This is a genomic window from Actimicrobium antarcticum (genome assembly GCF_039536745.1).
GTDB classification, from domain to species: domain Bacteria; phylum Pseudomonadota; class Gammaproteobacteria; order Burkholderiales; family Burkholderiaceae_D; genus Actimicrobium; species Actimicrobium antarcticum.
In genome coordinates this window covers 512,458-570,128 of sequence record NZ_BAAAZE010000008.1, presented here as the reverse complement: position 1 = coordinate 570,128, position 57,671 = coordinate 512,458, and the positions used below count along the sequence as shown (strand labels likewise).

Sequence of the window (57,671 nt, the reverse complement as noted above, 5' to 3'; positions counted from 1 at the left end):
ACGCAAACCAACATTGATACAAGTAGTATTTTTCGCGTGCTAACGTACGCGCTTTCAAACCCGGGCAACCGACGTTCGACAGATAAATCAGCGCATCGCATCATCAGCATTGCGTGATTTACCGACGGCCGAACTACGCCAGTCACTCCGTATTCCATGCATAACTTGATCACCCGCAAGGCCTTCCTCGTCGGCATTGCTGCCACGATAATTGGCCATACTCTTTGCAACATCGCCCATGCGGCACCCACGGATACTCCTGTGGCGCAGACGCTGCGAACGCGCGCAGTCAACCACGAACAGCAGGGTGAATGGCTCGCTGCAGCCGATCTGTGGCGGCGCCTGTCGGCCCTGAACCCCGGGGCGGAGGATGCATTTCGACACCGCGTCAACGCACTCTCGCAGGCAGGAGCGCACCATCTGGCGCGGCAACTGGCTGATGAAAAAAAACACCTTTTCAGTAACGATGAACGGTATCAGTTCGCCCACAAGGCAGCGGCTTTAACCCTTGGATTTGGCAAGGTGCAGCGCGATAACCAGAGCGGCGCACAGCGATTCGCGACCATCGATCTCGCCATCGACGAACAACGCGCAATCGCCGCCGAATTCGGCGAGGGCAATCCCACCCGGTTCGACCATCTGTTGGCATTGCGCGAGCGCGAACGCAACCGCGACGCGCTCGTTCTGTTCAACCGCATGAAGGACGACCAGGTGCCGCTGCCACTGTATGTCCGGATTGCGGCCGCCGAAGCATGGCTGACCCAAAAGCAACCCGAACGGGCGCGCGACCTGTTGCTGGAATCGTTGCGCGAAGCCGGCCCGCAGAGCCGCATGCCGGACACCGAGCTGACACTGGCCTATGCCTACCTCGAAACCGAGCAACCGGATCTGGCCATCGCGCTCATCGACCGCATCGTGGCGAATACGCCGGCGCTATCCAACCGGGGACTGCCCGGCATCGAACGTCCCAATCCCGAGTACATCACGGCAGCGATTCAGGCCGCACTGCTACGGATGTATGCCGACCGGCTTGACGAGGCCGAACAACGGCTGATGTCGCTACGCGCGCTGGCGCCCTTCAATACCGATGTCCGGCTTGCATGGGCCAGCCTGCAGAACGCCCGCGACCACCGTCGTCTCGCACGGGAAGAGTTTCGCCTGGTCCAGGTCGATCATCCAGCATCGATTGAGGCGGCAGCCGGGCTGGCCGAGGTACAACTCGCGCTGTCCGACTATCGCTCCGCCAAAACCATGCTGGCAGCCTTGCAGGAAAGCGAACCCGACCACCGCGCCGTACGTCATCTGGAGCGCCAGCTGGCGCTACGTGCAGCGCCGGTACTGCGCAGCGAACTGACCATCGGCCACGGCGCCAATGCTGCCGGCGCGGAATCGGTACTCGATACCAGCTGGACGTCTGCACCACTGTCACTGTTCCCGGAGGATGACATCCGGTTCATGATGCATGTTTCACGCTCCCAAGGCAGCTTGCGGAGCGCGACCGCCGCAGGCCAGGACACACAGACCGTGGCTCGTAACCGGGTTGGATCCGGTCTGGCCTATCGGTCATCCGGCCTGACACTCGACACCGAACTGAACCATGCGGATGGCAAGGCAAGTGCCACCGGCATCGTGCTCGGACTGGCATCCGCCATCTCGGATAGCTGGCAAGTCAATGCTGCCTTCGACAGCAATCTCAACACGCTGGCCGCGGCCGCTTATCAGGCTGGAACCACCGCACGCCAACTGCGCGCCGGCGTCACCTGGAGCGCCAACGAAGCGCGCAAAGCGGGCATCGAGCTGAGCGGCACTGATTTTTCCGATGGCAATCTGCGGGTCGGCTCACGGCTCTGGTGGAGCCAACGCTGGATCAGCGGGCCTGTCTTCAAATTTGACACCACACTCAGCCTCGCGACCAGCCGAAATCGCGCATTGCCGACGCCGTATTTCAATCCGGTCCGGGATCAGGAAGTGGCACTCGCAGCAAAGGCCGAATGGCTCAGCTGGCGCCGCTATGAACGGGCATTCCGGCAACGCGTTGGCGTTGTAGCCGGTCGTTACAGCCAGTCCGGCTTTGCCGGTGCGGCAATGGCGGATGCCCGCTACGAACACGAATGGCAAGTCGATGATGCGCTCTCGTTCAGTTACGGCGCGGGTCACGGCTTCCATCCCTACGACGGCGCACGCGAACAGCGCAGCTACGGTTATGTCAATCTGAACTGGATCATGCAATGACTCCACTATCCATACTGTGCAGGCGCCTCATCCTGCCCGCGCTATGTCTGTTGCAGTCACTGGCCCAAGCTGCGCCGCCGGTCGAAGACCCGTCGCAAAGCTTTCGCGTGCTGTGCTATCACGACATCCGTGACGACTTGCACGCCAGCCTCGCCACGTCACCGGAATCGACTGCACTCGATACACGTGAACTGGTTCGACACTTTTCCTGGCTGCAAAAAAATGGTTACCACCCGGTCAGCCTGCAACACATTGTCGATGCCAGAGCAGGACGCGCGACGCTGCCTACGAAAGCCGTTTTGCTGAGCTTTGACGACGGCTACGCAAGCACCTACACCAAAGTATTTCCACTACTGCAGCAATTCAATTTTCCGGCAATGATCGCCGTGGTCGGTAGCTGGATCGAGTCACCGCCGTCGGCCAACAAGGACGCCGCGCAATTCGTCACCTGGAAACAAGTGCGTGAAATGCAGCAGTCAGGACTGGTCGAGATCGCCTCGCACTCCTGGGACCTGCACCGCGGCATACCGGCCAATCCGCAAGGCAATCTGCTGCCGTCGGCGACCACCCTGCTATTCAATAGTGACCGGCAAATCCGGGAATCCGGCACCAATCATGCGGACCGCATCCGCGCGGACCTGATCCGCAACGCCGACCTGATCGCACAGGAAACCGGACAGCGACCGCGGGCAATGGTGTGGCCGTACGGCGCGTATAGCCAACCTGCCACCGATCAGTCCGTCGCGGCCGGGATGCCCATGGCGTTCACTCTCGAACCCGGACCGAATCTGCCGCAGCAGCCGCTGAACAGCCTGCGCCGATCGCTCGTGAGCTTCACGACCAGCGTTGCAGAACTGCATGACATGTTGCATGAACCAGCACAGGACAGCACGATAGCGGACACAACCCAGCGGGTAGTCCAGGTCGATCTGGATTATGTCTACGATACCGACCCCGTCGTTCAGGAGCGCAATCTGTCGACGCTGATCGAACGCATCAGGCGCCTGCATCCGGGCACCGTGTATCTGCAGGCATTTGCGGACCCCGATGGCGATGGCGTGGCCGATGCACTGTACTTTCCGAATCGTCATTTGCCGATGCGTGCCGATCTGTTTTCACGCGTGGCCTGGCAATTGCGCACCCGCGCCGGTGTCAAGGTCTATGCATGGATGCCGGTGCTGGCCTTCCGTCTCCCGCAAGGGCATGCCGCCGCAACGCATCTGGTCCGGGTTGATCCGGCAGCACCGACTGCGGCAACTCATGGCCGCACGCTGCGCCTGTCACCCTTTGACGCACTGGCGCGCGCCACCATCATCGACATCTACGAAGACCTGGGGATGAGCGCGACATTCGCCGGCGTGTTGTTCCACGATGATGCGACCCTGTCCGACTACGAAGACAGCAGTCCGGCCGCGCTGGAGGTGTACAGCAACGAGTGGCAATTGCCACACACGGTAAGTGCCATCCGCGCCAATCCGCTATTGCGACAACGCTGGACCGAACACAAGACCGCCTACCTGAATGCCTTCACGCTCGAACTGGCTGATGGTCTGCGGCGCTATCAACCAGGCCTGATGACGGCCCGCAACCTGTTTGCAGAACCGGTGCTGTCGCCCCGCGCAGAAGAGTGGTACGCGCAATCGCTGCCGAGCTTTCTTGCGATTTATGACCATGTAGCCTTGATGGCCATGCCGCAGATGGAACAGGCGAAGGACCCGGTGGACTGGCTCAAGCGGTTGTTGCAGATGACGACACGCCAGCCCGATGCGCTGCGCAAGACTGTGTTCGAACTGCAGAGTCGCGACTGGCGCACCGGACTGCCGATTCCTGCCAGGGATATGGCGGCACAAATGCGTCAACTACGGTTGGCCGGCGTGCGCCACCTGGGTTACTACCCGGACGATTTCCATCGCAACCTGCCCGACGAGACGGTGATCCGTCCGGCGTTTTCGCTGGCCGTCGATCCGGTGCCGAGGTAACGCATGCGGCTGATTGATTTTTTGCTCGATTTTACGTTTTACTATCCGCTGCTGATGTCGTTTGCATGGATGCTGGGCGGACTGGTGTTCTGGTGGCGATACGAACGCAACACCGTGTCGCAACGCGATCCGCTGTTGCTGCTGGAAGGGACGCCGCTGGTCTCGGTGCTGGTACCGTGCTTTAACGAACAGGACAATATTCACGAAGTCCTGCAATCGCTGTCGCGCCTGAACTATCCGAATTACGAAATCATTTGCATCAACGATGGTAGTACGGACCAGACCGGAGCCATCCTCAATCGACTGACCCGCCGTTATCCGAAGCTGCGTGTGATCCATCAGGCCAGCAACCAGGGTAAGGCGGTCGGATTGAATACCGCTGCATTACTCGCGAACAGCGAATACCTGCTGTGCATTGATGGCGATGCCATGCTCGACCGCAACGTCATCGGCTGGATGATGGTGCACTTCCAGCATGCCGCTCGGCTTGGCGCCGTTACCGGCAATCCCCGTATTCGTACACGCTCGACCCTGCTGGGCCGGCTGCAGGTTGGTGAATTCTCATCGATCATCGGACTGATCAAACGGACGCAGCGGGTGTATGGCCGGCTTTTTACGGTGTCTGGCGTGGTCACGATGTTTCGACGGCGCGCCTTGCTGGAAGTCGGATTCTGGAGTCCCGACATGCTGACCGAAGATATCGACATCAGCTGGAAGCTGCAAAATGCGCAGTGGAGCATCCGCTTCGAGCCGCGCGCCTTGTGCTGGATTCTGATGCCGGAAACCATCACCGGGCTCTGGAAGCAGCGCTTGCGCTGGGCCATGGGCGGACTGCAGACGGTCATCAAATACCGCTTCATTTTTCGCTCATGGAAATTGCGCAGGATGTGGCCGATCTATCTGGAATACGTCACCTCGGTCGCGTGGGCCTGCGTGATGGGCGCGGTATCGGTGCTCTGGATGGCGAGTCTGCTGCTGCCGCCGTCCTGGCAAGTCGTGCAAGTCCGGCACAACGGAAACTGGCATGCCCTGCTCATGGCGCTGACCTGCCTGCTGCAGATCATGGTCGCCATGCTGCTGGACCGACGCTATGACCAGCAATTGTTTCGCCATTTTTTCTGGATGGTCTGGTACCCGCTGGCGTACTGGATGCTGAACATGGCGACGACATTGTGGGCGGTACCGCATGTTCTCCTGCGTCCGCGTGGCAAGCGCGCTGTCTGGGTCAGTCCGGATCGCGGCCTGCAGGCATCCGGCCGCCAGCTGCCGCCTACCGACCACCCATCCGAACTCACCTCGGAACTTACGTCGAATCTCACCTCGAATCTCACCTCGAATCTCACTTCATCAGGACCACCACCATGACCCAGTTTGCGCCCATCATCAATCACCCCATGGCGCTGGCGCTACCGGCACGCATCGGCTGGGGCATCGTTGCCGCGCTGCTCTGGAGTCTGTGGCTGGGTTGCTGGAGTCCGTTGGCGACAGTAGCGATCTGGCAACTCGGATTCGTGGTAATGCGGGACACGGTACGCGCCACCGACAGCTGGTCCAGCCTGGTACAACTGGTTGCACCGTGCCTGATCGCCGTTGCTGCGCAAAGCGTCGTCCTGGTGGGCTGGGCTGGCCGGGAATATGTGCTGTTTCACGGAAGACAGCGACGCCAGCAAAGCGGCTCTGTGGAACTCTCGGAGCTGGCACAGTACCGAAAAATCAGTCCTGCCAGGCTGGCAGCCTGGCAGGGTGCACGCTGCCTGGTGGCCATCCATGACGTCGACGGTACCTTCCGGCATGCCATCAAGACATTCATCATCCCGGGCGCCCTGCCCGGTGGCGTGATCGCCAAATCCGACTACCTCCCGACACGCTTGCCAACTTCCCGCATCGCGATCAACGTATCGGCTTAGGCTCAGCGACCGGCGGCACTGGCGCAATAGCGCCCCAGCACTGTTTCGATGCCTGACTCCAGGCACTCGACGATCAATGCGTGACCAATCGATACCTCAAGGATGCCCGGAATTGTCAAAAAATCGGGCAAGTTGTCCAGATTCAGATCGTGACCGGCATTGACACCAAGTCCGGCTGCGTTGGCACGCAAGGCCGCCTCGTGAAACTGATCCAGCACGTTCTTCAGCCCGGGCGTGCCGAACGCCTGCGCATACGGTTCGGTGTAAAGCTCGATACGATCAGCGCCGAGCTGTTTTGCCAGCGCCAGCTGCTGGTTGCCCACATCAACGAACAGGCTGACCCGAACGCCATTGTCTTTCAATGCGGCAATCACCGGGCGCAGCAGGTCCGCATCGCGGATCAGATCCCAGCCGTGGTCGGAGGTGAGCTGATCCGGGCTGTCCGGCACCAGTGTGCACTGGGCCGGGCGTACTCGCTGGACCACCTCCATGAAGTCGCTGGTCGGGAATCCCTCGACATTGAGTTCCCGCCCAAAGGCTGCCGTCACGGCATGCAATGCGACGACATCGTCATAGCGTGCATGGCGCTGATCCGGACGCGGATGCAGCGTGATGCCGTCGGCGCCGAGGGACAGGCAGCGCTCGGCAAAGGCGCTGACATCCGGATAATTGCGACCGCGCGAATTGCGCAGCAAGGCGATCTTGTTGATGTTTACAGATAGCTTGGTCATGCAGAAACTCACTCCTCGTCGAACATGATTAAACAGCGTCAGGCCGATAGCGTAACAGCCTCGCTCAAGGCGGGTTGGCCTGCATCACGCAATTGCGTCCTGCGTGCTTGGCCTGGTAGAGCGCGGCATCGGCACTGCGCAACAACGACTCCGCATCGGCGTGCCCGTGTGCCTCGGCAACGCCGGCAGAAAAAGTGGCATGAAATACCACGCCGTCCGCATTCTGCTTGACCTGCGCAAAAGCGGCGCCGATATTGGCCAGCACCGTTGCGGCCGCAGCCAGCGTGGTGCCGGGCATGACCACCACAAACTCTTCGCCGCCGTAGCGTCCGATGATGTCGCCGCGCCGCAACTGCTGCTGCAACAACCGCGCCAGCGAGCGTATCACCTGATCGCCGACGGGATGGCCCCAGGTGTCGTTGACCTTCTTGAAAAAATCCAGATCGAGCATCGCCATGGAAAGCGGCGCCGCACTGCGTTCGACCAGCGACATTTCACGTGCAAGCGTATCTTTGATCGCGCCGTGGTTATACAAACCGGTCAGACTGTCGCGCGTGATGAGCCCGCGTAGAGACCGGTAGCGCTCCGCTCGCCCCGCGACCGCAGCGCGCAAATGGGCGGCACCAAGCGAGCCGGCCAGATAGTCGTCCGCGCCTGCCGTCAGCGCCTGCAGATGGTAGGCATCGTCCGGCACCTGTGCCCCCATGCACACGACAGGAATATCGAGATACAGCACATTCTGCCGGATTAACCTGATCAGATCGATGCCGCTGCAATCGGCGAGGAGCACATCCACCAGTATCAGTTCGGGTTTGTATTCCCCTAGCCGGTTGAACAGCTCTGCCGGCTTGACCAGCAGGTCGACTTCCATTCCTGCGCCGCGCAGCACATCAGCACTGCGCGCATCGTTACAAACAAGCATGACCCGGTAGGGGCGGCGTTCACGATTCCGGATCAACGCGTCGAGTTTTTCAATCAACGCCACCAGATCGATCGGCCGGTTGAAATAGGCATCCGCACCGGCGTGTATGGCATTCAGGCGGGATTCAAAGTTACCGCGTGAGGACAGGAACACCAGCACAAAATCAGCACTCTGCCGCAGCATCGTCAGTTCCAGCATCATGCTCGCCGAGGCCATGGATTTGCCGAGGTCGACCACCACGGCAACTGGCGCACGCCGGTCGATCACGTCAGCCAGCGCCGCCAGGCCGGCGAGCACTTCTACCGGGCATCCCAGTTGACCAAGTTGCAGCGCAGTGTCCTTGGCAAGCAGCGCATTCGGATGGACCAGATAGATCAGTGATTCGGATGAGCCAGGGTGATGCATGCGAGGTTCCCTTTCCAGTACGCCAGATAAATATCGACATGTCTGGAACCGCCAGACGTTTCGAGGTACTCACCAAGTATCCCCTCGGCTGCATCACTGCAGCAGCACGATTCAGATTTCTTCTGAGCAGTGTTCCCTATCCGCACAAATTTCAACAATTTCTACAAAGCATCAAACAAACGTTTTGTAATTCAGAACACCAAGCATAAACTAAAAGTAGTGATGTACAGAAACCTATAGTCGAACGATTGGTCGTTCGCTTAACAAGTCAGTTTGCACATGTCTCCAACCCGGCGTGCGGCAACTGTGTTTCAGGAACTCCTTATGCTTTGTCGACTCCGCTATCGTGCTGCGCCTCCGCTGTTTGCCTTGCTCCTGGCAGGAACCTGTCTCGGTGTGGGCGACGTTGCCACCGCTGCGACTGTCGCTGCAACTGCTGCGGCAACTCCGGCAACGACCGAAACCAGCTGGCGCAAAGAGCGCTTCCATTACCGCGCAAAGGGACACAGCCTGAAGCACGTTCTCAGGCAATTTGCGCAGGCACAACATCTGCAGATCAGCATCGACGACAGCATCGACGGTCAGTTCACGGAGAACCTCGATCTGCCGGCACAGCAGGTGCTCACCACGCTGGCGGAGCAATACCACTTTGCCTGGCGCCTGAATGGCAAGCGCCTGCGCATCGAAAAACTGCCGGCCAGGGCGGACGGTGGGCTGGCGCTGCGCAGTACCGATACCCAGCAGTTCATGAATGTTGACGGCATGCCGACACCGGTGTCAGCAACTGAGTCGGCAACAGCGCCAGCACCACCCGAGCCGCCCTTGCTGCTCTGGAGCACCACACCCGCCGATCGCACCTTGCAAAACGCGCTGGCACGCTGGTCGCTGACGGCGGGATGGCAACTGGTCTGGGAACTGCCACAAGATTTTTCGATCGAGGCGGCCGCCAGCATCAAAGGCTCGTTCGAAGATGCCGTCGCAGCAGTGACGGGCAGCCTGCAATTTGGCGATGCACCGGTTACGGCCATCTTTTACGAAGGCAACCGGGTACTGCGTATCGTGGCCAAAGGAGCGCAATAATGAAACCAGCACCAGTGACACGAGTGACGCTGATGGCGCTCGCCGTCAGCCTGCTACCGGCTTGCAACAGCATGAACGAAGGCATCATCGGACGCGTCAAAGAAAGCGAGGCACGCGCATCGCAACTGGCACGTGACGTCGGCAAAGTCGATGGCGCCGCCAGCAAGGTGCTCCCTGCCGTACAACACGATCCGGGTATCTGGCTCGGCCGCAGCCTGCCGCGCGTGAGTCAGACGCCGCTTCCGCCGGTCTTCAACCAGCCCGCAACGTTCGAGCGATCCATTAACTCGCTGGCTGAATTTGCTGAACGCATCACCTTGCGCTCGGGAATTCCGACCAAGGTCGCCAGTGATGCGGCGCAAGCCGGACAACCTGCGGCCATGTCAGGACAAAAATCGGCGCAACCAGCGATGCCTGGCGGATTCGGTGCCACCGGCCAGAATCAGGCCCAAGCTCCGACTCCGATCCGGATCGACTTTTCGGGTGGCAGCCTGAAGGGCTTGCTCGATACCGCCGCTGCCCGCTTCGGCGTGTCCTGGAAATACGCCAATGGCACAATTCAGTTTTTTCATACCGATACCCGCACCTTCCAGATCGCTGCCGTGCCGGGCGATTCGGCGCTCAGCGCCACGGTCTCCAGCGGCGCCAGTTCGGGTGGCGACAGTGGTGGTGGCGGCGGCAATGCGATCAACGCCACCAACACCCAGAACACCGCCGTCAAATCGACCCTCTCGGTGTATTCGAGTATCGAAAAAGCCGTCGGCATCATGTTGTCGTCACAGGGCAAGGTAGTGTCGTCCCCGGCGACCGGCTCCATCACGGTCTCCGACACGCCCGACAACCTCGAACGCATTGCCCTGTTCATCGACAAGGAAAACCGCGCGCTGTCGCGCCAGGTCATGGTCAATGTCACGGTACTGGCGGTGACGCTCACGCGCGGCGACAACTATGGCATCAAATGGGACAGCGTCTACCAGACACTCTCGCGCAAATACGGCTTGACGAATTCATTGGCCAGCGTTGCCAACAGCAGCGCGTTTTCGGCAGCGATCCTCGATACCGCCACCAGCAGGCTGGCCGGCAGTTCGATGCTCATCGAGGCACTGTCCGAGCAGGGTCAGGTGCGACGTGAAACCTCGGCCTCCGTGGTCACGCTGAACAACCAGCCGGTCCCGGTGCAGGTCGCCAAACAGACCAGTTACCTGAAATCGTCCCAAACCACGCTCACTGCCAACGTCGGCAGCAGCACCACGCTGACACCAGGCACCATCACCACCGGGTTCAACATGACCATCTTGCCGAACGTGCTCAACAATGGCGCGGTCATGCTGCAATTCTCGACCGATATCTCGACGCTGCGCTCGCTGCGTACCGTCTCCAGCAGCACCGCCACGATCGAAACGCCGGAAATCGAAACCCGTAATTTCCTGCAGCGCGTCGCCATGAAATCGAATGAAACCCTGGTCATCAGCGGCTTCGAGCAAACCGATGACAACCTGAACCAGCAGGGTGTCGGCACGCCGGCCAATCTGCTGCTGGGCGGCAGTCTCAAGGCCTCCGGCAACAAGGAGGTCATCGTGATCCTGATCACCCCGATCGCCATGCGCGCCTCCTGACCGACGAGCCCGGACCATGGCAACCCACATCTTTCAGATTGGCAAATCCCGCTTTATTTGCGGCCTGTTCTGGCAGTCGCTGTCGCGTCCGCGTGACTTCTGGAAAGAGGCGGCGCGGCTGTCATTCAAGATCGATGCCGACATGATGGTCTTGCGCAAGGACCACGCGATGGCCCAGGCCGGCTATGGCAATACCCGCGATGGCGCGCGGCGCGGACAGCATTCGCTGGCGGCCGTCATCTCCAAGACCCTCGCCATTGAAGGTGCACATTACGATGGTCACCAGCAGCCAGTGCATAACTGGCTGTGCGCGTTCAAGCTGCCTGACGACACGTGGGCGTACTGCGCGGTGCGGGATGCCAACTTTTTACCGAATGGTGATTTCGCCGGAACCCGCGACGAAGTGCTGGAGCGGCTGCAGGGCGACTACGCGCTGGGTGGCTGGAATGTGGTCATCGGCGAACCCGAGCTGGAGCAGTTCGGCTTCCACAACTTTAGCGGCAAGACGCTCGACGCGTTACTTCCCAAGAAAAAAAACGGCCAGCTGCATCTGCGCAAATGGTCGGCGCTAAGCCCGGTCCAGAGCCGACTGTCGACCAGGCAACTTGCCGCATTGGGCGGCGGCGCCGTGCTGGTGGCGTGCGCCGGTGCCGGTTATCTGTATCAGCAACACCAGAAAAAAGAACAGGAACGCGAGCAGGCGATGGTCGCCGCCCGCGCCAGGCTCATGGCAGACAGCGCGCGCCAGTCGCCGCAACGTCCGTGGCTGAGCAAGCCCACGCCGCTGGTCTTTGCGCGCGCCTGCGAAGCACTGCTGCAGCCAGTCACGCCCGGCGGCTGGCAGCTCGACCAGTACGTCTGTGACCTTAACCGTGTCACCTACACCTGGTCGGGCAATGGCTCCAATGTGCGCTACCTGCATGAAAAGATCCCGACTGCCGTCATCGCCATCAGCGGCAATCAAGCCAGCGACACAGCGCCGTTGATCCTGAAAGCCGATGGCAAGGACGTCCTGTTGCCTGCCAGCGTGGTACTGCGGCAATTGCAGGAGCGCAGTCAGTCGCTGGGCGTCGCGCTGCGGCTGACTGCGGCGCCCAAGCCTGCCGCGCCGGTCAAGGCACCCGGGCCCGCAGCGCCCGCGCCGCCGGAGCCCGAATCAACCATCTATACGCTCACCGCAGACCTGGGTGTGCTCACGCCGATGATGCTGGCCGACCTGATCAGCCAGCCGGGTGTGCGGCTCGACCGGATCACCTGGCGTGCCGGCAACTGGTCAATTGAAGGAGTGGTGTATGCGAAATAATCGACGAAATCATCTGACCCCGACACTCTCACTGCCTCTGTGCATGATGCTGTGCCTGATGCCACGCCCCTCCGGCGCAGCGGAAACCACGGCCGAATCATTGACCCGGATCGAGGCCGAAACCCTGGTGCTCAAGGCGCAGGAACGGCAACTCGCCGTCAAGACCAAAATCCTGCAGCTGCAAGCCGACATCACGGCACGCCAGAACAATGCCGATCAGAGCGCGCGTCCGGGTGCGCCTGGCGACCCGACCGTGCAATCCATCGAGGGCGTGGGGAACGTCGTACACGCGACCCTGCAGTTCGAAAACGGCAGCAGTATCGATGTCAAGGTGGGCGATACCCTGCCCAACGGCATGCGGGTCCTGTCGGTCAATACCAACGAAGTCATCGTTTCGGCCGACAAGCGCAATAGCGTGCGGCTGTTGCCCGGCACGGCCGCGGTCGTCGCCGCCGCATCGGGCGGCGTGCCAACCAACATGGCTCTGCCGGCGATGGGCCCGGCCAGTTATCCGGGTGTACCGCGTTTGCCCATCAAAGGGGCGATCAAATGAACTCGCGCTACCGGCCTACCGACGACAAACTACTGGCGCCTTCGAGCGCAGCGGTGCTGGAATCGGTCGACCTGATGGCGGCCACGCTGCTCAGCAACCAGGGTGCGTTTGAAGCCAGCGAAGAAGAGCACAAGCTGCTATGCCTGCTCTCGGACGGACGCCTGCTGATCGCCAGTGGCCAGCTGCTCAATCCCCACGTGCAATCCTATCGGGCACGGCTGGAACGCATGAAGCAGCCGTTTTCGATTGTCTTTTGCACCATCGAAGCGATCAGCCGCCTGTATCAGGGTGACAAGAAAGGCGGAATTGGCGGTGGCAACAGTGGCAACGACATCCATTCCCGGCACCAGGAACACACGGTGATGCAGGTCACCGCCAAGGATTTGCTGGCGCGCGGTTGCCGCGAACGCGCCTCGGATATCCACATTCGTGTCAACAAGCTCAGTACCGAATTCTATTTCCGTATCCATAACGATCTGGTCAAGGTTGGCGGCCAGACCCGCGCCTACGGCGAGCGCCTGCTGGCCACCATTTACGGCGCCATGACAGCGGTCTCCGACAATTCGTACAAGCCCACCGAACGGCAGGATGCCAGCATCGGCGACCGCGACAAGCTGCCCGACATGCTGTACGGCGTACGCATCGCCACCGCGCCCACCAGCGAAGGCAGCCTGATGGTATTGCGCCTGCTGTACAACGACGCCGGCGACCATATCGACCTGCGTCCGCTCGGCTTCACGCAAGAACACGCCAACCTGATTCAGATCCTGAAAGAGCATCCGATCGGCATGAACATCATCAGCGGCCCGACCGGCTCCGGCAAATCGACCACCTTGCAACGCGTGCTCAGCGGAGAGCTGCTTGAGTCGCAAGGCAAGATCCACGTGCTGACCGTCGAAGACCCGGTCGAGTACCCGATCCCCGGTGCAGTCCAGACTGCCGTCACCAACGCCACCAGCGAAATCGAACGCTCGCGGCTGTTTTCGGCGGCGATTTCGAATGCGATGCGGCTAGACCCCGACACCATCATGATCGGCGAAGTGCGCGATGCCGCCTCGGCCCAGAGTGCGCTGCGCGCTTCCATGACCGGCCACCAGGTCTGGACCACCGTGCATGCCAACAGCGCCATTGCCATCATCGACCGGCTGGTCGATCTCGGCTTGCCGCTGGCAATGACGGCCGACCATACCGTGATCACGGGACTGATCAGCCAGCGTCTGGTCAAGCTGCTTTGCCCGCAGTGCAAAGTCCGCTTGTCCGAGCAAGAGAGCGACATTCCGGCCCGACAGATGGCCCGCATCCGCGCCGCCGTCGGTAGCCAGTTGCCGCAAGTCTGCATGACCGGGCCGGGCTGCAAGGCCTGTGGCGGACAGGGCACCATCGGACGCACGGTAGTGGCCGAAGTGATCCTGCCGGACGCCCAGTTCTGCAACTATCTGCGCGCTGCCGACAAGATCGGTGCACTGGCTTACTGGCGTCAGGAACTGGGTGGCAAAACCATCGTCGAGCACGCGATTGCCAAAGTCATCCAGGGCATCATCGATCCGCGCATGGCTGAAAAAACTGTCGGCCAGCTGATCGCTGGCGATGACCTGCAACGTCACCGTGCCGGTTCGGCGAGCGAGACCTGAGATGCAGATCAACCTGAACCGGTGGTGGGCGGGCTTCCAGTTTTCGGAAGGGGCACGACTGCGCCTGTATCGTAAGATTTCGAAGATGCTGGCCAATGGCTTGCCCTTGCTGAAAATTCTCGAAGAGCTGCGCGAGCGCGCCTCCAACAATGGCGAAAAACCGCAGGAGGCGATGGCCATCGTGCTCGATGATTGCCGCCGCCTGATCCAGAACGGCAGCAGTTTTGGCGAAGCCCTGAAAAACTGGGCGCCCGATACCGAATGCATGATCATCAGTGCGGGCGAACAATCCGGCCAGCTCGAACGCACGCTGCTGAGCGTCATCGAAGTCGTCCAGGCCGGCAAAAAAATCAAGAGCGTGATCATCGCCGGACTGACCTACCCGATTGCGATTCTGGTGCTGATTCTCTGCTACCTGTACGTGTTCGGCACGCGCGTCATTCCGGAATTCGCCAAGGTAGTCGACCCGACGCTCTGGCGCGGTTCGGCCAAGTCGCTGTACGTGATGTCGCGATGGGTTCAGCACGGCATGCTGCCCCTGGTGGTCGCACTGATCCTGGTGTTCGGGCTGGTGATCTGGTCGATGCCGCGCTGGCGCGGCAACCTGCGCGTGCTGATCGACCATGTCGCGCCGTATTCGATCTACCGGCTGGTGGTGGGCAGCGGCTTTCTGATGGCATTCGCAGCGCTGCAGCATGCCGGCATCACCGTCGAAAAATCCTTGATCCGTCTGAGCGACATGGCCGAGCCGTGGCTGCGCGAACGCCTCGACGGTGCCCTGCTGGGGGTCAAGTCCGGCATGAATTGCGGCGAGGCGTTGCGCGGTTCCGGTTATGGCTTTCCCTCCGACGAAGTCATCGACGACCTGTGCGTCTACGCCGAGTACAAGGGCTTTTCGCAAGCGCTGCAAACCCTGGCCGACGAGTGGATGGACGAAGGTGTCGAGACGGTGTCGCTGCAAATGAAAGTGTTGAACGGGGTGGCCATCGTGTTGCTGGCGGTGGTCATCAGTTGGCTGGTTACCGGGTTTTTCGGGATACAGCAGGAAATTGCCAACATGACGCGCGCGGGGCGCTGAGGCTGGTGATCAATTATTGGAGATGATCATGAGACATACGAAACTGCATCAACGAATCAGTGTTACCCGTTTGCCGCAACAGCGCGGTGCGTCATTGCTGGAGGGGATTGCCTATCTGGGGATCGCCGCGATTGTCGTGCTGGGCGCGGTGTCGCTGTTGACGGGGGCGTTTAGCAGTGCGCAGTCGAACCGGGTGGTGGAAGAAGTCATTTCGATTCGCACCGGGGTCAAGAAGCTCTACATGGGTCAAGCCAGTAGCTATGGTGCGGTAAGTTTGAATGCCAACCTAATTAGCGCAAACGTCTTTCCTGCGACACTGGCCGTTGGTGCGGGAGCAGCTGTTACCAATACCTGGGGCGGCACCGTGACCGTCACCGGTGCCGGCAGCGCATTCACTATCGCATACACACTAGTACCAACAGATGCATGCATCAATATTATTAGTGGTGCTTCTGGCTGGACTTCGATCGCAAGCGGTGGTGCCGGGATTACCGTTTTTCCGGCGACGCCTGCGGCGGCCGCACTCGAATGCACTGGTGCTGCCGCCAATACCATTACCTGGACCTCACCCTGACATGATAGCCATGCGTGCCAGTCACAACCCAACCGAAGGGAGCCCCCCATGTGGATAGCCGTCATCATCGCTATGATTGGTTCCCTCATCGGTTTTGCCGCCATGTCGTCACAGGTGGAACTGGCACGCGCCGGCGATAAGTCGCAGGTCACCGCGCTGTCCGAGAACATGACCAGCTACCGCGCTGGCGTGATCAACTTTGCCAACGCCAATCCGGGCGCGGCGTGCCCGGCTGCGGTCCCCGCCGCAGACTTCCCGACCGGCTATGTGGCACTCAATCCGCCGCTCTGGAGCAACTGCATCTGGGCCGACGGCACCATCGTGGTCTATGCCACCCGCATGCCCGAGGCCGATATCATTGACGCCATCAGCCAGATGGCAAGTCGCTCCGTGACGGCTGGCCGCATCAATACGAATACGATACCGTCGCAGATCGAGACGTCCTTCCACGGCACCGACGCACCCGCCGCCTTGCCGGCACTGCCAGCGTCGATCACGCCCTACCAGAATGGCCGGCCAGTCTGGCTGGCCCACCGGGATTGAATCCATCATGAACCATCACGCCCAACGCGGTTTTACGCTGCTCGAACTGATGGCGGCACTGGCTATCGGCATGCTGATGCTGCTGGGCCTGACCAGCATGCTGGACATGTCATTGCAGGACGTGAAGGGGCAATCGGCCGGGCAGTACCAGGCGCAATTTGTGGCGGCGGCGACGCGCTATCTCGCCGATCAGTACACAACGCTGCTGCCTGTCCCCGCGGGTCCCCTGACCCAGACCACCGTCACGCTGGGGCAATTGCGGGGAGCCGGTCTGCTATCTGCCAATTTTCCCGCCACCAATGTCTACGGACAGACTCCCTGCATGTTGTTGAACAAACCGGGAGCCGGTCAGATTGATGCATTGATCGTGACCGAAGGCGGCACCCTCATCCCTGAAGCAGATATCAGCTACCTGGCCGCCAATGCCGGCGCAGGCGGTGGCGCGATCACTTATGCCGTACCCGGCGACAATACCTCTGGCACGGTCGCCCGCGGTGTCTATGGCGGCTGGGTGCTGACTAACGCGCAACTGGGCCTGTTTACTGCAAATAATTGTTCCGGTGCGGCAGCCGACCTGGGGCACCTGGCGAATGCCTTGTTCTTTGGTGGCGGGGGGCAGGTACAAAATGACTTTCTTTATCGTACGCCGGTGGGGGGGAATACCCAGTTCAACCGGATGGATACCCCCATCGGCATGGGCGGCGCTGCCATCAACCGGGTCGCAGGCACTGCTTGCGGAACAGCCCCTGCGATTGCCATGAACGCCAGCGGACAACTGCTGACCTGCGATGTCCCAAATAATAAATGGGCCAATCCTGTGGATACCTACTGGAAAGAACCGGTCGCGAACTATGCCGCACTGGCAACCGTCGCGGGTCCGCGTCAGGGCGACGTCTACATGACTACCGACCTCGGGCGCGCGTACATGAGAGATGGTGTCGGTGGGTGGCAGCCGCTCGCTCTTGATCAGAATGGCCATCTGACCATGGAAGGCGACCTGACGGCGAACGGACCAACCTCCTCCATCTTTGCCACGACAAACATCAACGCCGGACAAGATTTGAACGCTGTGCGGGATATCATTGCCGCCCGCAACCTGGTGGCCAATCAGGATGTCTTGGCCACACGTGACGTCCTGGCCAGCCGGGATATCCACGCTGACAGCGGCAGAGTCTCGGCGCAAAAAGTCGAGGCATCTGTGTCGATGATGTCACGCTTCTATTCCATCAGCAGCGTGCATCTGGCAGGTGACCCCTGCAACTATTACAGCGGTCCGGATTATATTAGCCCGTGGGGCAGCGTGACGATGGACCCGAACGGCATCACGATGTTTTGCAAATCCTCCATTCCGAATCCGCCACCCAGTCCAACGCCAGCTGACAATCCAAGTGGCATGTACGTCTATCAAAACAATACGACGACGCCGCCATGATCAACACGCCTACACCCCTTAGCGGCGTGCACGGCCGCAACGCAATGGCGCTGTTGTGCCTGATGACGACCCTGCCAGCGCACGCCTGCTGGCACGAAGCTGCCCAGCGCTACAACGTCAATCCCGCCATGCTGGTGGCGATCGCCCGCACCGAATCAAGCCTGAATCCGAACGCGATCAATCGCAACCGCAACGGTAGCTACGACCTCGGCCTGATGCAGATCAACAGCCGCTGGTTTCCGCTGCTGCGCCAGTACGGTATCGGCGAACAGCAACTGCGCGACCCCTGCACCAGCATCCATGTCGGGGCGTGGATTCTGTCGCAGAACATGCAGCGCCTCGGCAATTCATGGGAAGCCGTGGGTGCCTACAACTCAAGCCAGCCTATGCAACGGGCGCTGTATGCCCAGCGCGTCTATCGCAATTTGCCACGCTGACGATTCAGCAAGGAGAACCATCATGAATGCGCCGACCGTCATGTTTCGCGACCTGCTGCAGGAAATCATCGAGCTCGTCAGCCTGGGCAAAGTCTTTACCGATATCCACATCGAACAGGACATGCCGATGATGGTGAAGACGCCGCGCAAGTGGCAAGCCATGAGCGCCGAACCAGTGCAGCGCGAAGAAATGATTCCGCTGCTGTCGTCGATCGACCTGGAGTGGGAAGAAAAAATTCACGACGGCGCCATCGACCGCTCGTTCCTGCTGACCCATTGCCGATTGCGCTGCAATGTCTACCACTGCGGCTCGCGTGAAAAAATCGCGATCGCGATTCGCCGCCTGCCGCTGTATCCGATCTCGATGGAAAAAACCGGCTTGCCGCTGTACGTGCGCAGCATGCTCGAAGCAACCCGCGGCATCATCCTGGTCACCGGCCCGACCGGCTCCGGCAAGACCACCACGATTGCGGCGATGCTGGATTATTTCAACAGCACGCGCAGCAGCCACATCATCACCATCGAGGAGCCGATCGAGTATCTGCTGGAACGCAAGCAGTCGATCATTTCGCACAAGGAAGTGCCGACCGATACGGTCAGTTTTTCATCCGGGCTGCGCGAGGCGATGCGGCAGAATCCAGACATCCTGATGGTCGGCGAGATCCGTGATTTCGATACCGCCGACACGCTGCTGCATGCCGGCGAATCCGGCCATCTGGTACTCGCCACGATGCACACCAACAGCGCGGTCAGTGCGCTGTCAAAACTGCTTAGTTTCTTTGGCCCGGAACAGCGCAACCAGCGTGCCAGCGCATTGGCAAGTTCGCTGATCGGCGTGATCAGCCAGAGCCTGGTGCCGACCGACAATGGCGATGCGCTGGCGCTCGCCAGCGAGATGATCTTCAACAACAACCAGCAGGTGGCTGGATTGATTGCCGACCAGGCGAAATTTCATATGCTGTCGGACTTCATGCGGCGCAAGGAAGACAACATGTCGCGCAGCCTGAACGACGCGCTGGCCCAGCTGGTGGCAAAAAAAATCATCAATGCGAAAGATGCGATGCGGGCCGCGTACAACCGTGCCGAACTGCACGAGATGCTCAGTTCGATACGAGTGGCGCCTGCCGGGACGTGAACGACAGACGCGGCTGGGTGGCGCAATCGGCCGTGCGTGACGATGGCGCGCATCGGCCCCTGCAATCGCCACATTCGCCACGCTCGACATCACCAGACTAAGCGCGCGCAACCTCCGCCATCTCCGCCGCCAGCGTGCGCACCAGATCAGCCGCGGCCATCGTGCGCGACATCGACACACCCTGCCCGGCCCACAGCGCGATCATATCGGCGCGTCCGAGTTTGCCGGCGGCTTGCCGGAGTGGCCCGGTCAGGGCGTTCTGGATCGGATACGACGGCACGTCGTTTTCGTAGGGCCGCATCTGTTCCATGAAGTCATTGACGATACCGCGCGCATAGCGCCCCGAGAAAGTTCGGGTCAGTCGCGTGCTGTCATCCCTGGCCGTCAACAGCGCCGCTTTCCATGCCTGCGGTATCGGACATTCCGGACAGGACAGGAAGGCAGTCCCGAGCTGCGCGGCCTGCGCCCCGAGCGTCAGCGCAGCGACGATCCCGCGCCCGTTCATGATGCCGCCGGCCGCAATCACCGGTATCGCTACGGCGGCTGCGACTTGCGGAATCAGCGCCATCAGCCCGATGCAGGATTGCTCGACATCGCCCATGAAGGTGCCGCGATGCCCGCCCGCTTCGGCACCCTGCGCGCAAATGAAATCGGCACCTGCCTGTTCCCACGCTAATGCTTCCGACACCGTCGTGGCCGTGCCGATGACCTGGCATCCGGCACGCTTGAATTGCGCCACCTGGCTGGCATCGAGGATGCCGAAGGTAAAGCTGACGACCGGCGGTGCAGCCTCCAGCAACGCGGCCAGTTGCGGTGCCAAGACTTCGGAGAACCGGGTTGGGGTCGGCGCCACTGGCAGGCCCAGCGATTCCCGGAACGGTGCCAGCCGTTGCTCGGACTGCGTGATCGCCACCGGATCGATCACCGGTGTATCGAGGACGAACAGGTTGACGTTGAACGGCTTGCTGGTGAGCGCGCGCACCTTCCGTATACCGTCAATGATCGCCTCTGGCGACAGCAGCGCTGCGGCAAACGAGCCCAGTCCACCTGCGTTGCTGACCGCCGCCGCCAGTTCGGGCGAGGAAGCGCCATTCATCGGGCCTTGCACAATCGGATAGTCGATGCCGAGGCGGGTGCTGAATGTCGTGGTGTGGATGGTCATGGTTGCTTGCCAGTCAAGGAAAATGTCAACAGCGAGGTCAACAAAGATGCAGCGGGAAGGATGAACTCACTCATCGCCAGAAGGCAGCCGTATCGTGTACTGCGAGTTTTTTTCATCACGCACGATCGACAGAAATTTATGCCGCTGCGCATCCTCGACCAGCTCCTTGAACGAGCGATAGCCGTAGGTCGATTCATTGAAGCCCGGCCGGCGTCGCTGCATGGTCGACTTCACCATCGATGCCCAGATTTTTTCGTCCGATCCGCGCTCGGCGATCAGTGCCTCGACCGTCCCGGCCAGGAAGTCGAATACTTCGGACCGCAAATCGGCACGCTTGTCTTCTTCAGATCTGACTTCGGCCGGTTTGGCATCTTTGCCTTCGCGCACAGTGGCGCCATTCGCGGCGGGAGTTTTGGCAGCCGGTTTTCTGGCCACAGGCTTCTTGCGGGCTTCCTGGACCCGTACCAGGTCATCGTAAAAAATGAATTCGTCGCAATTGGCACTCAGCAGATCCGAGGTCGAATCCTTGACGCCAACGCCAATGACGCGCTTGTTGTTTTCGCGCAGTTTCGAGACCAGCGGCGAAAAATCCGAGTCGCCACTGATGATGACAAAGGTATCGACGTGCGCCTTGGTGTAGCAGAGGTCGAGGGCATCGACGACCATGCGGATATCTGCGGAATTTTTACCGGACTGGCGCACGTGCGGAATTTCGATCAACTCGAAGGCAGCTTCATGCATCGGTGCCTTGAAGTCCTTGTAGCGATCCCAGTCGCAATAGGCTTTCTTGACGACGATGCTGCCCTTGAGCAGCAATCGTTCCAGCACCTTGCGGATATCGAATTGAGCGAATTTGGCATCACGCACACCGAGCGCGACGTTTTCAAAATCGCAAAAAAGCGCCATGTTGGTAATTTCAGGTTGTCCGGCCATCAGTCAACGTCCTTGTAGGGAGAATGAAGCAGCCATTGTAAGCGCGGGTACGACAGACGCGACACCCTCTGCGCAACAAGCCCAGGAACCAGCCGCCCAAAAAAACGTCTGCCAGGCGTGGAACCTCATGGTTGCCGAGGGCACTCATTAACAAGGCTGCAGACTACCGTTCGCACGGCGGCTCGATCATCCCTTTCTCAATTCCGGCACCGCCACTCCCGCAACTCCCGCAACTCCACCATTTACTTCTGTGAGGCCAGCATGGCACATGACGACAACGAAAGTCTTGAAGAAATAGTTGACCAATACATTGCCGAAAACAACAAGTTGATCGCCGATGCCATCAGTCCGCTACGCGAATGGATGAAAACGCAGAGTGCGGCAGACCGGGTCGACATGACGCTGTCGGCAGTGCAGCGCGACATGGCGGCCCGTGTTTTCAAGCGCTGCACGCATACCGGAAAGCCGGTCGAAGAGGCGTCGGACACGGAGCTCGAATCCTTTTATCGCGATGCGCTGTTGCTGCGCGACCTGGTACCGCCGGAACTGGCAAGCTTGCAGCGGAACATCCAGAATGCGGGCATCAACATTGAAATCCTCCACACCTTCCGAAAAATGACCTTGACCGAACTGGTGCGCAGCTTGCCGAGGTAGCTTCGTGTACGGTGGCCGACCGAGGGGCTACCGGAACACTCAGTCACATTGCGAAAAATCCGGTTTGCGCTTCTGGAAAAATGCCTTGAAGGCTTCCTTCGCAGCAGGCGCAACCAGCATCGCACCGAAATGGCTGCTTTCTTCCAGCATCTGTGACTCGATGGCGGCGCGTTGTCCGGCCTTCATCAGCTGCTTGGTGATGCGGATCGATGAAGCTGGCAAGGCCGCCAGTTTGGCGGCCTGGGCGCGGGCAAAATCGAGCAGCTGATCGGCCGGCAACACCTTGTTGACCAGGCCCATTTGCTGCGCCTCGTCGGCCGAGAATGCTTCGCCTAGCAGCAGCTTTTCTGCCGCCCGCTGATAGCCGGCGATTTGCGGCAACAGCAGGCTTGATGCGGCTTCCGGGCACAAGCCCAGCTGCGAAAACGGCATCATCAATTTAGCGTTATCAGCGGCATAGACCAAGTCGCAATGCAGCAGCAACGTAGTGCCGATACCGACTGCGGCACCGGCGACCGCTGCCACGATCGGCTTGGTCGCATGGCTCAGGTTCCACAGGTACTGGTGCACCGGGCTGTCCATGCCTTGCGGCGGATTTTTCATGAAATCGTCGAGATCGTTACCCGCCGTAAAAATCTGCGGATGACCGGTGATCAGGATCACGCGTACGCCGGCATCGCTGTCAGCATCTTTCAATGCATCGGCCATGGCCTGATACATCGCCGCGGTGATCGCATTCTTTTTGTCGGGACGATTGAACTGCATCGTCAGAATCTGGTTTTCCTTGCTGATCAAGATGTCCATCTGGTCTCCTGGTGGGCGCTGCTGCGCTTTTTTTTGATAGCTGTTTTCAGACTTCCCGGCAGGACTGCAGCAAAGCCGTCCTGCCAGTCAAATTACATCCGCTCGAAAATCCCCGCTGCACCCATGCCGGTTCCCACGCACATCGTCACCATGCCGTACTTCAGGTTCTTGCGACGCAAGGCATGGATCACGGTGGCCGAACGGATCGCGCCGGTGGCACCCAGCGGATGGCCGAGCGCAATCGCGCCGCCCATCGGATTGACCTTGGCCGGGTCGAGTCCGAGGTCGTTGATCACCGCCAGCGATTGCGCGGCAAAGGCTTCGTTCAATTCGAACCAGTCGATCTGATCCTGCGTGATACCGGCTGCGCGCAACGCCGCAGGGATGGCTTCTTTCGGGCCGATCCCCATGATTTCCGGCGGTACGCCGCGTACCGCAAAGGACGCAAAGCGCGCCAGCGGCGTCAGATTGAATTGCTTCAGGATTTTTTCGCTGACGATAATCAGCGCACCGGCACCGTCCGACATCTGCGAGCTGTTACCGGCCGTGACCGAGCCCTTTGCCGCGAAGACCGGCTTGAGTTTGCCCAGTGACGCCAGCGTCGATTCGGCGCGCGCGCCTTCATCCTGATTGACAGTACGGGTGCGCAGATCGATCTGACCAGTGACCAGGTTCGGCACGCGCTCGATGATGTCGACCGAGGTCATTTCGTCATTGAACTCGCCGGACTGTTGTGCGGCGATGGCTTTCATGTGCGACGCCAGCGCGAACTGGTCCTGTGCTTCGCGCGAAACTTTCCATTGCTGTGCGACTTTCTCGGCCGTCAGGCCCATGCCGTACGCCATGCCGATATTGTCATCCTTGAAGATGTCCATGTTCATCGACGGATGGAAACCCATCATCGGCACCATCGACATCGATTCGACACCGGCGGCAATCATCACATCGGCCTGGCCAACACGAATCCGGTCGGCTGCCATCGCCACAGCAGTGATGCCGGAGGCGCAGTAGCGATTGACGGTGACGCCACCGACAGTCTTCGGCAGGCCCGCCAGCAGCACGGCCATGCGGCCGATGTTGAGGCCTTGCGCGCCTTCCGGAAACGAACAGCCGACGATGGCGTCTTCGATGGTGGCCGGGTCGAGGCCCGGCACCTGCAGCATGGCGGACTGGATCGCGCGCACCAGCAAATCATCCGGGCGGGTGCTGCGGAACATGCCACGCGGCGCTTTGCCGATCGGCGTGCGGGTGGCGGCGACGATGTAGGCTTCTTGAAGTTGTTTGGTCATTGGATTCTCCTGGTACTGCTTGGTGTCTGGTGGTGTCTGGTAGTGATCCCGGGTGGGGGCCGTGATGCAGGATGGGGACAGCATCAGCACACTGTCCCGCAGTCCGTCAGTCCGTCAGTTACGCACCGGTTTGCCGGTCTGCATCATTCCCATGATCCGCTCCTGCGTCTTCGGATGGTTCAGCAGTTCCATGAACGCCTTGCGCTCCAGGTCCAGCAGCCATTGTTCGTTGACCAGGCTGCCTTCATCGACATCGCCACCGCAGACGATCGCGGCAATCATGGCACCCAGCTTGAAGTCGTGCGCCGAGATGAATCCGCCATCACGCATGTTGACCAACTGGGCCGTGACGGTAGCGATGCCATACCGGCCAGCGACCGGGATCAGGGTTTTCATCGGTGCGCGATAACCGGCATCGAACATCGCACGGGCTTCGACCTTGGCGACATGCAGCAACTCATAGGCATTGAAGACGATGACATCGGTCGACTTCAGATAGCCCATCTTTTGCGCTTCGAGCGCGGACTTCGACACGGCAGCAGTGGCCGCATTGGTGAAGTAGTTTTTCAGGAACTGCAGCAGGTCGGTGCCTTTGGCATCGGCCGCAGCACGCACGGCCGCTTCCTTCAGACCACCACCGGCCGGGATCAAACCAACGCCCACTTCAACCAGACCGATGTACGACTCGATCGAGGCCACGCGACGTGCCGCATGCAGCATCAGTTCGCAGCCACCGCCCAGTGCCAGTCCTGCCACCGCAGCGACCACCGGGACGTTCGCATACTTCAGTGCCTGATGGGCTTGCTGCAGTTTTGCGACTTCCGGCTCGATCGCCTTGATGCCGCCCGACATGAACAGCGGCAGCATCGATTGCAGGTCCGCACCCGCCGAGAACGCGCCGCCTTCGGCCGCATCAGCGCTCCAGATCACCAGGCCTTTGTAGTTCGCTTCGGCTTCGGCAATTGCGCGCGACAGTCCGGCAATCACGCCTGCGCCGATGACATGCATTTTGGTTTTCAGCGACAGGATCAGGACGTCGTCATCCTGATGCCAGAGGCGTACCGATTCGTCTTCGAAGACGGTGGTGCCGGCAGTGCGTCCATCGATTGCACCGGCGCCGAGCACCGGCGCGCGGAATGCCTGGCGCTGATAAACAGCCAGTTCGGAGCGGCCGATGCTGGTTTTTTTCGCGGGCGAGAACGAACCCTCGGGTGCATGCACGCCGGTGCGGCCATCGAACACCCAGTCCGGCAATGGCGCGGTGCTGAGTGCCTTGCCGGCATCGATGTCTTCCTTGACCCAGGTAGCGACTTGCTGCCAGCCAGCGGCTTGCCAGGTTTCGAACGGTCCGAGGTTCCAGCCGAAGCCCCAGCGCAACGCGAAATCGACATCACGTGCGTTGTCGGCAATCGATTCCAGATGAAACGCGATGTAGTGGAATGCGTCACGGAAAATCGCCCACAGAAATTGTGCCTGCGGATTGGTCGAGTCGTGCAGCGCTTTCATGCGCTTGACCGGGTCTTTCTCTTTCAGGATGCGTGCGACCAGGTCATCGGCCTTGCCACCGCCGGTGACGTACTCGCCGCTGGCGGCATCGATGCGCTGGATGTCCTTGCCGACTTTTTTGTAGAAACCGGCACCGGCTTTCTGGCCGAGCGCGCCTTGCGCGATCAGTTTTTCGAGCAGCGGCGGCGTCGCGTAGGTGCTGTAGAACGGATCATCTTTCAGGTGATCCTGCATGGTGCGGATCACATGGCCCATGGTGTCCAGCCCGACCACGTCGGCGGTACGGAAGGTGCCCGACTTGGCGCGACCCAGCTTGGCACCGGTCAGGTCATCGACCACATCGACCGACAGGCCGAATTTATCGGCTTCGTGGATGGTCGCCAGCATGCCGAAAATACCGACGCGGTTGGCAATGAAGTTCGGTGTATCGATGGCGCGCACGACGCCCTTGCCCAGCGTCGAAGCGAGGAAGCCTTCGAGTTGGTCCAGGATGACCGGATTGGTCGCCACGGTCGGGATCAGTTCAACCAGGTGCATGTAGCGCGGCGGATTGAAAAAATGCACCCCGCAGAAACGCGCCTTGAGTTCGCTGTCGAAACCGTCGGACAGCGCCGTGATCGACAGGCCGGAGGTGTTCGAAGCAAAGATCGCATTCGGGGCGATATGCGGCGCGACCTTTTTGTACAAGTCGTGCTTCCAGTCCATGCGCTCGGCAATCGCTTCGATGATCAGGTCGCAACCGGCCAGCAGGTCGAGGTTGTCTTCGTAGTTGGCGACTTCGATCAGGGCAGCGTCATCTTTATTGCCGAAGGGCGCAGGGCTGAGTTTTTTCAGGTTCTCGATGGCGCGCAGGACGATGCCATTCTTGGCGCCTTCCCTGGCCGGCAGATCGAACAGGACCACGGGTACACGGGCGTTGATGCAGTGCGCAGCGATCTGCGCACCCATGACGCCGGCGCCGAGCACGGCGACTTTTTTGACGATGAAATTGGACATGACGGAAATCCTTGAAATGCCGCCACGTCCGGCACCGGCAAAGCGGTACCGGACGCGGCTGGTTGGTTGGCTTAAAACAGGTCGGCGTCGAGCGCCATCAGGCTGGCGCTACCGGAACGCGCCTGACGGATCAGCATCGCGGTTTCTGGCAGCAGGCGGGCAAAATAGAAGCGCGCCGTGCCGAGTTTCGATTGGTAGAACTTGTCGCCACCATCCTGTTTTTCGAGCGCGATCTTGGCCATGCGGGCAAAGAAGTACGCATACACCATGTGGCCGACCACGCGCAGGTACGGCACCGCTGCGGCACCGACTTCGTCCGGATTCTGGAATGCCTTCATGCCGATTTCCATGGTCAGCTTGGTGACCTTGTCGCCGAGGTCGGCCAGTGGCGTGATGAATTCGGCCATCGCTTCATCGGTACCGTTTTCTTCGACGAAGGCTTGCACTTTCGCGCCGAATTTGCGCAGCTTGGCGCCGTTATCCATCAGCACTTTGCGGCCCAGCAAATCCAGTGACTGGATCGTGTTGGTGCCTTCGTAAATCATGTTGATGCGCGAATCACGCACGTACTGCTCCATGCCCCATTCGGCAATGAAGCCGTGGCCGCCGTAGACCTGCAGCGCTTCCGAGGTCGCGATCCAGCCATTGTCGGTCAGGAAGGATTTGATGATCGGTGTCAGCAGCGCGACTTCATCGGCCGCTTCCTTGCGCACATCTTCGTCGGGATGATTGAGTTCCTTGTCGATCTGCAGCGCAACGTACGAACTGAAGGCACGGCCACCTTCGGCATAGGCCTTGGCAGTCAGCAGCATGCGGCGTACATCGGGATGGACGATGATCGGGTCGGCTGCTTTTTCGGGTGCCTTGACGCCGGTCAGGCTGCGCATTTGCAGGCGATCTTTGGCATACACCAGCGCATTCTGGAAAGCGACTTCGGTCAGCCCTAGCGATTGCATGCCAACGCCGAGGCGCGCTGCATTCATCATCACGAACATCGCGTTCAGACCCTTGTTCGGTTGGCCGATCAGCCAGCCGGTGGCTTCATCCATATTCATCTGGCAGGTTGAATTGCCGTGGATGCCCATTTTTTCTTCGATGGCACCACAGAAAATCGGATTGCGTGCGCCCACCGAACCATCGGCGTTGGGCAGGAATTTCGGCACGACGAACAGCGAAATGCCCTTGGTACCGGCCGGTGCATCCGGCAGGCGTGCCAGCACCAGATGGATGATGTTTTCCGACATGTCGTGCTCGCCGGCGGAAATGAAAATCTTGCCACCGCTGATCTTGAACGAGCCATCGGCCTGCGGTTCGGCTTTCGAGCGCAGCATGCCGAGGTCGGTGCCGCAATGCGATTCGGTCAGGCACATGGTGCCGGTCCATTCGCCCGAGACCAGCTTCGGCAGGTACAGCGCTTTCTGTTCCGGCGTGCCGTGTTCGTGCAGGCATTCATAGGCACCGTGCGACAGACCGGGATACATGGTCCAGGCCTGATTCGCTGAATTCATCATTTCATAAAACGAATTGTTGACCACCAGCGGCAAGCCCTGTCCGCCGAATTCGGGGTCGCACGAGACCGACGGCCAGCCGGCTTCGACGTATTGCTTGTAAGCGGCCTTGAAGCCTTTTGGCGGTGTCACTTCATGGGTCACCTTGTCAAGGTGGCAGCCTTCGCGGTCACCCGAATGATTCAGCGGGAACAGAATCTGCGAGGTAAATTTGCCGCCCTCTTCCAGTACCTGGTCGATCAGTTCGCGGTTGGTCTCGGCATGCTTGGGCATGGCCTTGAGTTCTTCTTCGACTTGCAGCAGTTCATGCAAAACGAATTGCATGTCACGTAAAGGTGCGATGTACTGGCCCATGATTTATTCTCCTGATAGATGATGGTTCAGGCTGTTTTATTGACAGCCGATGTTGGTTTATCTGAGGCCGGTTGGCCTGCTGCGTCGTTAGTTGCCAACGCGGGATTCTGGTAACTGTGCAACAACCGCTCGAACCCCAGATTGGCCCGGTCCACGCTGCCGGGTCGCTTGATGAATCGGGCATCGTGATGCAGGGCCAGGATCAATCCGTACATTTCGAAGACCATTTGCTGCGGATCGGTATCGGCGCGCAAATGGCCCATCTCGGTGGCCTGTTCAACGCAGCGAAACAGCGCTGCCTGCCAGGCCACGACCATGCCCTCCAGCTCTTCACGAATCACGCCAGGACGGTCGTCGTACTCGACTGCACCGCTGATGTAGATGCAGCCGGAGGCAATCTCGATCGTCACGCGCTTGATCCAGCGCGCAAACATGGCTTTGAGGCGCGGCAAGCCGCGGGGTTCCGTGACACTGGGGTAAAACACTTCCTGCTCGAAATGCTGGTGGTACAGCTTCAGCACTTCGATCTGCAGATCCTCCCGTGAGCCAAAATGGGCAAAGACGCCCGATTTGCTCATATTCATCTTGTCGGCCAACAGGCCGATGGTGAGTCCCTCGAGGCCGTCCCGACTGGACAAGTCGAGTGCGACATCAAGGATAGCGGCGCGGGTCAATTCACCTTTGCGCATGAACTTGGTCGATGCGTCTGAGCTGTTGCTTGCCACGGTCTATCCTGTCTGTGTATGGCCATGAAGACACCATGACCGTAAATAATCGTACGTTCGTACTATTATGCACCCCCCCTTAAAAGTAAAGAGGGAACTTAGAGTGGCAGTTCTATACAAGCAACACACCGTGCGGTGCGTCTTAAATAATGGGAAGACAGCTGTCAAATGGGTACTGCAGCGTCACGAACTGCTGCGTTCAAGCGCACGCCGGTCGCGCTTGGTGGGACGTCCCTTGAGCGTGGTACCGGGCTCCCGATACAGCTTGCGCTGCTCGGCATCGTTGTCACGGCGCCGGATGCTGTCCTGCGTCTCGGTGTACAGCGTGCGCGCCGCGTCCGCCGATCCGCGCACCTCCGCCAACGCCCGCACGTGGACGTCCCATTCCGTAGCGCCATTGTGGATAGACAGCAAGTCGCCCGGCTTGACGCTGTGCGCAGGTTTGGTCCGTGCGCCATTGAGGCGCACCTTGCCGTTATCGACGGCGTCGGTTGCGAGGGAACGGGTCTTGAAAAAACGCGCCGCCCAGAGCCACTTGTCGATGCGTACGGAAATACTGTCCATGGAAGCCCGTAGAGTTGGATTAGTCTGAATTGTAGCTGTAGCGGTCTACCTTTTCAGTCGCGCCTGCCGCACGGCCTCAATGCCGATTTTTTATCAATCAGCCAAGCAAAAAGTGCTGCCATGATGTAGCCTCCGTGTACAAAAATACTGGCTAATTACAACGGTGCCTGTCGGCAGCTCGCCCACCTCTCTTGACGGACCCAAAATTGTCTATTCCCGACCCCCAGCAACTCAAGATTCTGCTTGCCGCAGTCGCGCGCAAGGACCCGGCGGCATTTCGAAATATCTACGATGCAACTTCTCCGAAACTGTTTGGCTTTGCGCTGCGTATACTAGGCAAGCGCGAGTCTGCGGAAGAGGTGCTGCAGGAAAGTTTTGTCAGCATCTGGAATAACGCCGCAAGCTATCAGGCCAGTCTGGCCGCGCCAATGACATGGATGACCACGATCGTACGCAACAAGGCGTTTGATCTACTGCGCCGGGTGGAGCACACGGTCGAGATCGATGCAGACAACTTTGACAAGGATGTGATGGACGCACTTGAAAGCGCTGACCCGACACCGATCCAGACGCTGCAATTGACTCAGGAGTCGAAAATATTGGCGATTTGCTTCGGACGCATCGACGGACTGCATCGCCAGGCGATTGCAATGGCGTTTTATCACGACATGTCTCACAGCGAAGTCGCTGAACATTTGCATCTGCCAATCGGCACGGTCAAAACCTGGATCCGACGCGGGCTGGAGCGACTGCGGGTTTGTTTGAAGAAAGCAGAAGGAGAATGAACATTCTCGATAACGAAAAACTCATCGAACGCCTGAGTGCCGAATATGTGCTTGGCACCCTCAGAGGCGGCGCCCTGCGTCGCTTCGATGGATTGCTGGCGAACAGCGCCGTACTGCGTCGCGCCGTGGCGGAGTGGCAAGACCGCTTGTGTCCGATCGCCGAATTTGCATCAGCCGAACTACCACCGCCGCGTGTGTGGAGTGGTATCGCGCGCAAGTTGAATCTGCCGGACACGCAACGGACCAGCGACCGCTATGCATTCTGGCGCGGTTTGCGCGAAGACCTGGCGTTCTGGCGCGGACTTGGCATGGTCTCGACTGCGCTGGCGACCATATTGGTGGGTGTGCTGGTCACCCGGCAACCTGAGTCCGTCGCACCCGGCACGTCGTATGTGGCCATGCTGACGGATGATCAAGCCGTACCGGTGGCGCTGGCTACGGGGGATCCGGCAACCCGGCAAGTCACGATCAAACTCGTCAACCACCAGAATATCGCTGCCGACAAGAGTCTGGAATTGTGGGCGGTACCCAAGGACGGCATGCCGCGTTCCCTCGGCCTGCTGGCCAGCGATGGCAGCATCACTCTGCCGCTGCCGACCGACATGACGCCGCAATCGATCCCTCTGCTGGCAGTGTCGCTGGAGCCCAAAGGCGGCGCGCCGCTGCCGAAAAAAGGGCCAACCGGGCCGGTCATTTACAAGGGCGCGTGGGTGAAGGTGTAACATGACGGCGGCGGGAATCTGGTCGGGCATCATGAATACCGTCCAAAGGTGGCCAGGCGCAGGGCATTCCGGTAGAGGAAATACGCCATGCCGTACCAGATCCGTTCGAGCCGGCCGATGCCGGCGAATGCTTCGGGCGCAATCAGCGCACTGGCTGCAATGGCGCGTTCGAGATGACCGCGTAACGTCGTCGCGAACGCGGCGTCCTTGATGACAACGTTGGCTTCCTGATTCAGGAACAGGCTTAATCCGTCGTAGTTGCTGGAGCCGACGGTAGCCCAGTCGTCATCAATGACCGCCGCTTTGGCATGCAACTGGGTGCGGCGGAATTCGACCACCTTGACGCCACTCTCCAGCAACTTCGGATAAAACGAATGCGCCACCGCGTCCTGCATGCGGAACTGACCTACTCCCAGCAGCAGCGTCACATCAATACCGCGCAAGGCGGCTTGCGACAGCGCCTCGCGCATCTTGCGGCCCGGTGCGAAATACGGCGTGGTCAGGACGGCGCTCTTGTGGGCTCCGCCGAGTGCCCGCAACGTGGCACGCTGGATGGTGCGACGGTTGCGCAGATTGTCCCGGATCACCAGTCCGGCCAGCGCACTGCCGACACGACCCGCACGGCTCAGGATGCGTGTTTCACGAAATAATTCCCAGCGCACTTTGATTTTCAGGCTACCCAGGCGCAGCCATTGCGCCTCGGTTTCACGGTGCATCGCCGCCACCAGAGGACCACGGATTTCCACGGCAAAATCCCAGCGCGGCTCCGGCAAAACGCTGCGGGAGTCGTCGTCCGAGATCATGTCGTCATTGATGTTGAGTCCGCCGATAAAGGCAAGCGAGCGGTCGACCACGCACATTTTGCGATGCGTACGCGCCAGACCGCGCCGAAACCACGGATTGAAACTCCGATGGTGGACACCGGCAGCGCGAAACTCGGCGTCCAGCAGGCCCGACTGCGCCCGGCCGGTGCCGATCCAGTCCGTAACCACATAGACCATCACGCCGCGGCTGGCTGCGCGGATCAACGCCGCCTTGACGCTGGCGCCAATCGCATCGTCCGCAAAGATGTAGGTCTCCAGATGAATTTCGGCACTCGCAACGTCAAGCGCGTTGATCAGCGCAGGGAAAAACTCTGCACCGCACTCAAGCAGCCTGAGCTGATTGTCAGCGACAAAGCTTACTGTGCGCATCGCGGCAACCCGGTTCGGTTCATGTCAGCTGGAGCGTCGCAACGATCGGTGCATGATCGGACAGGCGCGCCCACAGCGCACCGTGCAGCACCTCGGCAGACTCGACCCGAAAGCCGCGCACATAGATCCGGTCCAGTTGCAGGAAAGGCATCGCTGCCGGGAATGTGCGGGCAGGCTGAATTTTTGGCGTCGCGCCGCGCAGGCGACTCAGGAAGCTGCCCATGCCGAAGCGCGGTGCACGCTCGTCGAATACTTCATTGACACCAAGCCGGCTGCGCATCATCTCGCTCAGACTATTACCCCAGTCATTGAAATCACCGGCGATGATCACCGGCGCACCAGGTGGCGCCGAGTCCTGCACCGCCTCGATCAATGCATCAGCCTGACGCCGACGCCCTCCGGCAAACAGGCCCAGGTGGACCACGTAGCAGTGCACATCCAGTCCATCGTTGTGGATCACACAATGCAGGATGCCGCGTGCTTCGTACTTGTGGTCCGACACATCCTGGTTGCGCGATGAGGCAATCGGGAAATTGCTCAGCAGTGCATTGCCATGATGGCCGTGGTCGTATACCGCGTTCATGCCATAAGCGCTCTGGTGCGAATCGCCCGCCAGGAATTCATACTGGGACTGACCCGGCCATGCAGCGGCATGACGCGCCGCCAGCAGGTCATGCCGACCCTGTACTTCCTGCAAAAAATAGACGTCGGCCTGCATGGTCGTCAGCGCCTGCTTCAGCGCAACGATGCGTGGCTTGCTGCCGAACGAGGACACGCCCTTGTGGATGTTGTAAGTCGCAATACGGATTTTCATGTAGTGCCTGGTGGCTCCGGTGCACGCAGTCTGGCGGGTAGTTGCAAGATAGCCTCGGCATTCGACGGAGAGAAACATTGATCGGCAGCCAGATGATACGGGAGCCACTGGTACTGCGTATGTTCGCGAGCAGACAGAGTGATGACGATATCGCGCGGCACTTGCAGGCTGAAGACGTGTTCGGTGTTGCGTGTGACGCCCGGTGCGTAGCGGTGCCGCCAGACCGGATAGATGTCATAGAGGTTTTCCTGCAGCCAGTCGCGCAGGTCGGACGGCGCGGGCGCACCGCCGCGGGTGATCAGAATGCCGGTTTCTTCTGCCACCTCGCGGGCGGCGGTAAAGGCCAGCGGTTCGTCCGGCGCATCCTTCGAGCCTGTGACGGATTGCCAGAAACCGGGCTTGTCGACCCGTTCGATCAGCAGTACGTCGAGCTCGGTGGTATGGATGACTACCAGTACGGATTCGGGGATCTTGAATTGGGGTGTGGTCATGGAGGGGAGCGGTGAACGATGGACGATAAACGATGAACAAACAAGCGAAAAAAAAGGCGCGAAAACTCGCGCCTTTTGATTATGCCCTGAAACGACTTTAGCCTTTGACCACCGGCTCGACACTGCGCAAGCGGATGTGCAACTCGCGCAGCTGCTTCTCGTCGACAGCCGATGGCGCCTGCGTCAGCAGACATTGCGCACGCTGAGTTTTCGGGAAGGCGATCACGTCGCGGATCGAATCGGCACCGGTCATCATCGTGACGATGCGATCCAGGCCGAACGCCAGACCACCATGCGGCGGTGCACCGTATTGCAACGCATCGAGCAGGAAGCCGAACTTCAGCTGCGCTTCATCGTCGTCGATCTTCATCGCGCGGAAGACCTTGCTTTGCACTTCAGCGCGATGGATACGGATCGATCCGCCGCCCAGTTCCCAACCGTTCAGGACCATGTCGTAGGCTTTGGCGATGCACTTGCCCGGATCGGTTTCGAGGAAATCTTCGTGGCCGTCTTTGGGCGCCGTGAACGGATGGTGCGCGGCATGCCAGCGGTCGCCCTCTTCGTCGTATTCGAACATCGGAAAATCGACTACCCACAATGGCTTCCAGACATCATCGAACAGGTCGTGCTTCTTGCCGAAATCGGAATGGCCGATTTTGACGCGCAGCGCGCCGATGGCATCGTTGACGACCTTGGCCTTGTCGGCGCCAAAGAAAATCAGGTCGCCGTCCTGCGCACCGGTCAGTTCCAGGATGCGGGTCAATGCGGCGTCATGCAGGTTCTTGACGATCGGTGACTGCAGGCCATCGCGGCCCTTGGCGATCTCGTTGACCTTGATGTAGGCCAGACCCTTGGCGCCATAGATCGCGACGAACTGGGTGTAGGCATCGATTTCCGAACGCGGCATCGCGCTGCCACCCGGCACGCGCATACCCACCACACGACCGCCGAGCATGTTGGCCGCACCCGAAAAGACCTTGAAATCGACATCCTTCATCACGTCGGTGAGATCGGTGAACGCCAGCTTGACGCGCATGTCGGGCTTGTCGGAACCGTACATGCCCATCGCTTCGGCATACGGCATCACCGGGAACGGGTTCGGCAGGTCGATGTCGAGTGCGTTCTTGAAGACCAGCCGGATCATGCCCTCGAACATGTCACGGATTTCCTGCTCGTTCATGAACGAGGTTTCGCAATCGATCTGGGTAAATTCGGGCTGGCGATCGGCACGCAGGTCTTCGTCGCGGAAGCATTTGACGATCTGGTAGTAGCGGTCGAAGTTGGCCACCATCAACAATTGCTTGAACAGTTGCGGCGACTGCGGCAGCGCAAAGAACTGGCCGGCATTGACGCGCGATGGCACCAGATAATCGCGCGCGCCTTCGGGCGTCGACTTGGTCAGCATCGGTGTTTCGATGTCGATGAAGCCATGCTGGTCGAGGAACTTGCGCACCTCCATCGTCACCTTGTAGCGCAGGCGCAGGTTGTTCTGCATCTGCGGACGGCGCAGATCCAGCACGCGGTGCGTCAGGCGGGTGGTTTCGGACAGATTGTCGTCATCCAGCTGGAACGGCGGCGTCACCGACGGGTTCAGGACTTCCAGCTCTTCGCACAGGACTTCGATCTTGCCCGAGGCCAGGTTGCTGTTGATGGTGCCGTCAGGACGCAGGCGCACCACGCCGGTGACGCGCATGCAGAATTCATTGCGCACGATTTCGGCGGTGCTGAAGACCTCGGCCTGCTCGGGATTGCAGACTACCTGTACCAGACCTTCGCGATCACGCAGGTCGATGAAGATCACGCCACCGTGATCGCGCCGGCGATGTACCCAGCCGCACAGGCTGACGGTTTGGCCGAGAAGCGCCTCTGTAGTGAGGCCGCAGTATTGGGTTCGCATGGACATGTTCGGTTTCCGTATTCAGTGATTCGATTGTTCTGTGGTGCCTGCGCCGCAGCTAGCTGACTAGCTAACGACCTTCGCAGGATCAATGATGATTTTCTTTTCAAAATGCTCGGGAGCGACGACGCCCATCGAGACAATGTATTTCAGCGCTGCATCGACCGTCATGTCGAGTTCGATGGTCTCGTTGCGCGGCACCATCAGGAAAAATCCCGAGGTGGGGTTCGGTGTCGTCGGCACATAAATACTGATGAAGTCGCCCGTCAGATGATTGCGTACATCGCCACCCGGCACACCGGTGAGGAAAGCAATGGTCCAGCTGCCGCGCCGCGGATACTCGACCAGCACCGCCTTGCGAAAGGCATTGCCCGACGATGACAGCAAGGTATCCGAAACCTGCTTGACGCTGGAATAGATCGAATTGACTACCGGGATGCGGGTCAGCAGACGCTCCCACCAGATGACCACATGATTGCCGACAAAGTTGCGCGTCGCCAGTCCCGTAAAAAAGATGATCAGCAGCGTCAGGATGGTGCCCAGTCCGGGAATCGCAAATCCGAACAGCACTTCGGGCCGCCAGCGCGCCGGCAACAGCAACAGCGACTGGTCCATCGTGCCGATAATCAGATTGACCACCCACAACGTGATGGCGAGCGGGACCAGGATCAGCAGGCCGGTGACAAAATATTTACGAATCATGGTGACGAGACCTTGTTGCCACGTTGGTGGCGGATCGGGGAAAATCAGGTGCCCGACGGAGTGCTACCGCCGGAATCGGATTTGGCCGGCGCTGCTGCAGGCGCTGGTGCTGCGGCCGGTGTCGCTGGCTTGTCCTGACCAGAGACCGGTGCCGCGCTTTCGCCGGATTTGGACGCAGGTTCTGCCGCGCTGACCGGTGGCACTGCACTACCGGTGCCGCCACGGAAATCGGTGGCATACCAGCCGGTACCCTTGAGCTGGAAACCGGCAGCTGTCAGCTGTTTCTTGAAGGTCGATTTGCCGCAGCTCGGGCAATCGGTCAACTTCGGATCGGATATCTTTTGCAGCACATCCTTGGCAAAACCACACGCTTCACAGCGGTACGCGTAAATCGGCATGAAAAAATCCCCGCAAAATGCGTTCAAAGCCTTGGATTATAAAGGTTTTCGAGGTGAAACCGATGGGTGATTATGGTTGTGGTCACGGTACCGCCGTGGCGACCCGTGCCGTAACTTGGAGCAAGTTGGGCTTTGCAGCATAACCCACCGCTGACCGTTTCATGCACGGCCGGAATCGTAGACTGAGCTGCAAACATAATCACAGTGACGTTGCCGAATCGTTGGGCTGCAAAGCCCAACATGCGTCAAACTTCCTGTGAGGTGGTTATACGGTCGTCGGTAGCAGACGTTGTTAGCGCTCCGAAGCATCCAGCCACGCGCTACCCGACGCAGCACACCGCTTCCGTCTACATTGACCGCCTACGGAACTTGACGCATATTGGGCTTGGCAGCCCAACCTACAGTCGGTAGCTTGCGTAATGAAGTTTGCGGCCCGACGAACACCTTGAAGGGGCTGGCTGCAAAGCCCAATCTCCGGACGGCGGTCTTGTCCACCGGTAGCGACAAGAGCAATACCGGCCCATTTCAGCTTGCGCTGGCAATCACAACGCGTGCCGGGGGGCGCTACGCATTACCTGCGGCATCAATGACCCGAGCAACATCCCACCCAGACTGGCCAGCACCCCCACCAGTTGCGGCGGCCAGAAACCCTCCGGGGCAAACAGCTCGAACAACACCCAGCTCGACAAGCCAAGGATGATCGATGCCAGCGCCCCCTGTCGGGTGGCCGGCTTCCAGTACAGGCCAAACGCCAGTGGCACGAACGCCGCCACCAGCGTGATCTTGTAGGCATTCTCGACCATCTTGTAGATACTGGACTGGCTGTTGAGCGCAAAGACGGTCACGATCACGGTGAATATCAGGACCACGCAGCGCATGCCGAACAGGAATTGCTTGTCGGTTTGTGGCGGCAACAAGCCCTTCAGGATGTTTTCGGTGAAGGAAATGGAGGGGGCCAGCAAGGTCGCGCTGGCGCAGCTTTTGATGGCCGACAGCAGCGCGCCGAAAAACATCACCTGCGCGATCAGCGGCACCTTGGTCATGATCAGTGTCGGCAGGATCAGCTGCGGGTCGGTGTCAATCAGGCCCGCGACCATCTGCGGATCGATCAGCGTGGCGGAATAGGCCAGGAACATCGGGATGAACGCGAAACAAAAATACAGCACGCCACCAAGGATGGAGGCGCGGCCGGCAATTTTTTCATTTTTCGAGGCAGCCACGCGCTGGAATACATCCTGCTGCGGAATCGAACCCAGCATCATCGTGATCCACGCCGCGCCGAACCACAGCATCTCGCGCGCACTGGGCGCCGGCCAGAAATCGAGCTTGCCGGCATTGGCCGCATGCGCCACCACGACCGAGGCGCCACCGGCCATGGCCGAGACTTCCCAGCCGATGTACAGCATACCGACGACGATGATGATCATCTGCAGAAAGTCGGTAATGGCGACCGACCACATGCCGCCCATCAGCGTATAGACCAGCACGCTGGCCGCGCCGATGATCATGCCGGTCTCCATCGGAATGTAGCCACCCGAGACGACATTGAAGACCAGTCCGAGCGCCTTGATCTGGGCTGCGACCCAGCCGAGGTACGACACCACGATGCACAGCGTGACCAGCACTTCGACGGCACGACCGAACTTGTTGCGGTAGAAGTCACCGATGGTCAGCAGGTTCATGCGGTACAGCGGACGGGCGAAGAACAGGCCAACCAGCACCAGGCACAGGGAAGAGCCGAACGGATCGGCCACCACGCCACGCAAACCCTCCTTGACGAAGGTCGATGAAATACCGAGCACGGCTTCCGAGCCGAACCAGGTCGCGAACACGGTTGCCGTCACGACCGACATGGGCAACGAGCGACCGGCAACGGCGAAGTCGCGCGAATTCTTGACGAAGCGCGCCGCATACAACCCGATACCAACCGAAATCACCCAGTAGAGAATGACAAACCAGATCAGGGCGTGCATGGCGGCTCCTTGGGCGCGAAGTGGGTGAATGACGCAGGGTCAGCGGGCGAGATCGCCGCTGAACCGATTTAAAAATTATCGGCGAATTATAACGATGATTCGCGGCAATTAATGGTCATGCGATCCCGACGCGGCAGTTAACGCCGGCGCCATAACTGCCAGCGTTCCTTGCCCTCGAATACCGCAATCGATTGCTCCGCCGCCGCATCCTCCAGCAATGCAAAGTACGGTTGCATCGCACTGTCCAGTGCAGCCCGGTCGGCGCCAAACGGCGGCCCTTTGGGCGCCGTATCATAAAAGAAAAATCCGCCCAGCAGCGCGCCGGGTGCCAGCAACGCGGCCCAGTGCGCAATCACCGCCGGCCAGCGCGCCCGTGGCAGCGCACACAGAAATGCTCGCTCATACATGAAGCCGACGGGTTGCGGTGGCACAAAGCTGAAAAAGTCGGCTTGCTGCACATGGCCGGCAAATTCGCCCAGCGCCGCTTTCGCCGCTGCCACCGCAGCCGGTGAAAAATCGATCGCAGTGACATCCCATCCGGCCTGCGCCAGATGCCGCACTTCATAACCCAGACCGCAGCCCGGAATCAAGGTCGTCAGCGGCGCTGGCGCCTGCGCCACAAAGCGCGCCAGCTGGGGCGGCACACCACCCTGATCCCAGGGCATGAACTGGTGTTCGAAGCGTTCGTCCCAGAATCCCGGAGCGAGCGGATCACGCTGAACAAACTGCGGTACCGGGCGCATCCTAAAACGACCAGGACAGCCAGCGCCCGACAAAACGCATCAGCAACAAACCACCCAGCAAACCACCGGCAAAATACACCACGGTGCCGATCAGGCGGTTGGTGCGCTGCTGTTCGGCCAGCAGCGCGACCAGCAGGACCTTGTTGTCGTCTTGCGGCAATGTCATCTGCAGCAGTGCCTGATGCGCCAGGCGCGGCAATTGCGGAATCAACTTGTTGTAATGCGGCGCTTCGGCTTTCAGGCGATCGAGCAAGCCGCGCCAGCCGATCTGCTCCTGCATCCAGCGTTCGAGATAGGGCTTGGCGGTTTTCCAGAGATCCAGATCCGGATCGAGCTGGCGTCCCAGGCCTTCGATATTGAGCAGCGTCTTTTGCAGCAGGACCAGTTGCGGCTGCACTTCGACATTGAAGCGGCGCGAGGTCTGGAACAGGCGCAACAGGACCTGGCCGAACGAAATATCTTTCAGCGGTCGGTCGAAGATCGGCTCGCAACAGGCCCGCACTGCTGATTCGAGTTCATCGACCCGGGTGTTTTTTGGCGCCCATCCCGATTCGATGTGGGCTTCGGCCACGCGCTTGTAATCGCGCTGGAAAAACGCCAGGAAATTCTGCGACAGGTAATCCTTGTCGAAGTCAGTCAGCGTACCGACGATGCCGAAATCAAGCGCAATGTAACGGCCCAGCGTGGCAGGTTCGATCGAGACCAGGATATTCCCGGGGTGCATGTCGGCGTGAAAAAAACCGTCGCGGAACACTTGCGTGAAAAAGATTTCAATGCCGTCGCTGGACAGTTTTTTCATGTCGACACCGGCAGCAAGCAGTCTGTCGATCTGCGAAATCGGCACGCCTTTCATGCGCTCCATCACGATCACTGACGACGAGCAGTAATCCCACATCATCTCCGGCACCATCAGCAGCGTCGACTCGGCAAAGTTACGCCGCAGCTGGCTGCCGTTGGCTGCTTCCCGCATCAGATCGAGTTCATCGTGCAGATATTTGTCGAACTCGCCGACCACTTCGCGCGGCTTGAGTCGCTTGGCATCCGCCCACAGGCGCTCGACCAGACCGGCCGCCACGTGCATCAGCGCGACGTCTTCATCAATCGATTTTTTCATGCCGGGACGCAGCACCTTGACGGCCACTTCACGGCCATCTTTCAGTACCGCAAAGTGCACCTGCGCAATCGATGCCGAGGCCACCGGCACCCGCTCGAAACTGGCGAACAACTCGGACGGATGGGCGCCCAGCGATTTGGTGATCAGGGCAATCGCCACTTCGGAATCGAACGGCGGCACGCGGTCCTGCAGGCGCGTGAGTTCATCGGCGATGTCGGCCGGCATCAGATCGCGCCGGGTCGACAGGACCTGGCCGAACTTGACGAAGATCGGGCCGAGTTCTTCCAGCGCACGGCGCAAACGCTCGCCACGCGGCGCCGAAATATCACGCCAGAAAATCAGCGTGTCGATCAGTTTGGCAATCCGTGGAATCTTCAGGCCCGACATCGCAATGTCGTCCAGTCCGTACTTGATCGCAACCCGGCCAATCTTGAATACCCGCAGCAATTTGAAGATCATTGCGCGCGCCCTTTCAGGCGTTCGATCCGCTTGGCCATCCGTTGGACATCGTCGCGCAGGCGCGCCACATCTGTTGCAAAGTCACGTACCGCTTGCGGGCGCATCAACATCGGATTCTCTTCAAGAAAATATTCGGCCGTGGTTTCGGCCAGCTTCTGGTGGGTGCTGCTGATGTTCTGTACCAGCGACTTCGCGCCGGCAACAATCCGCACGGCGGCGATGTCGCCAACCAGGCGGCTCAGATCGGCCTCGGCTTCCCAGCGCAGTGACTGACCGAGTTGCGAAATCGTGTTGGCCAGGTCGGCGTCGCCCTCGATCGTCACATACGAAAAAGCCCGTGCGCGGTTTTGCAGGATCAGCGGCACATCGGCCGGCTTGATACGGATCGTGACTTGCGGCACCGCACCGGCATCGGCATTGCGCACCATGCCATCGGGCGTAATCTGCATCGTCAGGGTCAGCAGGCCGAGGTCAAAGCAGGCGACCTTGCCGGCATGCGCGATCAGCCGGGTGCGCGCCCACGGCTCCTGTTCGAGCAAGTGGTTGATGGCGGCGGGTACAACTTGGGGGAGCGGAGAGAGTGTCATCGTCAATAAAAAAACCGCCCGTGACCATACACGGGCGGTTTTGAGTTTATCAGTTTGCCGGCGTTATTTGCGCTGACGCCAGGACATCCTGCAATTAAGACAATTGCTGGATTCCGGCGAGTATCCAGCCACCGCCACCGGAGAGCGGTTTGGACAGATTCCAGGCCTCGGCGAACGGCGCTGCCGGGGCGCTCTCGGACTCCTTGATCATGCCGGAGAACTTGACGCTGGCGAGGTAGTCGTTGCCCACCGTTTCGACGCCGAGCAGTTCTGCATCGAGCGTGACCACGTCGGTGTTGTTCGGCGACGGACCGCGTTCCTGGATTTGCAAACGCAGCTCGGCGAACATTTCCGACGAGGTGAATTCACGGATGTCGTTGATATCGGCCTTGTCCCAGGCGGCTTGCAGGCGGATGAAGTAGGTCTTGGCATTCCGCAAAAAACCTGGCACATCGAAGTCTGCCGGCACGCCCCATGGCGCGCTGGCTGCACCGACCGCTGCGCCTGCCAACGTCACCGATTGCAGTGCCGCAGGCTGGTAATTGGATGGCTCGATACGGGAACCGATTTCAGGGGTGTAGCCGCCGCTGTTGCTAGCGCTACCACCCATGCTGCTGCGTGCGTCATAGGCATAGCCCGGCTTGCTGGTGCTGTCATCGGATTTGCGCTTGAACATGCGGAAGATGAAGAACGCCGCCGCCGCCAGCAAACCCACCATCAGCAAGGTACTGATCATGCTGGCCATTGCGCCACCCAGACCAAAGTGTGACAGCATTGCGCCCAGACCCAGTCCCAGCAGCGCACCACCCAGCATGCCGCGCCATGGGCTGGCAGGCTTCGGTGGCGTCACGCCGGGAGCCGGTGCTGCAGCGGGTGCCGGACGCGCCTGACTGGCGGCTTGCGACGACTGGCTTGGCGCTTGCCGGCTGACACCTTGCGATTGCCTGCCGAACGAACCGCCGCCGCCCAGACGCCGGGCTTCGACATTTGCCGCGACCATGGTCATCGCGCTGAACGCGAGCATCAGTACTAACAGGGTTTTTTTCATGCCATGCTCCTAGAATTTGATACCGGTGTGTAGTGCAGCCACACCTGCTGTGAGATTGAAATAGTCGACCCGGCCGAAACCGGCATCCTGCATCATCGTCTTCAGGGTTTCCTGGTCGGGATGCATGCGGATCGATTCGGCCAGATAGCGGTAACTGTCGGCGTCGCCGGCAATGCGCTGCCCCAGCCAGGGCAGGACGGAAAACGAATACACGTCATACGGCTTTTGCAATACCGGCGTGACTTTTGAGAACTCCAGCACCAGCAGCTTGCCACCCGGCTTCAGCACACGTCGCATTTCTGCCAGCGCCGCATCCTTGTGGGTCATGTTGCGCAAACCGAAGGCGACACTGACGCGGTCGAAATAATTATCCTGAAACGGCAACTTTTCTGCGTCGCATAACAAGGTGGGGGTTCCCAGTCCATTGTTCAAGAGCCGGTCACGGCCGACACGCAGCATCGATTCGTTGATATCGGTCAGCCAGACTTCACCGCTGGGACCGGCCTTGCGGGCGAAGGCCTTGGCCAGGTCGCCGGTACCACCGGCAATGTCGAGCACCTTGAAACCGGGACGGATACCTGCCTGGGCGATCGTGAAGGCTTTCCAGAGCCGGTGCAGGCCGCCCGACATCAGGTCATTCATGACGTCGTACTTGGCCGCGACCGAGTGAAATACTTCGGCGACTTTATGCACCTTGTCTTGTTCGTCAACGGTCTGGTAGCCGAAGTGGGTGGTGTTGGTCATGGATGAACTCGGTTGCGCTGCTATCAGTAGGGGGGATGCTCAGGACTTGCTGCCGCAGCTCTTGCCTGCGCCAGTCGACTTGGCGAATGCAACAACATCACGGCCGGACTCGCCCTCGTACCCTGCCGCCTGCAGGCGCGCCATGTAGTCGGCCCACAGAGACGGCTGGTTTTCACCGAGCCAGTGCAGATACTCCCACGAAAAAATCCCGGTATCGTGCGCATCCGAAAAATGCGGTTGCACGGCATAATTGCCGACCGGCTCCAGCGCGGTCATGTCGACCTCGCGCTTGCCGGTCTGCAGCGTTTCCTGGCCGGGGCCGTGGCCGCGGACTTCCGCTGACGGCGAATACACGCGCAGCAGTTCAAATGGCAGCGTGAAGGTCTGGCCATCGTCGAAACCGATTTCCAGCATGCGCGACTTGCGATGCACGGTCAGCCCGGTCGGGCTGGCCTTGGGAGGGGATTGCTTGGAACCTGCCATGTCGAATATCCGGAAAAATGTGTTGTCAGGGTCTGAATTCAGGGTGTGAACTCAGTGCCCAAAATGAAGCAGCAGCGCCGCGCGCAAGACCGGCAGCAAGGCGCAGCGTTCAGCCAGCGTATGGGGCGATGGTACACGTGCTGGCGCGGCCCAGACCGGCGCCGGAAAATGCGCGTCGTCCGTGAAACGCGGAATCACGTGCCAGTGCAGGTGCGGCACCATGTTGCCGAGCGCCGCGAGGTTGATCTTGTGCGGCGCCATGACCTCGCGCAGAGCCATTTCAACCTTGCACACCGCCGCCATCAGCGTGCTGCGTTCGGCCGGTAGCAGATCGGTCATTTCGGCGACATGAGCGGTCCAGACGACCCGACAAAAACCGGGGTAGCCCGCGTCGTCGACCAGCAGCACCCGGAATTGGTCGTTGCTGACGATGACTTCGCCGCCATCGTTGTTGCACAATTCGCAGCCCGGCAACTTGTCCGCCATGACTAGACCAGAATCCGTTCGATGCCGCCGTTATTGGCACGCGCGACATACTCGGGCATCCAGTTCGGTCCGAGGATGTGACGGGCCATTTCCACCACGATGTAATCGGCATCGGTGCCGGCATCGTCATCGTAACGTGACAAGCCTTGCAGACACGACGGGCAGCTGGTCAGGATCTTGACGTCGCCCATAAAACCATCGGCACGGACCTTGTCGACGCCCTTGACCATTTCCTCTTCCTTGCGGAAACGGATCTGGGTCGAGATGTCGGGGCGGGCCACGGCCAGCGTGCCGGATTCGCCGCAGCAGCGATCGTTCTTTTCGATCTTCTTGTCATCGATCGTGGTGATCAGGCTGTTGACGGTTTTCAGCGGGTCCTGCAGCTTCATCGGGCTGTGGCACGGGTCGTGATACATGTAGCGGGTCCCGGTGACGCCTTCCAGCCGGACGTTCTTTTCGAGCAGGAATTCATGGATGTCGATGATGCGGCAACCCGGGAAAATCTTCTCGAATTCATAGCCCTGCAACTGGTCGTAACAGGTACCGCAGGACACCACGACGGTCTTGATGTCGAGATAGTTGAGCGTATTGGCCATCCGGTGGAACAGCACCCGGTTGTCGGTGATGATCTTTTCCGCCTTGTCGAAATCGCCCGAGCCGCGTTGCGGATAACCGCAGCAGAGATAGCCCGGCGGCAGCACCGTTTGCACGCCGGCATGCCAGAGCATCGCTTGCGTGGCCAGGCCGACTTGCGAGAACAACCGTTCCGAGCCGCAACCCGGGAAGTAGAACACCGCTTCGGTATCGGCCGTGGTGTTTTGCGGATCGCGGATCACCGGGACGATCTTGTCGTCTTCGATATCGAGCAAGGCACGCGCGGTCTTTTTCGGCAGATTGCCGGGCATCTTCTTGTTGATGAAGTGGATGACCTGCTCGCGGATCGGTGCCTTGCCGTGGGTTGATGGCGGCGCCTTGGTCTGCTTTCTGGCGAACTTTTTCAGCAGGTCGTGGCCCAGTCGCTGGGCTTTGTAACCCCAGCCGATCATGACCTGGCGAGTCGCGTTGATGGTCGCAGGATCGGTCGCATTGAGAAAGAACATCGATGCGGCAGTACCCGGATTGAAGGATTTCTTGTCCATCTTGCGCAGCAGGTTGCGCATGTTCATCGACACTTCACCGAAGTCGATATCGACCGGGCAAGGCGTCAGGCACTTGTGGCAGACCGTGCAATGGTCGGCGACATCCTCGAACTCTTCCCAGTGCTTGATCGAAATCCCGCGCCGGGTCTGCTCTTCGTACAAAAAGGCTTCGACCAACAGCGACGTGGCGAGAATTTTATTGCGTGGCGAATACAGCAGGTTGGCACGCGGCACATGCGTCGCGCAGACCGGTTTGCATTTTCCGCAACGCAGGCAATCCTTGATGCTGGTCGCAATCGCGCCGATATCGCTTTGCTGCATGATCAGCGACTCATGGCCCATCAGGCCGAACGATGGCGTGTAGGCATTGCGCAGGTCGGCTTCCAGACCCGGCATGTCCATCATCTTGCCCTTGTTGAAGCGCCCCTCCGGATCGACGCGCATCTTGTAGGCGCGGAAGTCCTTGATCTCGTCGTTGGTCAGAAACTGCAGCTTGGTGATGCCGATACCGTGCTCGCCTGAAATCACGCCATCCAGCGAACGCGCCAGAATCATGATGCGTGCCACCGCCGCGTGGGCGTCCTGCAACATGTCGTAATCATCGGAATTGACCGGCAAATTGGTATGCACATTGCCATCACCCGCATGCATGTGCAGCGCCACAAAAACACGGCCACGCAGGATGCGTTTGTGAATGGCAGTGCACTCGTCGAGAATCGGCTTGAAGGCCGCGCCGCTGAAAGCCAGGCGCAATGGGGCGCGCACTTCGGTTTTCCAGGAAATACGGATGGTGCGGTCCTGCGCCACATCGAAGACGGTCGCATCGGGTTGCTGCAGCAGACGTGCATCGAAGCTTGCGGCCAGCTTGTGCATGCCGAGCGCGACCAGTTCCGTTCTGGCATCGGCCAGCGGCAGATCGAGGTTGGCCAGCACATAGGTCCAGCGTGCATGGGTCACATCGAGCAGTGCTTGCGCTTGCGTGACGCGGTCTTCCAGCATTTCTGCGGCCGGAATGTCGTCGCCGTCGGCGTCTTCGTTCTTGCCCAGTGGCAGGTTGCCCTTGCTGAAAAATTCGCTGAGTGCCGTAACCAGCTGCAACTTGTTCTTGATCGACAGTTCGATGTTGATACGCTCGATGCCGTCGGTGTATTCGCCCATCCGGTTCAGCGGAATCACGACGTCTTCGTTGATCTTGAAGGCGTTGGTATGGCGGGCAATCGCGGCGGTGCGGGCACGGTCGAGCCAGAATTTCTTGCGGGCTTCCGGACTGACCGCGACAAATCCTTCGCCGACATGCTTGTTGGCCATGCGCACGACTTCCGAAGCCGCCTGCGCGACGGCGACATCATCGTCGCCGACGATGTCGCCGAACAGCACCATTTTCGGCAGCACGCCGCGCTTGGATTTGGTGGCGTAGCCGACGGCGCGCAAATAACGCTCGTCCAGATGTTCGAGGCCGGCCAGGATCGCTCCGCCCTTGCGGGTTTCACCGTCGAGGTAATCCTTGATTTCGACAATCGATGGAATCGCTTCGCGCGCCTGGCCAAAAAATTCCAGGCAGATGGTGCGCGTGTGCTTCGGCATCTTGTGCAGAATCCAGCGCGCCGACGTGATCAGGCCGTCGCAACCTTCTTTCTGGATACCCGGCAGGCCGGACAGGAATTTGTCGGTCACGTCCTTGCCGAGGCCTTCCTTGCGGAACGAGCGGCCGGGGATGTTCAGGGTTTCGGTCTTGAACGGCGGATTGACCACGCCGTATTCGGCAGGATGGGTCCAGACCAGTTCGAACGTCGCCATCGGTGCATCGTGGATTTTGCTCAGGTTGTGGCCGATGCGGGTGACTTCGAGCCAGTCGCCATTCGGATCAACCATCTTCCAGCTGGCGAGATTGTCCAGCGCGGTGCCCCACAGGACGGCTTTTTTGCCACCCGCGTTCATGGCGACATTGCCGCCGATACAGGATGCTTCGGCCGAGGTCGGATCGACGGCGAACACGAAACCGGCTTTTTCAGCGGCGTCAGAGACGCGCTTGGTCACCACGCCTGCGCCGGAATAAATGGTTGCATAATCGCGCTCGACACCGGGCAGCCGCGTCATTTCGACGGCGCCTAGCTGTTCGAGTTTTTCGGTATTGATTACGGCCGACAACGGCGTCAGCGGAATTGCACCGCCGGTGTAACCGGTGCCGCCGCCGCGCGGGATGATGGTCAGTCCAAGTTCGATGCAGCCTTTTACGAGGCCGGCCATCTCGTTTTCGGAGTCTGGCGTGAGCACCACGAACGGATATTCGACCCGCCAGTCGGTGGCGTCGGTGACATGCGAGACGCGCGACAAGCCGTCGAACTTGATGTTGTCTTTCTGGGTGTAGCGCGCCAGGACCTTGTTGGTACGCTTGCGCAAATCGTAGGTGCGGCGGAATTCGTCACCAAAATCTGCTACGGTCTTGCGTGCTGCACGCAATAACGCTTCGACGCTGGCGCTGCGGCGCATCGCTGCGGCGTCGCCGACTTCGGCCAGATCGGTGGTGATGCGGCGCTTGTCGATTTCGCCCAGACGGTGATTGAGTGCGTCGATCAATGCCTGACGCCGCTTCGGATTGTCGAGCATGTCGTCCTGCAGGTACGGATTGCGCCGGACCACCCAGATATCTCCCAGCACTTCGTACAACATGCGCGCCGAGCGACCGGTCTGGCGGGCGCCGCGCAGTTCATCGAGCAGATGCCAGGACTCTTCGCCGAGCAGGCGGATGACGATCTCGCGATCAGAAAAAGAGGTGTAATTGTAGGGAATTTCACGCAAGCGCGATGGCGCTGCGGCGTGACCGCCGTCTGCGAGTAAGGACTGAATATGTGCCGGGGCGTTCATCGATGATGTCCTGCGTGATTCTAAAAAAAGCATTTTAGCGTATTGGGCCGGACCAGAACGGAACAGCCTTACAGCCAACAAGGAAAGGAAACCGGTCTAAAAAATTACTAAAATGCATTGACTGAAAAAATTAACTGAAAGCATCAAAACCAGTTGCCGATCTGACGCCACCAGTCATCCGGCACGAACATCAGCAATGTCGTGGCGGCCAGATACCGACTGAATTTGCCGATCGCCATATAGAACACGCACGGCCAGAACGGCAACCTTGCCCATCCGCCCAGCGTGCACAGCGGATCACCGACGACAGGCAACCAGCTGAGCAACATGGTTTTCGGACCAAAATACTGGACCCAGCGCATCCAGCGACCGTATTGCTGGGGTGCGAGGGCTTTTTTTGCACCGTAACCCATCCAGTAATCGACGATGCCACCGAGCGTGTTGCCGGTTGTCGCCACCAGAAGCACCGGCCAGAACAATGACTGATTGGCCTTGATCACGGCAAACACGGTGGGTTCCGACCCCAGTGGCAGCAGGGTCGCAGAAATGAAGCTGACCAGAAAGACCGATGTCAGTCCCACCTCCGGTGCAGCGAGGATACTGAGCAGCCAGAGCGTGAAGGCTTCGATCATGCAAAAAAATGAAAGGACGAGGGCAGTTCCTGATTCAAGACTAGCCTTTCTGTTTTATTGGCGAACTACCGGCGATCAACATCGGGGGGTCGAAGGGGCACTCCATTATAATGTCGTCCCGACGCATACTCCCCTTTTGCATTCGTGATCCGAATTCCTGCAGGCCAGCCAGCCGCCCGGATCGACTGATCACTTTGCAGAGCATTTCCAGACAGCGACCCCATGACCATCGACTACCTGCAAAAAATCCTTACCGCGCGCGTCTACGACGTGGCGGTTGAAACCCCGCTCGAATTTGCGCCCAGCCTGTCGCAACGCGTCGGCAACCGCATTTATTTCAAGCGCGAGGATATGCAGAGTGTCTTCAGCTTCAAGCTGCGCGGCGCTTACAACAAGATGGCGAACCTGCCGCCGGCACAAATGAAGCGCGGCGTGATTTGCGCGTCGGCCGGCAACCATGCACAAGGCGTCGCCTTGAGCGCAACGCGACTCGGTTGCCGTGCCGTCATCGTGATGCCGACCACCACACCGCAGGTCAAGATCGACGCGGTCAAGGGCCGTGGCGGCGAAGTCGTCCTGTTCGGTGATTCGTATACCGATGCCTACGACCATGCGATGACGCTGACCAAAAAACTCAAGCTGACTTTTGTCCATCCGTTCGACGATCCCGACGTCATCGCCGGCCAGGGCACCATCGGCATGGAAATCCTGCGCCAGCATTCAGGCCCGATCCATGCGATTTTCGTGGCCATCGGTGGCGGCGGGCTGATTGCCGGCATCGCCGCGTACGTCAAGGCAGTGCGGCCCGACATCAGGATCATCGGCGTGCAGACCACCGATTCGGATGCGATGGATCGCAGCATCAAGGCGGGCAAGCGCGTCACGCTGCCGGATGTCGGGCTGTTTTCCGATGGCACCGCCGTGAAGCTGGTCGGCGAAGAGACCTTCCGCATTGCCCGGATGCTGGTCGACGAAATCATCCTGGTCGATACCGATGCGGTTTGCGCGGCGATCAAGGATGTCTTCCAGGACACGCGCAGTATTCTTGAACCGGCCGGCGCTCTGTCGATAGCGGGCGCCAAGGCCTACATCGAGCGTTCACTGAAAACCAAAAAGCCGCTCAAGAATGAAACGCTGGTGACCATCGCGTGCGGCGCGAACATGAATTTCGACCGCTTGCGCTTCGTGGCCGAGCGCGCCGAAGTCGGTGAATCCCGCGAAGCCGTGTTCGCCGTCACGATCCCGGAAGAACGCGGCAGCTTCCGGCGCTTCTGCGAACTGGTCGGACCACGCAATGTCACCGAATTCAATTACCGCATCAGCGACGAGGCTGCCGCGCATGTGTTTGTCGGCTTGCAGATCGCCAATCGCGACGAATCGGCAAAGATCGCCGCGCAGTTCGAGAAATACGGTTTCAAGACTCTCGATCTGAGCCACGACGAATTGGCCAAGCTGCATATCCGCCACCAGGTGGGCGGCAAGAGCGCGCTGGCACAGGATGAATTGCTGTATCGCTTTGAATTTCCGGAGCGGCCGGGTGCGCTGATGCGCTTCCTCGATAGCATGGCACCGAACTGGAACATCAGCCTGTTCCACTACCGTAATCAGGGCGGCGATGTCGGCCGTATTCTGGTTGGCCTCCAAGTGCCGAAAAAAGAAATGAAAGCCTTCCGCGACTTCCTGGCCACGCTGGGGTACCGCTTTCAGGACGAGAGCGCGAATCCGGTCTATAAATTGTTTTTGGGTTGATGCAGATGACGATCACGACGCCACCAACCGGCGCGCCAGAAGCGTCGCTGCTCGGCAAACCGGCGACTTACCAGTCGCACTACGATGCCTCGCTGCTGTTTTCGATCGCGCGTCAGGACAAGCGCAACGAACTTGGCCTCGTGACCGGCAGCACGCTGCCATTCTTCGGCATCGATATCTGGAACGCCTACGAACTGTCGTGGCTGAACCTGCGCGGCAAACCGCAGATCGCGATTGCCACCATCACGGTGCCGGCAGATTCACCGAACATCATTGAATCGAAGTCACTGAAACTGTATCTGAACAGTTTCAACCAGACCCGATTGGAGGGCACGGAGGCGCTGCTGGAGCGGTTGCGCACCGATCTGTCCAACGGCTTCGGTGCACCGGTCCAGCTGACACTGGCACTGCCGGACCAGTTCGGCACGCTGCGTTTTGGCGAACTCGACGGCATCTTGCTGGATCGTCTGGATATCGAGGTCGATACGTACACGCCCGATTCGGCCCTGCTGCGCGCCGCGCAGCATGAACCGGCGGTCGAAGAAACACTGGTGTCGCATTTGCTGAAGTCGAATTGTCTGGTCACCGGTCAGCCCGATTGGGGCAGCGTGCAGATCAAGTACATCGGCGCGGCCATCGATCAGGAACGACTGCTGCGTTACCTGATTGGTTTCCGGGAACACAATGAATTCCATGAGCAATGCGTCGAGCGGATTTTCATGGACATCCTGCGTCAGTGCCGGCCGCAGAAACTGGCTGTCTATGGACGGTACACGCGGCGCGGCGGGCTGGATATCAATCCGTGGCGTAGCAATTTCAGCACCGGAAGGGCGCCGTCGAATCTGCGCAACGCAAGGCAGTGATCGCGAGCAAATTGACGTGAAAGATAGTTACGGACCCAACGTGCAGACGTAGTATTGATTCGGTGGACTTCAGCACGATCTGAGGGCCGACGAAACGTTTTATGACCTTTGAGAAATAGAAAACAAGTCTATAATCCGCCCGAATTCACTTATCGTGCGACGCTATATTGACATCCGAGACATGACGAACCTTGCCAAAATCCTCTCCCCCGACAATGTCGTGCTCGGGCTTGAAGTCTCCAGTAAAAAACGGGCCTTTGAACAGGCTGGCCTGATTTTCGAGAACAATTGCAGCATTGCCCGCTCGACGGTATCCGAAAACTTGTTTGCACGTGAACGACTCGGCTCGACTGGGCTGGGACACGGCGTTGCCGTTCCACACGGTCGCATCAAGGGATTGAAAGTGCCGCTGGCAGCATTTGTCCGCCTGAGCGAACCGATTCCTTTCGAGTCACCGGACGGCCAACCGGTCAGCCTGCTGATCTTTTTGCTGATCCCGGACCATGTCACACAACAACACCTCGAAATCCTGTCCGAAATCGCCGAAATGTTTTCGGATGATGCCTTCCGCCAGATACTGGCCACCGACCCTGATCCGCTGTCTGTTCATGCCCGCCTGATTGCCTGGCAAAGCAGCTTGCAAGACAGCTAACCGCGATGCCGACCCTCACACCGCTGACGATCCAGCAAATCTACGATGAAAATCGTGAAACCCTTGAGTTGGGCTGGTTTGGCGGGTTTTCCGGCGGTGAGCGCCTGATATCCGGCGATGCCGCGTCGGCAGCCGACCAGGTTGGTCACCTGAACCTGATCCATCCGGGCCGAATACAAGTATTTGGCCACCAGGAAACCGAGTACTACCAGCGCCTGTCACCCGAATCGCGGCGCTACCAGACCGGCGAACTGGTCGCTGGTGAACCGCCGGCCTTCATCATTGCGCAAGGCCTGGACACCCCTCCCGAAATCATGGAAGTCTGCGACGAACGCAACATCCCGTTGTTTTCCACGCCGCTGGCCGCAGCACAGGTGATCGACTATCTGCGCGTGTATCTGTCCAAGAAACTCGCGCAGCATCTGACGATGCATGGTGTGTTCATGGATGTGCTCGGTGTGGGCGTGCTGATCACCGGCGAATCGGGTCTGGGCAAGAGCGAACTCGGGCTGGAGCTGATCTCGCGCTCGCACGGTCTGGTGGCCGATGATGCGGTGGAATTCGCCCGTATTGCACCCAACATGATCGAAGGACGCTGCCCGACCTTGCTGCAGAATTTGCTGGAAGTCCGGGGACTTGGCTTGCTCGACATCAAAGCCATTTTTGGCGAAACCGCCGTACGCCGGAAAATGCGCCTGAAACTGATCGTGCATCTGGTCCGGCGCAGCACGCTGGAAGAAAATTACGAACGCTTGCCGCTGAATGCCCAGCACGAAGAAGTGCTGGGCTTGCCCATCCGCAAAGTCGTGATCCCCGTCGAGGCCGGTCGCAACCTGGCGGTCTTGCTGGAAGCTGCGGTGCGCAACACCATTTTGCAACTACGCGGCATCGACACCCTGCGCGAATTCATGGTGCGCCAGCAAAAGGCGATGGACAGCGATTGATCGCGGGCGGCGTGGCACGTTGGCGCAGTGGCGATGGCGCACTCTGATACAAGGCTTGCGGTATTATCGTCGCCTATGCGCATTATTCTGATTACAGGTATCTCCGGCTCCGGCAAATCGGTCGGGCTTAACGCTCTCGAAGATGCCGGTTTCTTTTGCGTCGACAATTTGCCGCCCTCGTTGCTGCGCGCGCTGGTGGCAACGCGGATGCAGGATCATGGCGAAAACCTGGCAGTGGCCATGGATGCCCGTAGCGCCGACTCGCTCAGCGGATTACCTGCCGACATACGCCGTCTCAAGGATGAGGGCCATGATGTCAAGGTCCTGTTCCTGAGTGCAAAGACCGAATCCCTGATCGCACGCTTCTCCGAAACACGCCGCAGCCATCCGTTGTCGCATCGGCTGCGCCCTGACCAGTCGCCCAACGACCGACCGACCCTGACCGAATGCATCCTGCACGAACGCGAAATGCTGGTCACGATCGAAGGTCTCGGCCATGTGATCGATACCTCAGGACTGTCCGCCAACAAACTGCGCAGCTGGATCAGGGACCTGGTCGAAACCGACAAGACGCCGCTAACCCTGCTGTTCGAATCGTTTGCCTTCAAATACGGTGTGCCTCTCGATGCCGACATGGTGTTCGACGTACGCGTGCTGCCAAATCCGTATTACGACATCGCACTGCGGCCAATGAATGGCCGCGACCAGCCGGTCATCGCGTTTCTGGATGGCCAGCCCGATGCGGCCATGCTGCTAGCCGATATTCGCAACTTTGTCGAAAAGTGGCTACCTTCCTTCAAACAAGATAACCGCAGCTACCTGACCGTTGCGATCGGCTGTACTGGCGGCCAGCACCGCTCGGTGTACATGGCCGAGCATCTGGCGCAGTACTTCCGGGGTGCGGAACGTGTGGTGCTGCGTCACCGAGAACTGGACTGACATGACTGAATCCGATAATACTAACGACTGGTTGCCGCTGTTCCCGCTGCAGACTGTGCTCTTCCCTGATGGCATCTTGCCACTGAAGATATTTGAAACACGTTACGTCGACATGGTGCGCGAGTGCATGCGCAACGAAAAACCATTCGGCGTCGTGGCTATTCGCACCGGCAAGGAAACGGGTGCGACGACGCAACCGGAAGCAGTAGGCTGCCTCGCCAATATCGTGCATTGGGACATGGAAGCCGGCGGGCTGCTGATGATACGCACGCAGGGTGGCTTGCGCTTTCGCATCCGTGAAACACGCGTGCTGGCAGATGGACGCATGGAAGGGCTGGTGGATTACCTCGCGGAAGATACGCTAGTGACAACGGACCCCATGCTGACGGCGTGTGCGGCGGCGCTAAAAGCGATCACTGACGACTTTGATCAACGCGTCGGCCAGGACAATCCGACAGACTACCCATTTGCCACACCATTGCGATTCGGTGACATGGGCTGGGTTGCCAATCGGTGGAGCGAGATTCTGCCGATGCCATTACCGATGCGCCAGGCGCTACTCGAAACTGCCGATGTTGCACAACGTTTGGCGATCATCATGACTTATCTGAAACAACAGCAGATCCTGACGACCTGACCGTTGCCAGGCCAAGGTGGAAGGCATGATCCATACCGAAGATGCACAAACTTTTCGTCAGAAATTTGTTGTTTTAAGGCATTAAACTAGCCGAATGCAAAGCCGCTGACGGGTAGACACACCACGGTTGCGTCAGGCTGAAAAAGCCAGGCTATCCTGGCAGCTCACCGTCGACCGCGTTCATCCATGCATTCCCATATCGCCAAGCGCCGCACACTCCCGGGATCGGCCAGGATGCAAAAAATCTCACAAGCGAATATCGCGTCGTTGCTCTATCTGGCGACCATATTCGTTTTTTTCCAGCAAGATCAAGTGAATCCCGTCGCATTTCTGGTCGGTGCGGGCACGCTGACGTTTTTCATGCTGTTCTTTTTCGTTATCTTCCGGCTGCAACTCAATACGCACTTTTATGACCGCAGTCTGACGTTTGCTCAGGTGGTCGCCTCCGTGATCACGATGCTCAGCGTTGCTTACCTGGACCGCACGGCGCAGTTGGTACTTGGGCCGTTCTTGCTGATCGCCTTTTCATACGGAACGTTTCGGCTTAGCCGGTCTTCGCTGACGGTGCTCGCGGCAGGCACCATTGCGGGGTATCTGGCAATGATCCTGTTGCGCAGTTATCGCGAAGGTTTTGGTGATGCCCTGAAGCTGGACCTGCTGCAGTGGATCGTCGTGGCACTGACGTTGCCGCTGATGGTGTCGGTAGGCGGACGGATTCGACAGCTACGAGCAACCTTGAAATTGACCCGTCGACAACTGCAACAATTCGAGGAAAAGGCCATCCGTGACGAACTGACCGGCTTGTACAACCGCCGCCAGTTGCAAACCGAACTCGATACCGCCATTGCCCGGGCCAATTCCGAAGGGATTCCGTTTTGCCTGTGCCTGATTGACGTCGATCATTTCAAGGATATCAACGACAAGCATGGCCATCTGGTCGGTGATGTCATCCTGCGCGAGTTTGCGCGCGTGGCGCTCGACAGTATCCGTGACAGCGATGTGATCGGACGCTACGGTGGCGACGAGTTCATGCATCTGTTACCAAACACGAGCCTGAAAGGCGCTGTCATGCATGCCGAGCGGTTACGGGTCTATGCGCATTTCCTGGATTTGCAGGGCGTGTTGCCGCAAAAATCGATTTCGCTATCGATCGGTGTGGCACAGTTCAGGTCGGGTGAAGATGCGGCGGCACTGATCGAGCGTGCCGACACCGCACTTTACCGGGCCAAGGAGCGCGGCCGTAACCGCGTGGAGTGGATCGACGAGGAATAACCGGCATGTTCGCCCGGTTCGGTTCACGCCAGCCCGAACAGATCCTCCGAGTGGAATAACCCCAGCAGCAATTTTTTTACCGGCGCCGGCAATGGCGCATCGGCCAGGCGATCGGTGTGGTACCAGACATGGCCGTCCTGCCCGGCCCGTTCGATACGCTGCGACAAGTGCACGGCATACGGCGAAATCTGCAATTTGAAATGTGTGAATGCGTGCGAAAAAGGCATCAGGCGCACGCACGAAGCGGTCACGCCGAAAGGGCTCACGGCCTGTTCCAGCAACTGATCAAAAATGGTCCGGTCACCTTCGCCATCCAGGTCAGCCGGTGCCAGCAACTCAACTTCCGGCAACGACAACAGGCCGCCCCAGATACCGGAATCAGGACGCTGCTCCAGCAAGACCTGACCGTTATCGACGATGACCAGCATGGAGGTTTGGCGCTGCGGCACGGCTTTTTTGGGTTTGCGCACCGGCAGCAAGTGCACCCGGTTAGTTGCCAGCGCAACACAGCGATACGCCAGCGGGCAACGCGCGCAATCGGGTCGGATGCGCGTGCACAGCGTGGCACCCAGATCCATCAACCCTTGCGTGTATGACCCGATTGCGGAGTCGACGTCAAAGTCCGCCTGCGGTAGCAACGCCTCCGCACGCAACCAGAGCTGGTCTTCGACCGGTTTGCTGCCAGGAAAACCCTCGACACCAAAGACCCGGCTGAATACGCGTTTGACGTTACCGTCAAGAATGGCGGCCCGGGTACCGTAGGCAAATGCAGAAATGGCCGCCGCCGTGGAGCGACCAATACCGGGCAACTCGGCCAGCAGCAAAGGGTCGCTCGGAAATACGCCACCATGCTCGGCCACGACACGTTTGGCGCACTGGTGCAAATTGCGTGCACGCGTGTAGTAACCCAGCCCGCTCCAGTGCGACATGACGGATTCCGCGCTGGCACCGGCCAGCGACGCGACATCCGGAAAGCTGATCAGGAATTTTTGATAGTACGGAATGACCGCAGCAACCTGGGTCTGCTGCAACATGATTTCGGATAACCAGATGCGGTAGGCGTCACGGGTGTTCTGCCAGGGCAGCGCATGGCGGCCGTGCTGTTTCTGCCAGGACACTACGACAGTAGAAAACTCGGGATCGATATAGTCGGCAGCCGCTACCACTGGCATTTTCGCCATCAGGCAGCCACCGCTTGCGCCACATAGTCTGCCTGCAGCGCATTGTTCAACGCATTTTCGAGCACCAGCAAGCGCGCCAGCTGCACCGACAAATCTGCCTCCATTT

The 57,671-nt window shown here is 59.6% G+C and carries 53 protein-coding genes (1 of these 53 running past the window's edge); 25 read left to right on the top strand and 28 right to left on the bottom strand.

Annotated elements, in window-relative coordinates:
* Positions 1 to 156 precede the first annotated feature (156 nt).
* The 4 genes from pgaA to pgaD are packed head-to-tail and all read left to right on the top strand — an operon-like array spanning position 157 to position 6,118.
* Entirely contained in the window at positions 157 to 2,232 is a 2,076-nt protein-coding gene (gene pgaA, locus ABD720_RS10520) for a poly-beta-1,6 N-acetyl-D-glucosamine export porin PgaA (protein ID WP_344763237.1), read from the top strand.
* Positions 2,229 to 4,211, top strand: coding sequence for a poly-beta-1,6-N-acetyl-D-glucosamine N-deacetylase PgaB (gene pgaB / locus ABD720_RS10515; protein ID WP_344763236.1), 1,983 nt, complete (start codon positions 2,229 to 2,231; stop codon positions 4,209 to 4,211). Before pgaA ends, pgaB begins: the two co-directional genes overlap by 4 nt.
* 3 nt (positions 4,212 to 4,214) lie before the next feature.
* The gene (gene pgaC / locus ABD720_RS10510; protein WP_344763235.1) at positions 4,215 to 5,576 is read left to right on the top strand and encodes a poly-beta-1,6-N-acetyl-D-glucosamine synthase; all 1,362 of its coding nucleotides are present in this window, start codon (positions 4,215 to 4,217) and stop codon (positions 5,574 to 5,576) included.
* Complete coding sequence (gene pgaD, locus ABD720_RS10505) at positions 5,573 to 6,118, top strand: poly-beta-1,6-N-acetyl-D-glucosamine biosynthesis protein PgaD (protein ID WP_344763234.1); 546 nt, start codon at positions 5,573 to 5,575, stop codon at positions 6,116 to 6,118. Before pgaC ends, pgaD begins: the two co-directional genes overlap by 4 nt.
* Positions 6,119 to 6,120: 2 nt before the next feature.
* On the opposite strand, the gene ABD720_RS10500 is transcribed toward pgaD, so the two are convergent.
* Positions 6,121 to 6,849 carry a pyridoxine 5'-phosphate synthase gene (locus ABD720_RS10500; protein ID WP_344763233.1) on the bottom strand — a complete coding sequence of 243 codons (729 nt, stop codon included), beginning with the start codon at positions 6,847 to 6,849 and terminating at the stop codon, positions 6,121 to 6,123.
* Positions 6,850 to 6,913: 64 nt separating this feature from the next.
* On the bottom strand, positions 6,914 to 8,176 hold the full coding sequence (locus ABD720_RS10495; protein ID WP_344763232.1) for a diguanylate cyclase: 1,263 nt from the start codon (positions 8,174 to 8,176) through the stop codon (positions 6,914 to 6,916).
* A 324-nt stretch (positions 8,177 to 8,500) separates the two neighbouring features.
* On the opposite strand from ABD720_RS10495, the gene ABD720_RS10490 reads away from it, so the two are divergent.
* The 11 genes from ABD720_RS10490 to ABD720_RS10440 are packed head-to-tail and all read left to right on the top strand — an operon-like array spanning position 8,501 to position 19,558.
* Complete coding sequence (locus ABD720_RS10490; RefSeq protein WP_344763230.1) at positions 8,501 to 9,256, top strand: toxin co-regulated pilus biosynthesis Q family protein; 756 nt, start codon at positions 8,501 to 8,503, stop codon at positions 9,254 to 9,256.
* Positions 9,256 to 10,872, top strand: a complete 1,617-nt coding sequence (gene pilN / locus ABD720_RS10485; protein WP_344763229.1) for a PilN family type IVB pilus formation outer membrane protein — start codon at positions 9,256 to 9,258, stop codon at positions 10,870 to 10,872. Before ABD720_RS10490 ends, pilN begins: the two co-directional genes overlap by 1 nt.
* Positions 10,873 to 10,888: 16 nt before the next feature.
* On the top strand, positions 10,889 to 12,175 hold the full coding sequence (gene pilO2 / locus ABD720_RS10480; protein ID WP_344763228.1) for a type 4b pilus protein PilO2: 1,287 nt from the start codon (positions 10,889 to 10,891) through the stop codon (positions 12,173 to 12,175).
* Positions 12,176 to 12,233: 58 nt separating this feature from the next.
* Positions 12,234 to 12,728 (top strand): type IV pilus biogenesis protein PilP, encoded by a 495-nt coding sequence (gene pilP, locus ABD720_RS10475; protein WP_344763227.1) that lies wholly within the window; start codon positions 12,234 to 12,236, stop codon positions 12,726 to 12,728.
* Positions 12,725 to 14,359, top strand: a complete 1,635-nt coding sequence (locus ABD720_RS10470) for a GspE/PulE family protein (protein WP_344763225.1) — start codon at positions 12,725 to 12,727, stop codon at positions 14,357 to 14,359. Before pilP ends, ABD720_RS10470 begins: the two co-directional genes overlap by 4 nt.
* A 1-nt stretch (position 14,360) precedes the next feature.
* Positions 14,361 to 15,437 carry a type II secretion system F family protein gene (locus ABD720_RS10465; protein WP_344763224.1) on the top strand — a complete coding sequence of 359 codons (1,077 nt, stop codon included), beginning with the start codon at positions 14,361 to 14,363 and terminating at the stop codon, positions 15,435 to 15,437.
* Between the two features lie 28 nt (positions 15,438 to 15,465).
* Positions 15,466 to 16,011: a type 4 pilus major pilin gene (locus tag ABD720_RS10460; protein WP_344763223.1), complete on the top strand. Its 546-nt coding sequence runs from the start codon at positions 15,466 to 15,468 to the stop codon at positions 16,009 to 16,011.
* A gap of 48 nt (positions 16,012 to 16,059) precedes the next feature.
* Positions 16,060 to 16,554: a type IV pilus biogenesis protein PilM gene (pilM, locus tag ABD720_RS10455; RefSeq protein WP_344763222.1), complete on the top strand. Its 495-nt coding sequence runs from the start codon at positions 16,060 to 16,062 to the stop codon at positions 16,552 to 16,554.
* 7 nt (positions 16,555 to 16,561) lie between these two features.
* A complete protein-coding gene (gene pilV, locus ABD720_RS10450; RefSeq protein WP_344763221.1) occupies positions 16,562 to 17,986 on the top strand; it encodes a shufflon system plasmid conjugative transfer pilus tip adhesin PilV in 1,425 nt (474 codons plus the stop codon).
* Positions 17,983 to 18,423, top strand: a complete 441-nt coding sequence (locus ABD720_RS10445) for a lytic transglycosylase domain-containing protein (RefSeq protein ID WP_344763220.1) — start codon at positions 17,983 to 17,985, stop codon at positions 18,421 to 18,423. Before pilV ends, ABD720_RS10445 begins: the two co-directional genes overlap by 4 nt.
* Positions 18,424 to 18,445: 22 nt before the next feature.
* Complete coding sequence (locus ABD720_RS10440) at positions 18,446 to 19,558, top strand: type IV pilus twitching motility protein PilT (protein ID WP_344763219.1); 1,113 nt, start codon at positions 18,446 to 18,448, stop codon at positions 19,556 to 19,558.
* A gap of 97 nt (positions 19,559 to 19,655) precedes the next feature.
* On the opposite strand, the gene ABD720_RS10435 is transcribed toward ABD720_RS10440, so the two are convergent.
* Both ABD720_RS10435 and ABD720_RS10430 read right to left on the bottom strand, forming a co-directional pair.
* Complete coding sequence (locus ABD720_RS10435; protein ID WP_344763218.1) at positions 19,656 to 20,720, bottom strand: NAD(P)H-dependent flavin oxidoreductase; 1,065 nt, start codon at positions 20,718 to 20,720, stop codon at positions 19,656 to 19,658.
* 66 nt (positions 20,721 to 20,786) lie between these two features.
* Complete coding sequence (locus ABD720_RS10430; RefSeq protein WP_344763217.1) at positions 20,787 to 21,653, bottom strand: NYN domain-containing protein; 867 nt, start codon at positions 21,651 to 21,653, stop codon at positions 20,787 to 20,789.
* 261 nt (positions 21,654 to 21,914) lie between these two features.
* Here ABD720_RS10430 and ABD720_RS10425 point away from each other — a divergent pair, with 261 nt between their 5' ends.
* Positions 21,915 to 22,307, top strand: a complete 393-nt coding sequence (locus ABD720_RS10425; RefSeq protein WP_344763216.1) for a hypothetical protein — start codon at positions 21,915 to 21,917, stop codon at positions 22,305 to 22,307.
* A 39-nt stretch (positions 22,308 to 22,346) separates the two neighbouring features.
* Here the strand turns inward: ABD720_RS10425 and ABD720_RS10420 are convergent, their stop codons facing one another.
* The 6 genes from ABD720_RS10420 to ABD720_RS10395 all read right to left on the bottom strand — a co-directional run bounded on the left by ABD720_RS10420 (position 22,347) and on the right by ABD720_RS10395 (position 30,053).
* Positions 22,347 to 23,111, bottom strand: a complete 765-nt coding sequence (locus ABD720_RS10420) for an enoyl-CoA hydratase (protein ID WP_344763215.1) — start codon at positions 23,109 to 23,111, stop codon at positions 22,347 to 22,349.
* Positions 23,112 to 23,203: 92 nt separating this feature from the next.
* Entirely contained in the window at positions 23,204 to 24,400 is a 1,197-nt protein-coding gene (locus tag ABD720_RS10415) for an acetyl-CoA C-acyltransferase (RefSeq protein ID WP_344763214.1), read from the bottom strand.
* 114 nt (positions 24,401 to 24,514) lie between these two features.
* Positions 24,515 to 26,902 carry a 3-hydroxyacyl-CoA dehydrogenase/enoyl-CoA hydratase family protein gene (locus ABD720_RS10410; RefSeq protein WP_344763213.1) on the bottom strand — a complete coding sequence of 796 codons (2,388 nt, stop codon included), beginning with the start codon at positions 26,900 to 26,902 and terminating at the stop codon, positions 24,515 to 24,517.
* A 71-nt stretch (positions 26,903 to 26,973) separates the two neighbouring features.
* Entirely contained in the window at positions 26,974 to 28,764 is a 1,791-nt protein-coding gene (locus ABD720_RS10405) for an acyl-CoA dehydrogenase C-terminal domain-containing protein (protein ID WP_344763212.1), read from the bottom strand.
* 26 nt (positions 28,765 to 28,790) lie between these two features.
* Positions 28,791 to 29,453, bottom strand: coding sequence for a TetR/AcrR family transcriptional regulator (locus ABD720_RS10400; RefSeq protein ID WP_344763676.1), 663 nt, complete (start codon positions 29,451 to 29,453; stop codon positions 28,791 to 28,793).
* A 219-nt stretch (positions 29,454 to 29,672) separates the two neighbouring features.
* On the bottom strand, positions 29,673 to 30,053 hold the full coding sequence (locus ABD720_RS10395) for an RNA-binding S4 domain-containing protein (RefSeq protein ID WP_344763211.1): 381 nt from the start codon (positions 30,051 to 30,053) through the stop codon (positions 29,673 to 29,675).
* 206 nt (positions 30,054 to 30,259) lie between these two features.
* Between ABD720_RS10395 and ABD720_RS10390 the strand changes: the two genes are divergently transcribed.
* Positions 30,260 to 30,838 (top strand): sigma-70 family RNA polymerase sigma factor, encoded by a 579-nt coding sequence (locus tag ABD720_RS10390; protein ID WP_344763210.1) that lies wholly within the window; start codon positions 30,260 to 30,262, stop codon positions 30,836 to 30,838.
* Positions 30,835 to 31,560 (top strand): anti-sigma factor, encoded by a 726-nt coding sequence (locus ABD720_RS10385; RefSeq protein ID WP_344763209.1) that lies wholly within the window; start codon positions 30,835 to 30,837, stop codon positions 31,558 to 31,560. Before ABD720_RS10390 ends, ABD720_RS10385 begins: the two co-directional genes overlap by 4 nt.
* Positions 31,561 to 31,589: 29 nt before the next feature.
* Here ABD720_RS10385 and ABD720_RS10380 read toward each other — a convergent pair whose 3' ends face one another.
* The 16 genes from ABD720_RS10380 to ABD720_RS10305 form a co-directional block, all read right to left on the bottom strand.
* Positions 31,590 to 32,753 carry a phospholipase D-like domain-containing protein gene (locus tag ABD720_RS10380; protein ID WP_344763208.1) on the bottom strand — a complete coding sequence of 388 codons (1,164 nt, stop codon included), beginning with the start codon at positions 32,751 to 32,753 and terminating at the stop codon, positions 31,590 to 31,592.
* 19 nt (positions 32,754 to 32,772) lie between these two features.
* Positions 32,773 to 33,567 carry an endonuclease/exonuclease/phosphatase family protein gene (locus ABD720_RS10375; RefSeq protein WP_344763207.1) on the bottom strand — a complete coding sequence of 265 codons (795 nt, stop codon included), beginning with the start codon at positions 33,565 to 33,567 and terminating at the stop codon, positions 32,773 to 32,775.
* Positions 33,564 to 34,058, bottom strand: coding sequence for a dihydroneopterin triphosphate diphosphatase (gene nudB, locus ABD720_RS10370; protein WP_344763206.1), 495 nt, complete (start codon positions 34,056 to 34,058; stop codon positions 33,564 to 33,566). The genes ABD720_RS10375 and nudB overlap by 4 nt, the downstream gene beginning before the upstream one ends.
* 97 nt (positions 34,059 to 34,155) lie before the next feature.
* Positions 34,156 to 35,961 carry an aspartate--tRNA ligase gene (gene aspS / locus ABD720_RS10365; RefSeq protein WP_344763205.1) on the bottom strand — a complete coding sequence of 602 codons (1,806 nt, stop codon included), beginning with the start codon at positions 35,959 to 35,961 and terminating at the stop codon, positions 34,156 to 34,158.
* A 60-nt stretch (positions 35,962 to 36,021) separates the two neighbouring features.
* On the bottom strand, positions 36,022 to 36,654 hold the full coding sequence (locus ABD720_RS10360) for a DUF502 domain-containing protein (protein WP_344763675.1): 633 nt from the start codon (positions 36,652 to 36,654) through the stop codon (positions 36,022 to 36,024).
* 47 nt (positions 36,655 to 36,701) lie between these two features.
* Entirely contained in the window at positions 36,702 to 37,055 is a 354-nt protein-coding gene (locus tag ABD720_RS10355; protein ID WP_344763204.1) for an FmdB family zinc ribbon protein, read from the bottom strand.
* A 542-nt stretch (positions 37,056 to 37,597) separates the two neighbouring features.
* Positions 37,598 to 39,028 carry a high affinity choline transporter 1 gene (locus tag ABD720_RS10350; RefSeq protein WP_344763203.1) on the bottom strand — a complete coding sequence of 477 codons (1,431 nt, stop codon included), beginning with the start codon at positions 39,026 to 39,028 and terminating at the stop codon, positions 37,598 to 37,600.
* Positions 39,029 to 39,165: 137 nt separating this feature from the next.
* Complete coding sequence (locus ABD720_RS10345; protein ID WP_344763202.1) at positions 39,166 to 39,771, bottom strand: methyltransferase domain-containing protein; 606 nt, start codon at positions 39,769 to 39,771, stop codon at positions 39,166 to 39,168.
* Position 39,772: 1 nt separating this feature from the next.
* Entirely contained in the window at positions 39,773 to 41,344 is a 1,572-nt protein-coding gene (ubiB, locus tag ABD720_RS10340) for a ubiquinone biosynthesis regulatory protein kinase UbiB (protein WP_344763201.1), read from the bottom strand.
* Positions 41,341 to 41,931, bottom strand: a complete 591-nt coding sequence (locus tag ABD720_RS10335; protein WP_344763200.1) for a ubiquinone biosynthesis accessory factor UbiJ — start codon at positions 41,929 to 41,931, stop codon at positions 41,341 to 41,343. The genes ubiB and ABD720_RS10335 overlap by 4 nt, the downstream gene beginning before the upstream one ends.
* Before the next feature lie 94 nt (positions 41,932 to 42,025).
* Entirely contained in the window at positions 42,026 to 42,979 is a 954-nt protein-coding gene (locus ABD720_RS10330) for a Tim44 domain-containing protein (RefSeq protein ID WP_344763199.1), read from the bottom strand.
* 9 nt (positions 42,980 to 42,988) lie between these two features.
* The gene (ubiE, locus tag ABD720_RS10325; RefSeq protein ID WP_344763198.1) at positions 42,989 to 43,723 is read right to left on the bottom strand and encodes a bifunctional demethylmenaquinone methyltransferase/2-methoxy-6-polyprenyl-1,4-benzoquinol methylase UbiE; all 735 of its coding nucleotides are present in this window, start codon (positions 43,721 to 43,723) and stop codon (positions 42,989 to 42,991) included.
* Between the two features lie 39 nt (positions 43,724 to 43,762).
* Positions 43,763 to 44,206: a gamma-butyrobetaine hydroxylase family protein gene (locus tag ABD720_RS10320; protein ID WP_344763197.1), complete on the bottom strand. Its 444-nt coding sequence runs from the start codon at positions 44,204 to 44,206 to the stop codon at positions 43,763 to 43,765.
* Between the two features lie 51 nt (positions 44,207 to 44,257).
* Positions 44,258 to 44,692 (bottom strand): HIT family protein, encoded by a 435-nt coding sequence (locus tag ABD720_RS10315; protein WP_344763196.1) that lies wholly within the window; start codon positions 44,690 to 44,692, stop codon positions 44,258 to 44,260.
* Positions 44,693 to 44,694: 2 nt separating this feature from the next.
* Positions 44,695 to 48,696: a DUF3683 domain-containing protein gene (locus ABD720_RS10310; protein WP_344763195.1), complete on the bottom strand. Its 4,002-nt coding sequence runs from the start codon at positions 48,694 to 48,696 to the stop codon at positions 44,695 to 44,697.
* Between the two features lie 143 nt (positions 48,697 to 48,839).
* Positions 48,840 to 49,328, bottom strand: coding sequence for a YqaA family protein (locus ABD720_RS10305; RefSeq protein WP_344763194.1), 489 nt, complete (start codon positions 49,326 to 49,328; stop codon positions 48,840 to 48,842).
* A gap of 222 nt (positions 49,329 to 49,550) precedes the next feature.
* Between ABD720_RS10305 and ilvA the strand changes: the two genes are divergently transcribed.
* The 7 genes from ilvA to ABD720_RS10270 all read left to right on the top strand — a co-directional run bounded on the left by ilvA (position 49,551) and on the right by ABD720_RS10270 (position 56,384).
* Positions 49,551 to 51,077, top strand: a complete 1,527-nt coding sequence (ilvA, locus tag ABD720_RS10300; protein ID WP_344763193.1) for a threonine ammonia-lyase, biosynthetic — start codon at positions 49,551 to 49,553, stop codon at positions 51,075 to 51,077.
* Positions 51,078 to 51,082: 5 nt separating this feature from the next.
* The gene (queF, locus tag ABD720_RS10295) at positions 51,083 to 51,940 is read left to right on the top strand and encodes an NADPH-dependent 7-cyano-7-deazaguanine reductase QueF (RefSeq protein ID WP_425547958.1); all 858 of its coding nucleotides are present in this window, start codon (positions 51,083 to 51,085) and stop codon (positions 51,938 to 51,940) included.
* Positions 51,941 to 52,121: 181 nt separating this feature from the next.
* Positions 52,122 to 52,592: a PTS sugar transporter subunit IIA gene (locus ABD720_RS10290; protein WP_344763191.1), complete on the top strand. Its 471-nt coding sequence runs from the start codon at positions 52,122 to 52,124 to the stop codon at positions 52,590 to 52,592.
* Between the two features lie 5 nt (positions 52,593 to 52,597).
* A complete protein-coding gene (gene hprK, locus ABD720_RS10285; protein ID WP_344763190.1) occupies positions 52,598 to 53,536 on the top strand; it encodes an HPr(Ser) kinase/phosphatase in 939 nt (312 codons plus the stop codon).
* A 75-nt stretch (positions 53,537 to 53,611) separates the two neighbouring features.
* Positions 53,612 to 54,475, top strand: a complete 864-nt coding sequence (rapZ, locus tag ABD720_RS10280; RefSeq protein ID WP_344763189.1) for an RNase adapter RapZ — start codon at positions 53,612 to 53,614, stop codon at positions 54,473 to 54,475.
* A 1-nt stretch (position 54,476) separates the two neighbouring features.
* Positions 54,477 to 55,112 (top strand): LON peptidase substrate-binding domain-containing protein, encoded by a 636-nt coding sequence (locus ABD720_RS10275; protein ID WP_344763188.1) that lies wholly within the window; start codon positions 54,477 to 54,479, stop codon positions 55,110 to 55,112.
* Between the two features lie 234 nt (positions 55,113 to 55,346).
* Positions 55,347 to 56,384, top strand: a complete 1,038-nt coding sequence (locus ABD720_RS10270; RefSeq protein ID WP_344763187.1) for a GGDEF domain-containing protein — start codon at positions 55,347 to 55,349, stop codon at positions 56,382 to 56,384.
* A gap of 23 nt (positions 56,385 to 56,407) precedes the next feature.
* Here the strand turns inward: ABD720_RS10270 and mutY are convergent, their stop codons facing one another.
* A complete protein-coding gene (mutY, locus tag ABD720_RS10265) occupies positions 56,408 to 57,565 on the bottom strand; it encodes an A/G-specific adenine glycosylase (protein ID WP_344763186.1) in 1,158 nt (385 codons plus the stop codon).
* Positions 57,565 to 57,671, bottom strand: the end of a protein-coding gene (locus ABD720_RS10260; protein ID WP_344763185.1) for a dynamin family protein. Its footprint extends 1,873 nt past the window's final position; 107 of the gene's 1,980 nt are visible here — the last part of the coding sequence; its start codon lies beyond the right edge, outside the window — the gene reads right to left on this strand; its stop codon occupies positions 57,565 to 57,567. Before ABD720_RS10260 ends, mutY begins: the two co-directional genes overlap by 1 nt.

Coding starts and splice junctions, on each gene's coding strand:
- pgaA (WP_344763237.1), top strand. CDS start 157: ATGCATAACTTGATCACCCGCAAGGCCTTCCTCGTCGGCATTGCTGCC.
- pgaB (WP_344763236.1), top strand. CDS start 2,229: ATGACTCCACTATCCATACTGTGCAGGCGCCTCATCCTGCCCGCGCTA.
- pgaC (WP_344763235.1), top strand. CDS start 4,215: ATGCGGCTGATTGATTTTTTGCTCGATTTTACGTTTTACTATCCGCTG.
- pgaD (WP_344763234.1), top strand. CDS start 5,573: ATGACCCAGTTTGCGCCCATCATCAATCACCCCATGGCGCTGGCGCTA.
- ABD720_RS10500 (WP_344763233.1), bottom strand. CDS start 6,849: ATGACCAAGCTATCTGTAAACATCAACAAGATCGCCTTGCTGCGCAAT.
- ABD720_RS10495 (WP_344763232.1), bottom strand. CDS start 8,176: ATGCATCACCCTGGCTCATCCGAATCACTGATCTATCTGGTCCATCCG.
- ABD720_RS10490 (WP_344763230.1), top strand. CDS start 8,501: ATGCTTTGTCGACTCCGCTATCGTGCTGCGCCTCCGCTGTTTGCCTTG.
- pilN (WP_344763229.1), top strand. CDS start 9,256: ATGAAACCAGCACCAGTGACACGAGTGACGCTGATGGCGCTCGCCGTC.
- pilO2 (WP_344763228.1), top strand. CDS start 10,889: ATGGCAACCCACATCTTTCAGATTGGCAAATCCCGCTTTATTTGCGGC.
- pilP (WP_344763227.1), top strand. CDS start 12,234: ATGCCACGCCCCTCCGGCGCAGCGGAAACCACGGCCGAATCATTGACC.
- ABD720_RS10470 (WP_344763225.1), top strand. CDS start 12,725: ATGAACTCGCGCTACCGGCCTACCGACGACAAACTACTGGCGCCTTCG.
- ABD720_RS10465 (WP_344763224.1), top strand. CDS start 14,361: ATGCAGATCAACCTGAACCGGTGGTGGGCGGGCTTCCAGTTTTCGGAA.
- ABD720_RS10460 (WP_344763223.1), top strand. CDS start 15,466: ATGAGACATACGAAACTGCATCAACGAATCAGTGTTACCCGTTTGCCG.
- pilM (WP_344763222.1), top strand. CDS start 16,060: ATGTGGATAGCCGTCATCATCGCTATGATTGGTTCCCTCATCGGTTTT.
- pilV (WP_344763221.1), top strand. CDS start 16,562: ATGAACCATCACGCCCAACGCGGTTTTACGCTGCTCGAACTGATGGCG.
- ABD720_RS10445 (WP_344763220.1), top strand. CDS start 17,983: ATGATCAACACGCCTACACCCCTTAGCGGCGTGCACGGCCGCAACGCA.
- ABD720_RS10440 (WP_344763219.1), top strand. CDS start 18,446: ATGAATGCGCCGACCGTCATGTTTCGCGACCTGCTGCAGGAAATCATC.
- ABD720_RS10435 (WP_344763218.1), bottom strand. CDS start 20,720: ATGACCATCCACACCACGACATTCAGCACCCGCCTCGGCATCGACTAT.
- ABD720_RS10430 (WP_344763217.1), bottom strand. CDS start 21,653: ATGGCCGGACAACCTGAAATTACCAACATGGCGCTTTTTTGCGATTTT.
- ABD720_RS10425 (WP_344763216.1), top strand. CDS start 21,915: ATGGCACATGACGACAACGAAAGTCTTGAAGAAATAGTTGACCAATAC.
- ABD720_RS10420 (WP_344763215.1), bottom strand. CDS start 23,111: ATGGACATCTTGATCAGCAAGGAAAACCAGATTCTGACGATGCAGTTC.
- ABD720_RS10415 (WP_344763214.1), bottom strand. CDS start 24,400: ATGACCAAACAACTTCAAGAAGCCTACATCGTCGCCGCCACCCGCACG.
- ABD720_RS10410 (WP_344763213.1), bottom strand. CDS start 26,902: ATGTCCAATTTCATCGTCAAAAAAGTCGCCGTGCTCGGCGCCGGCGTC.
- ABD720_RS10405 (WP_344763212.1), bottom strand. CDS start 28,764: ATGGGCCAGTACATCGCACCTTTACGTGACATGCAATTCGTTTTGCAT.
- ABD720_RS10400 (WP_344763676.1), bottom strand. CDS start 29,453: ATGCGCAAAGGTGAATTGACCCGCGCCGCTATCCTTGATGTCGCACTC.
- ABD720_RS10395 (WP_344763211.1), bottom strand. CDS start 30,053: ATGGACAGTATTTCCGTACGCATCGACAAGTGGCTCTGGGCGGCGCGT.
- ABD720_RS10385 (WP_344763209.1), top strand. CDS start 30,835: ATGAACATTCTCGATAACGAAAAACTCATCGAACGCCTGAGTGCCGAA.
- ABD720_RS10380 (WP_344763208.1), bottom strand. CDS start 32,753: ATGCGCACAGTAAGCTTTGTCGCTGACAATCAGCTCAGGCTGCTTGAG.
- ABD720_RS10375 (WP_344763207.1), bottom strand. CDS start 33,567: ATGAAAATCCGTATTGCGACTTACAACATCCACAAGGGCGTGTCCTCG.
- nudB (WP_344763206.1), bottom strand. CDS start 34,058: ATGACCACACCCCAATTCAAGATCCCCGAATCCGTACTGGTAGTCATC.
- aspS (WP_344763205.1), bottom strand. CDS start 35,961: ATGTCCATGCGAACCCAATACTGCGGCCTCACTACAGAGGCGCTTCTC.
- ABD720_RS10355 (WP_344763204.1), bottom strand. CDS start 37,055: ATGCCGATTTACGCGTACCGCTGTGAAGCGTGTGGTTTTGCCAAGGAT.
- ABD720_RS10350 (WP_344763203.1), bottom strand. CDS start 39,028: ATGCACGCCCTGATCTGGTTTGTCATTCTCTACTGGGTGATTTCGGTT.
- ABD720_RS10345 (WP_344763202.1), bottom strand. CDS start 39,771: ATGCGCCCGGTACCGCAGTTTGTTCAGCGTGATCCGCTCGCTCCGGGA.
- ubiB (WP_344763201.1), bottom strand. CDS start 41,344: ATGATCTTCAAATTGCTGCGGGTATTCAAGATTGGCCGGGTTGCGATC.
- ABD720_RS10335 (WP_344763200.1), bottom strand. CDS start 41,931: ATGACACTCTCTCCGCTCCCCCAAGTTGTACCCGCCGCCATCAACCAC.
- ABD720_RS10330 (WP_344763199.1), bottom strand. CDS start 42,979: ATGAAAAAAACCCTGTTAGTACTGATGCTCGCGTTCAGCGCGATGACC.
- ubiE (WP_344763198.1), bottom strand. CDS start 43,723: ATGACCAACACCACCCACTTCGGCTACCAGACCGTTGACGAACAAGAC.
- ABD720_RS10320 (WP_344763197.1), bottom strand. CDS start 44,206: ATGGCAGGTTCCAAGCAATCCCCTCCCAAGGCCAGCCCGACCGGGCTG.
- ABD720_RS10315 (WP_344763196.1), bottom strand. CDS start 44,692: ATGGCGGACAAGTTGCCGGGCTGCGAATTGTGCAACAACGATGGCGGC.
- ABD720_RS10310 (WP_344763195.1), bottom strand. CDS start 48,696: ATGAACGCCCCGGCACATATTCAGTCCTTACTCGCAGACGGCGGTCAC.
- ABD720_RS10305 (WP_344763194.1), bottom strand. CDS start 49,328: ATGATCGAAGCCTTCACGCTCTGGCTGCTCAGTATCCTCGCTGCACCG.
- ilvA (WP_344763193.1), top strand. CDS start 49,551: ATGACCATCGACTACCTGCAAAAAATCCTTACCGCGCGCGTCTACGAC.
- queF (WP_425547958.1), top strand. CDS start 51,083: ATGACGATCACGACGCCACCAACCGGCGCGCCAGAAGCGTCGCTGCTC.
- ABD720_RS10290 (WP_344763191.1), top strand. CDS start 52,122: ATGACGAACCTTGCCAAAATCCTCTCCCCCGACAATGTCGTGCTCGGG.
- hprK (WP_344763190.1), top strand. CDS start 52,598: ATGCCGACCCTCACACCGCTGACGATCCAGCAAATCTACGATGAAAAT.
- rapZ (WP_344763189.1), top strand. CDS start 53,612: ATGCGCATTATTCTGATTACAGGTATCTCCGGCTCCGGCAAATCGGTC.
- ABD720_RS10275 (WP_344763188.1), top strand. CDS start 54,477: ATGACTGAATCCGATAATACTAACGACTGGTTGCCGCTGTTCCCGCTG.
- ABD720_RS10270 (WP_344763187.1), top strand. CDS start 55,347: ATGCAAAAAATCTCACAAGCGAATATCGCGTCGTTGCTCTATCTGGCG.
- mutY (WP_344763186.1), bottom strand. CDS start 57,565: ATGGCGAAAATGCCAGTGGTAGCGGCTGCCGACTATATCGATCCCGAG.